Source organism: Acetomicrobium flavidum, assembly GCF_900129645.1.
Taxonomy (GTDB): domain Bacteria; phylum Synergistota; class Synergistia; order Synergistales; family Acetomicrobiaceae; genus Acetomicrobium; species Acetomicrobium flavidum.
The window spans coordinates 346030-403291 of record NZ_FSQZ01000001.1 but is presented as its reverse complement, the minus strand read 5'-3'; the positions used below and the strand labels follow the sequence as shown (position 1 = coordinate 403291).

The window sequence follows — 57262 nt, the reverse complement described above, 5'->3', positions numbered from 1 at the left end:
CGCTGACCTTTCGGAGATTCTTGTCGCCGGCATGACCGTTTCTGAGGCCAGAGAGATCGCCGGCAATGTAAAAAGCCTATGCATGCTTGCTTCAGACGATACCGATTTCCTGATAAAGCCCATTCCTAACATCCTATTTCAAAGGGATCCCTTTTCCTTCGTGAAAGACGGGGTAATCATAAGCGTGATGCGCTTCGACGCCCGCCGCAAGGAACCTCTATACGCGAAATATATATTCGACCATCACCCGTATTTTGCGGGACTCAAGATAATATATGGTGAAGAAATTACAAACGTGCATCCCTACTTCATAGAAGGCGGCGACATTTTAGTGCTGTCCGAAGATGTCGTGGCTATTGGCATAAGCCAGAGGACTACGGCCGGAGCTATACAGGTAGTAGGGCGGAAACTTGCCAGGGAGTTGGGCATAAAAAAGGTCCTGGCTGTGGATATTCCCAAGAAGCGCGTCTATATGCATCTCGATACTGTCTTTACCATGGTGGATAGAAGTTGTTTCGTTGTTTATCCCGGCATAAGAAAGAACGTTCGCATCTGGGAGATCGCTTACGATGAGGATGGAACGGTTGCAAGCATAGAGGAGTCGAATGACTTGGTTGAAACGATGAAGCGCAACTTAGAGCTTGACGACATAACCTTCGTCGAGACAGGCGGCGGAGATCCTGTCGCTGCTGCCAGGGAACAATGGAACGATGGAACGAATACTTTTGCCATAGCCCCCGGAGTGGTCGTAACCTATAGGAGAAATACAATCACGAACCAGGAGCTGAGGGCAAACGGCATAAAGGTATACGAGATCAAGGGAGCGGAGCTTGGACGTGGCAGGGGAGGCCCCAGATGCATGTCCATGCCGCTGCTTCGAGATTAAATGTGAGGGGAGTAGTGAAAGATGCCGGTTAATTTACGTGGACGCCATTTGTTATGGTTGAAGGATTACAAGCCCGAAGAGATAAGGTATCTCTTGAACTTGGCAGTTGCGTTGAAGGCAAAGAAGAGAGCCGGAATCAGGGGCAACTTGCTGGCCGGTAAAAACATTGCCTTGATATTTGAAAAGCCCTCGACGCGCACCAGATGTGCCTTTACGGTTGCCTGCCTAGATGAGGGTGGGCATGCCGAATACCTGGGCAAAAGCGACATTCAGCTCGGGCATAAGGAAGACGTCAAGGATACCGCTAGGGTATTGGGCAGGATGTTCGATGGCATACAGTTTAGGGGTTTCAAGCAGTCGGTAGTGGAAGAGCTTGCCATGTATGCCGGGGTACCCGTTTGGAATGGCCTTACCGATAGCTATCATCCCACCCAGGCACTGGCTGACGTTATGACAATGCAGGAATGTTTTGGAGACGTGAAAGGGCTTAAGCTTGTTTACGTAGGTGACGGAAGAAACAACGTGGCCAACTCCCTCATGGTCATATCATCCAAGCTGGGCATGCATTACGTCATAGCCGCACCGAAGGAGTTATATCCGAGCCAGGAATTGCTTGATGAGTGCAGAGCTGAGGGTGCAAGGCACGGAGCCATCATAGAGGTCATTGATGATCCCCATGAGGCGGTAAGGGGAGCACAAGCGGTCTACACCGATGTGTGGGCTTCCATGGGCGAAGAAGAGAAGCTCGCAGAGCGCATAAAACTGCTCAAACCCTATCAGGTAAACAGGACTTTAATGGATCTTGCTGACAAAGAGGCCATATTTTTACATTGCTTGCCGGCCGTCAAGGGTAACGAGGTCACTGAAGAGGTCTTTGAATCGGCCCAGTCCAAAGTCTTTGAGGAAGCCGAAAACAGACTGCACACGATCAAAGCTGTAATCGTAGCCACCATAGGCAACTTGTAATAAAACAGATCGACGGACAGGATAGCCTTGCATCCTGTCCGTCGATTGTAATTTATATGTTTACCATAGAAGTCCTTATTTCCTTTATGCCCTTTAAGGAGTTCAGATCGACCAGAAATTTTTTTATCATGTCTATTTCGCCCAACAGTATGATTGCCTCTAGGCAGTTCGAGTGGTCTATATGGACGTGCGTCGTGCAGACTATTATGTCGCCGTATTTGTGCTGTATGTTCGTAATCTCCGATACCGCATCGTGTCTGTGGTGGTCGTATATGATCGTGACGGTTCCACAAACCATCCCTTCCTGAAATTCCCACTTGGATTGGGCTATAAAGGATCTCATCACTTGTCTTAAGGCCTCGGAGCGATTTACCATTCCGTGACTGCGAAGCCATTTATCGAACTCGTCTAAAAGGGACTTCGGTATGGAAACGCTGAACCTCGCGATCTCTTCGGTTTCCATGTTAGCTATGCCTCCTTTGAAAGGGTGATGCGAGATGATGAGAAACGCTTTAAGTGTAGCATTAACAACGCTATCTGTCGAAGAGCTCTGTAAGATGGATGTTAGGGCGATAAATTTGCTCCTTCTGCCCCCTATGGGGAAAGATGTATTGCGTCCTCAGGTGCCTGATTTTGCCCTGCAAAACATATGTCATGTCGCCGGGGGTGTGATTGACGAAGACGAAACGGCGAAACTATTTCTATGCGACGATTCGGGAAATTTAAAAAAGGAGGGATTCGACTTTCATCTTTTTGACCTCTTGGGAAGGAGAATCCTTTTTGTATCAAAGAAAGCATTTTGCGATCCTTCGATCAGATATAAATTTTACAGTATGCATGCAGAGTTACTTCTGCTTTCATGTCTGCTTGATCGAGAGGACGAGGCCTTTAAGTTAAACTTAAGCCTAAGCAGCATATCGTCGGAATTGGGCATAAAGGCAGCCTGCGCTTACTCCTTTTTTGACGGCAAGTGTGGCATTTCAGCCTGGCGTGAAGGCCACAAGGAAACCTCATGCAAAGCGCCCTATTGGGAATGGGCTGTATGATCTATCGACAGGAAAGGCGCTAATTCATCGATGAGGCTTTCGTCATCGAGGGCTTCCTTTAATTCTCCTATCGAGAAATAAGGCCTCCCTTGCATTATTCGCATTGCCCTTGCTTTTCCTATGCCGGGTATGGCCATTAACGAACTTGCGGGGCAATTGTTTATATCCAAAGGAAAGGGTATCCCCGTGACGGATCGCCTGCCGTAATCGACGATAGAGATCGTTGTAATGTCCCCAAGCCTCAATGTTTCGTCGACGATCCCAACCAAAAGCGGATAGGTGGCCAATTGTCGTCCGAATGAAAGCTTGCCGGATTTTTCCTCCACTCGCACATTTTCTAATATACACCCCACTGGGGCAACGCGCTGCAGAAATGCCCGATCTATTTCGTCTCGCACCCATTCTTTCCACTTTTTGTAACGGCTTTCTTTCACCTTATTTGGATATGTGGGCAGTAAATCTTTTAATAAAGTTCCATCGAATACCATGGGCTTTCTTATATTTATTCTCCGAACGGCCAGGCCTTCGTCCAAGATCTGCCTCAAAAAGGCGGAATTCACTTCCAGTGCCTTGTCAGTGTCTCCGGCAAGGCCAACCAGAAAATTAAGGCCAGGCAAGACCTTCGGAAGACTTCTAGGGGTGGGCCTCCATCCGCCAACTTCGTTCACCAACCTTACGGCAAGGATGGCCTCGTCGAAGTCGACCTTCAAATTATTGATCTTCCTTACGAAGGGGTCCAAGTTTTCGATGCCGAACGAAAGGATGTCTCCTTCAGTGTCGTATTTGGATATGACGCCTATGGCCTCGACTGATTGATCTGGGAAGTCTGCTATTGTCTTTGGGTTTGCGTTATCGGTATGAAGCACGCTTAAGTTAGGACAAACCTGCCTTGAACCCTTGTAAAGCTCCTCAAGGGCAAGGGGGTTGGGTATTCTTCCCTTATGTGATGCTATGCCGTGATAAGTAAGTATGTTGGAGCATCTGCCAAACCTGAAGGCCCTTACTCCTGCCCTATATAGCGATTCCATTTCCTCTAAGACGCCTTCCGTCGACCTTTCCTCGAATATGCCAAATCTTCCCTCGGTACAAAAAGAGCAGCGCGTTCCTATGCGATCACAGCCTCTAGATAGCTCCATTTCCGCCATTATCCAAGGATACCAGGGGTGAAGCCTTACCACTGCGCTGCCAAGCTTGCTCCAAAGGTCTACGCCGTCGTAGCCGTGCCTTTTCAAATGGGGCACAATTTCTCCCTTGGAAAGGTAGCTAAATAAGACTTCCTCTATATCCCCTGTGACCAGGCAATCGATGTCCTCTAAATCCAGCTTTAATGCATTTCTTCCGCCCTGCAATGCATATCCGGCAACTATTGGGCCGCCCAAGAAAATTAACCCCTTCCTTTTTAAGGCCGCTATATTTTGAAGCTCGCTCAAAAGAAGGGGAGAACCGCCCCTGTAGCGACCAGGTACGGTAAGGCCTGCTATTATTGCGATTATATCTGCCTTTGCCAAATCGTCTTCTACTGCATTGCGATCCTCTCTCCACTGATCGCAGGTGTAGTAAGCGATATTGTAATTGAAGTACCTCAGAACGCCCGCGCAATATCGAACGTAAGGAGAAACGTATGGGGGCACTCCTAGACACGCAGGTTCATCGACGTATCCGTCGAAGATGACTCCAAAGGGCATGGAAAACTTCCTTTCTTTCTCGGCTCTCTTCGGGAGCCCATATAAAATTGCCGGTTATTCCAAAGGATTATGTTAAAATCTATATCAATATTAGGCTAATATCAAGTATGAACTTAACCGGGAGGTGCAAACTTGAACGGCATTTACAGGGACCCTGTTTACCTAAAAGAACGCATAGTCGCATGGATCAGGGATAGGGTGAAAGAGGCCGGCGCAAGGGGAGCGGTATTCGGGTTGAGCGGCGGTTTGGACTCCTCCGTTCTGGCCTTATTGGCCAAGGAGGCGTTGGGATATAATAACATATTAGGCGTGATAATGCCATGTGAAAGTCAGCCCGAAGATGCCGATTTAGCTCTTATGTTGGCCAAAAGTTGCTTTGTCCCGGTGCAGCAGGTAGACTTGACTCCTGCCTATCGAGCACTCTTGGACGCCATGCCCCTTGAAAGAGGTAGTATGAACGCTTTAGCGATGGCTAACATTAAACCAAGACTTAGAATGACGACGCTGTACTTCTTTGCGCAAAATTGCCACTTTTTGGTCTGTGGTGCCAGTAATAGGGATGAGCTAGAACTTGGGTATTTTACGAAACACGGAGACAGCGGTGTCGATCTGCTTCCCATGGGCGATCTTCTGAAGGGCGAAGTTAGGTTGCTTGCTGGCCATCTTGGCGTTCCAGCGCCTATAATAAGTCGGCCCCCCTCTGCAGGGTTGTGGCCCGGACAGACAGACGAAGGAGAGCTGGGTGCCACCTACGATGAGATCGATCGATATTTGGTCACGGGGGAAGGGGATGAAAGGGTAAGAGAGATCGTCGAAAGAGCCAGAAGGAAAAGCGAGCATAAGCGCAAGATGCCTCCCATTTGCAAAATTTAATGCGAAGTTTTCCGCTAAGGGGTGATAATTACATGTCAGGACATTCTAAATGGGCTAACATAAAGTACAGAAAGGCTGCACAGGATTCCAAACGAGGAAAGTTGTTTCAAAAGTTGGTGAAGGCCATCATCACGGCCGCAAGGGAAGGAGGGGGAGACCCCTCTGCCAACGTTGCTCTTAAAAACGCCATAGAAAAGGCCAAGGAGGCCAATGTGCCCATGGAGAACATCCAAAGGGCCATCAAGCGAGGAACGGGCGAGATAGAGGGCGCTTCCTACGAACAGGTTATATATGAAGGCTATGGTCCGGGCGGTGTTGCCATACTGGTCGAGGCCATGACGGATAATCGCAATCGCACAGCCTCGGACATGCGTTATATCTTCACAAGGCATGGCGGATCGTTGGGAGAGGCCGGCTGCGTTTCCTGGGTCTTCGAGAAGCGAGGGGCGATCTACATATCCTCCAATGTCGATGAAGATGAACTTCTTATGACGGCAGCTGAGGCGGGCGCCTCAGATGTGGTTAAGGAAGATTCTTCGTTTATAGTATATACCGATCCCACTGCCTTGAACGAGGTCAGCGAATTTTTATCTCAAAAGGGTTACCCGATCGATCGCTGCGAGATAACGATGATACCGAAGAACACAGTTTCGGTCACCGATATAAACGATGCCTCTAAGCTGTTAAAGCTTCTTGATGCCCTCGAGGATCACGATGATGTCCAAAACGTATACGCCAACTTCGATATACCCGATGAAATATTTGATCAGCTGGAGAGCGCTTAAAGCTTATGCTGTGCCTTGGCATTGATCCAGGCATCGGTCGGGTGGGCTTTGGCTTCGTCGAAGAAAGAGGGAGCACATTGTCAAGCGTAAACTACGGTTGTATCGACACGGACTCCCATTTAATGGTTCAAGATCGTTTGAGTCTCATCTACGAGGAGTTAAAAAATCGTGTGAAAACGATCAGGCCTGACGTCTTGGCCATGGAAAGGCTCTTTTTCGGGCAAAATTTGACTACCGCAGAAAACGTCTGGCAGGCGAGGGGTGTCATATTGCTCGTGGCAGCACAAGAAGGGCTACCGGTAGTCGAGCTTACCCCATCAGAGGTAAAGATGGCCGTATGCGGTTACGGTAAGGCGAGCAAGTCGCAGGTCCAGGAGATGGTGCGCTGCATACTGTCGTTGGAGTCCGTGCCTAAGCCAGATGATACGGCCGATGCCTTAGCCGTAGCGATAGCTGGGATCTCAATCTTCAAGGTTCAGCGCCTTGCCGAAGGCAAGTGTTAAGGCATGATCAGGTTCATCTCAGGGCTTATCGTAAACATCAGAGAAAATTTGGTAGTAATAGATGTTGCGGGTGTTGGACTGGAGGTCACCTGTTCTCGTGAAGCCCTCTCCTTATGTAGGGTGGGAGATAAGGTGACCCTGCCTGTCTACCTCCATATAAGCGAAAGCGGCCCTTTGCTCTTTGGCTTTGGCGATTATTCGGAAAGGGAATTTTTCTTGATGTTAAAGAACGTAAAGGGCATGGGAGCCAGGACGGCGATATCTATACTTCGATGGCTGTCGGCGCCTGAATTGGTAAAGATCATACAGGATCAAAATCCGGAGAGGCTGGAAAGGGTTCCCGGCATAGGTCACAAGACAGCAGAGAGAATCTGTTTTGAATTAAAGGATAAGGTTAAAAAGGTTTTTGCAGGCGAAACCGACCTGCCTGAGGCAAACGATAAACTTCAGGTAATCAGATTGGCCTTGAAGGAGCTTAATTTCAGCGACGGAGAAATAAACAAGGCTATAGGAATCTTGGAGAAAAGCCAAGACATCGCATGTCAGTCGGAGGAAAAATTGCTTCAGCAGGCCTTAAGGGCTTTGATAGGATAGCAGTTCGGAGTGATGTCATATGAAGAAAAGTTCGGCCAGGCTGGTGAGCGAGCAACCGCTGTCGATGGAGGAGGACGTCTTCATCAGACCCCAAAGGCTGAATGAGTTCGTCGGCCAGGCCAAGGTAGTCAATAAACTGAGCATATTCATAAAAGCGGCCAAGGCAAGGGATGAACCTTTGGATCATTCGCTCTTTTGCGGACCCCCGGGTTTGGGTAAGACCACCCTGGCGGGAGTGATTGCCCGCGAGATGGGGGGCGAGCTTAAGACCACGACAGGCCCCGCGATCTCCCGTACCGGAGATTTGGCAGCCATACTGTCATCCCTCAAGCTAAAGGACGTACTTTTCATAGACGAAATTCACAGGCTTTCTCCTCATGTGGAAGAGGTCCTTTATTCGGCCATGGAGGACTTCTCGTTGAATATAATAATTGGGAAGGGGCCTATGGCCAGGAGTATCAGGTTGACGTTGCCGAAATTTACCTTGATAGGAGCTACTACCAAGCCCACGTTGCTGTCAGCTCCATTGAGGGGGAGGTTTGGCATTGTAGAACAGTTAGATTACTACTCCGTGGATGAGCTTGCCAATATCGTGCTTAGAGGTGCATCCGTGTTGTCCGTGACCATCGATGAGGAAGCTGTCGTGGAGATAGCCAGAAGATCAAGGGGTACGCCTCGCGTGGCGCTGCGTTTGCTGAGAAGGGTTAGGGATGTGGCCGATGCCCGTAAGATGAAGGTGATAAACCTACAGATCGCTAAGTATGCCTTGGATTTACTTGGGATCGATGAGAATGGGATCGATGAGCAGGAAAGAAAGCTTTTGAGCGTACTAATTGAGCTTTTCGGCGGAGGACCTGTTGGACTTTCAACTTTGGCGGCAGCCATGAGCGAGGAGGAAAGGACCGTAGAGGAAATCTACGAACCTTTTCTGCTTAGAAACGGGCTGATCGAGCGGACCAAGGTCGGTAGGGTTGCCACAAAAAAGGCCTACGACCTCCTAGGAATTGAGCGTGTCAAGGCCTTTCCTGAAAAAGATGAAAACCTGACGCTTTTTTGAGAGATTATTGATAGATGGTGGTGTTCATCATGCAGGATATGGGAAAGATGCTGATCATTTTCGGATTTTTCATCTTGCTTATAGGGGTTGCCCTTTACTTTGCGGGTAAAGGCGGAATTTCCTTCGGACATCTGCCTGGAGATATAGTGATTCGCAAAAAGAATGTCGTAATAATATTTCCCATTGTCAGCATGTTGATTTTAAGCCTGGTGCTATCCATCGTGTTAAATTTATTGGGCCGATGGTTCAGGTGATGAAGTAAGCTATCGAAGGGAGTGGCGTTCATGAAGCGTTATCTAAAGATTGCCTTGGCTTTCCTTTTGCTTGGAGCATTTTTCGTTCCTATGGGTTTCGCAGGAGAGCCAAGCGTATCCGTTGGTCTGGCAAGCGGAGTCTCTAACTGTACTCTTAAGGCAAACAGCATCACTTTTTACGATGCTTCCGGCAAGCAGGCTAGTTTTCGGGGTACCGTCTCCGTCAGCGCTGGAGGGCGTAACAACATAGCGGTTGGCGGAAAAACACTAGCTCTTCCGGTGACCGTAAAGTCGAAGGGCTTGCTTTATCTAAATGGCAAGCCCTATAGGGGGATATTCAGGCTCGTGGCGAGCAGCAACTCCTTTACGGTTGTAAACGAACTGCCGATCGAAGATTACCTAAAGGGCGTTTTAAAGATAGAGGTAAATCCCAATTGGCCCATGGAAGCACTGAGGGCCCAGGCAATTACGGCAAGGACTTATGCATTGGCAGAAAGGGGAAGACATGGCAGCGCGGGTTTTGACCTGTGTGCTACTGATCACTGCCTTCCCTATAGGGGGGTAAGCGCTGAGGACTCAAGATTGACGCAAGCCATAGAAAGCACGAGGGGAATGGTGTTGTACTATGGAGGGAGGCCTGCAGCTACATTTTTTCATTCAGATAGCGGTGGCTGGACGAGCAACGTCCAGTCTGTTTGGGGACAGGACATCCCCTATCTAAGGTCGGTGCAGGAGCCCTTCGAATATCAGTCCCCCTATTCGTCTTGGTCGTTAAAGATAAGCGGCGACGAGATTGGCAGAAGGCTTTCAAGGGCTGGCATAGACGTGGGTTCTGTATTTGAGATAAGACCCGCAAAATTTGGCCCTGGTGGCAGGGTTGAGACGGTTGAGATCGTCGGAAGCAGGGGAAGAAAGACCATCAAATCCCATGATCTCAGGATGGCTTTGGGTGCCAAAGAACTTAAAAGTACCATGTTTACAGTCAGTGCCGACGGGCAGGCGCCAAGGGTTGTAAAGCCTGCTCCAAAACCTTCCGAGCCCGACGGCGCTCAGTCTCAAAGCTCCACATTGATAACGCTAACCAGGGAAGGTGCGTTCACATCTGAGGAGCTCTTGGATATGCTGCTTCATCCCGAAAAGAAGGAAGAGTATGTACAAAAAGCCTTAGCACGCAGGGGGGGCAAAGCCCTTGCGCCATCGACCCCCGAAAGTTCAAGCAAAAAAGATCCCAAGCTACTCTGGCCTCAGTGGGAAATGCCCGATGAATCGGCTGACAGGGACACAACGGGGGTAGCGCGAGGCACGACGTTCGTCTTTCAGGGGAAGGGCTGGGGTCACGGGGTTGGCATGTGTCAGTGGGGAGCTAAGGCGATGGCGGAAAACGGCTGGTCGGCCGAGAAGATCGTGAAGTACTATTATCCCGGCACACAGCTACAAAAGCTTTATTGAGGTGTTTTATGTTGCAAAGACATGGATGTACTACGGTAGATATCTATGACATTTCGGCGTATGATTATGAGCTTCCCGAGGAACTCATAGCCCAATATCCCGTTGAACCTAGAGATCGTTCAAGGTTGCTGGTAGTGGATAGAAAAACCGGCAATCTCGAACATAGGGTATTTTACGAGATACCGGATTACCTAAAAGCAGGTGACGTTTTGGTCTTGAACGATACGAAGGTAATACCGGCGCGTTTTTTGGGGCGCAAAAATCAAAACGGTGGCAAGGCCGAAGTGCTGTTGGTCAAGCCATTGGATGATGGTTTCAGCTGTTGGGAGGCATTGGTGCGCCCTGGGAAAAGGTTAAATGCTGGCGACAGCGTGATCATCGATTCTGAAACTTCCATCTTGATCCTTGACAGATTGGACCAGGGAATGAGAAAGGTCCAAATAATAGGCAATGACTCTCCCTACAACGTAATTACAAAGAAAGGCAAGGTGCCACTTCCGCCCTATGTAAGTGAGAACGATAAGGCCCTGAAGAGTTATCAGACAGTCTATGCTCGAGTCGATGGCTCCGTTGCCGCCCCGACGGCCGGATTTCATTTCACTGAATCCCTTCTTAAGAGATTGGCCTCAGCAGGGATCGAACTTGTATATATAACGCTTCACGTAGGCCCGGGCACCTTTAGGCCCGTTAAGGTAAAAAACATCAAGGAACACGCAATGCATCGCGAAGATTATCACATTTCATCTAGCGCTGCTGATTCGATAAACAGGGCTAAATACGAAGGTAGGCGCATCATAGCCGTCGGAACCACGGTAGTGAGGTGCCTGGAGTCGGCAGCCGTAGACAAAGGTATTATTTCACCAGGTAAGGGAAGCACGGAACTTTTTGTATTTCCGGGCTATGAGTTTAAGGTCATTGATGGGCTAATAACGAACTTTCATCTTCCAAAAAGCACCTTGTTGATGCTCGTGTCCGCCATGGCAGGTTACGATTTGACGATGAAGGCATACCGAGAGGCGGTAAAGGAAAGGTACAGGTTTTATTCCTTTGGGGATGCCATGCTCATAATTTGATGTTTGGAGGCGATCGAATTGTGGAGGTGGGCCATCTTTGTGCCGCATCCGCCCATCATAATACCCGAAGTCGGAAGAGGGGAGGAAGCGGCCGCTGTCAAGACGATAGAGGGCATGAAAGAAATTGCCAAAAGATTGAAGGACGAACTGCCCGATTCGCTAATAATATTGACGCCCCATCATGCCATGGGCAGGGGATTGCACGTGATCTGCGCAAACCAATTTAAGGGCGACATGGGGATGTTTCGTGCACGCAACTGTAGGCTTGAAGTCGACGGCGATCCGGAGCTAGCCTCAAGCTTAGCCGAATATATGGAGTCTAAAGGATTGCCTGTCAGTCGATCGAAGGGGCGGCTTGTCGAACTAGATCACGCTTCCTTCGTTCCGCTTTATTATTTAAATAGGACATGGGGGACGTTGTCCAAGGTAGTTATAGCGAATCCTTTGGGATTGGATTACGAGGAAAGTTACACCTTGGGCAAGTTTTTGAGGCGATTTGATGCAAACGACAAAAACCTCGGCATCATATTTAGCGGAGATCTGTCTCACAGGCTAATTCCTTCCGCTCCTGCCGGATATCATCCTAGGGCCAAGGATTTCGACGCTGCCGTCGTAAGGGCATTTGAAACTTCGAACGCCGAAGAGCTTCTGTCCCTGCCTGAAGATGAGATCGAACGAGCAGGGGAGTGCGGCCTGCGTTCGGCTCTGGCATTTCTTGGCATGGCAGAGGGTGAACCCATTTCCGTGTTGTCCTACGAAGGTCCCTTTGGGGTAGGTTACTGTACGGCCATATGGATGCCGACGAAAGCTGCAAAGGGCGGCTCAAGCGGCGTCGAGTCGCATCCCTACGTTAGGCTTGCAAGGCTCTCTGTGGAACATTATCTTAAGACGAAACAGGTGTTGGACCCCTCGCAGGCATTTTCGTTATCTCCTCAGGTGGATTTATGGAGCAAAAGGCGAGGATGCTTTGTCTCGATTAAAAGGTTGGACGGCTCTTTAAGGGGGTGTATAGGTACAATTAGCCCGGTCAGGGAAAATTTGGCCTCGGAGATCATATATAACGCACTGGCGGCGGCTTTTGAGGACCCTAGGTTCATGCCCTTAAGCGAAGAGGAACTGGCGGGAGTGAGATTTTCGGTGGACGTCTTGAGCGACCTGGAGCTTGTGGCTTCTGTCGATGAGCTTGACCCTAAAGTTTACGGCGTAGTGGTGGAGAAAGGCCTTAGGAAGGGCGTGCTTCTTCCCGATCTGGAAGGGGTTGACACCGTGGAATATCAGCTAGAGATTGCAGCCCAGAAGGCCGGAATAAGCTCTCTAAAAGGAGCTAAGATTTACAGATTTACAGTTGAGCGCTACGAGGAAGTGGAAAAAGATCTATGAGGGCCCTTTACTGGCATTGGGAGGACGAAAATGTCAGGTGCGATCTCTGTCCCCATGGTTGCCTGATACCTTCCGGCAAGAGGGGACTTTGTCGCGTTCGCGAACATGTGCCGAACGAAGGGTTGGAAGCTTTAACTTACGGCATGTTCTCCAGCGTTGCCATGGACCCCATGGAAAAAAAGCCCTTATATCATTTCTTGCCGGGCAAACCTGTCCTATCTTTGGGTTCCGTGGGGTGCAACATGAGTTGTCCCTTTTGTCAGAACTGGCATATCTCCACCTGGGTGAGTCAAATCGAGATGTCCTACATTGGGGTGGATGAGCTGATATCCCTTGCAAAAAAATACCGTTCCGGGGCGGTTGCTTTCACCTATAACGAACCGCTGATATGTTTTGAATATCTCTCGGATGCCATGCCCGCCTTAAAAAAAGAGGGAATAAGGACCGTCTTGGTGACAAATGGCCTTATAAATTCCTCCCCTTTGAAGGATCTGCTTCCTCATATTAATGCTGCAAACGTTGACCTCAAGGCCTTCGACGAGACAACTTACAGGAAACTTGGAGGCGACCTGAAGATCGTGCAGTCTACCTTGAAGTCTATGGTCAGCTGTGACGTACATGTCGAGATAACGCATCTCTTGGTAACGGGCATCAATGATGACCTGTCCAAGTTCGAGAAGATGTGCTCCTGGATTGCCGGTGAGCTTGGAAAAGGCGTTCCGCTTCATATTTCAAGGTATTTCCCGGCATATAAGTGGAATAAGCCGCCTACAGATATTTTGCTGCTGAAAAAGGCGAAGGAGATCGCCTTAAGATACTTAAACTTCGTGTACCTTGGCAATGTGCCTGATGACTGCGATACTCATTGCCCCGGATGCGGAAAGCTGGCCATAAAAAGGAGTGGCTATGACGTCAAGTTGCTTGCCGTAAATCCTGATGGCACCTGTCCCGGGTGCGGTAGTGATTTGGGGATTGTACTTTTTTGATTTTATGGCATACTTTAAATAACGAATTCCAATCTTTAGACTTTAGGGAGGAGCAGGCATGGAAACGATTCACCTCAACGGTCATTCTTTGACGTTGGAAGACGTCGTTAAGGTTGCCAGGGGCGGTTGCAGGGTGGACTTGGATCCGGCAGCAAAGGCCTTTGTGCAGCGAGGGGCTTCCATCGTGGAGAAGTGGGTCGAGGAAGGCAGGGTCGTATACGGGATTACGACCGGGTTTGGCGATCTCGCTTCCGTCACTATTCCCTCGGAACAGAGCGAGACCCTACAGGAGAACCTGCTTAAAAGTCATGCTTCCGGAGTGGGAGATCCCTTCGATGAAGCCGTTGTTCGAGCAATTATGTTGCTTCGCATAAATACCCTGATAAGGGGCTTTTCCGGGATAAGCCTGGAGACTTTGTCGCTCCTGGTCGATATGTTAAACTGCGGTATCCATCCGGTGATACCCTCTCAGGGTTCAGTAGGAGCCAGCGGAGATTTGTGTCCTCTGTCTCACCTGGCCATAGCCCTTTTGGGCCTTGGGGAGGTCTTTTACAAGGGCCAAAGGATGTCGGCTGCTCGTGCCCTGGAGCAAGCCGGCCTCAAGCCCATTAAGCTTAAACCCAAAGAGGGGCTTGCCTTAAACAATGGTACGGCCGCCACGACGGCGGTAGCCTCCTTAGCCCTATATGACGCGCTAAAATTGTCCAAGGTAGCCGACATAGCGGGGGCCATGTCGCTTGAAGCGCTCCATGGCGTTCCTTACGCATTCGATCCGCGGACACATGACTTGAGGCCACACTTTGGCCAAAGAGCAAGCGCATCGAACGTCAGGCGTCTCATCGAAGGAAGTGAGATTATAGAGGCCTTCAAGGCTGCGAGGGTTCAGGATGCTTACTCCCTCAGGTGCATTCCGCAGGTGCACGGTGCCAGCCGTGATGCCTTGGACTTCGTTCGCCAAAAGATAGACATCGAGATTAATTCCGTAACCGATAACCCGTTGATATTTCCCGCCGACGGCGAGGCCTTGAGCGGTGGCAACTTCCACGCTCAGCCGATAGCGTTGGCCATGGACTTTTTGGGCATCGCCGTGGCTGAGTTTGCTAACATCTCCGAAAGGCGTGTTGCAAGGCTTGTAGACCACAAGCTTTCAGGATTGCCCGCCTTCTTGATGGAAAACAGCGGCGTGAACAGCGGATTTATGATACCTCAATATGTATGTGCAGCCCTCGTCTCCGAAAACAAGGTACTGGCTCACCCATCCTCGGTGGATTCCATTCCCACCTCGGCCGGCCAGGAAGATCACGTATCCATGGGGGCTTACGCTGCAAGAAAGGCTCGCAACATCTTGTCCAACGCCCAAAAGGTCATAGCCATAGAGATGCTTGCCGCAGCTCAGGCCCTGGAGTTTAGCCTGCCCCTTAAACCAGGCAAGGGGGTTTACAGGGCTTATCAGCTCATCAGGGAAAAGGTGCCCTTCCTTGAGGAAGATGCCTTCATGGCCCCACTGGTGAGCGAGGTCGTAAAGCTCGTGGAGAGCGGTGAAATTATAAATGCAGTTGAAGGTGAGATAGGGGAGCTTGACTGAGCGTCGCACCAAAGGACGTTATGAATGCCCTTATTGGCATAATAATAGCTTAATTACTTAAACCAGGAGGTTTGTGATTCATGGTGAAGTTGATCGAATGCGTTCCAAATTTCAGCGAAGGCAGACGTGCGGATGTGATAGAGGCCATAGTTAAGCCCTTTAAGGAGACAAAGGGATGTTATTTGCTGGATTACAGGGCAGACCCCGATCACAATCGCCTTGTCGTGAGCTTGGTCGGGGAGCCGGAGGCCCTTGAGGAGTCGCTCATCAAATCGGCCAAGGTTGCCATAGAAAACATAGATTTAAACAAACATCAGGGTGCTCACCCTAGGATAGGCGCCGTAGATGTAATCCCCTTTGTTCCCTTGAGGAACACCACCATGGAGGAATGTGTAGAGTTTTCAAGGAAATTTGCCCAACTGTTTCACGATGAGACCAAGGTTCCCGTCTACTTCTATGAAGAGTCGGCCTTAAGACCTGAACGGCGCAACCTGGAAGTGATCAGAAAGGGGCAGTACGAGGTCTTAAAGGAAGAGATAATCAAGCCTGAGAGGCACCCCGATATAGGGGAACCTAAATTACATCCTACTGCCGGGGCTACGGTGATAGGAGCAAGGAAGTTTCTGGTAGCCTTTAACGTGAACTTGCACACTCAGGACGTGAATATAGCCAAGGCAATTGCCAAGGCAATTAGATCGTCAAGCGGCGGATTTTCTGCGGTCAAGGCCATCGGGCTTGAGCTCAAGGAGAGAGGCATGACGCAGGTCAGCATGAACATAGTCGATTACGAGAAGAATGCGCTGTATCGCGTGTTAGAGTTAATTAAGGCTGAAGCTAAACGCTGGGGTATTTCGATAGCCGAAACGGAAGTTTATGGTATGGTCCCTGCGGCAGCTCTACTTGAAAGCACATCTTATTACATGCAAATAGCAGATTTTGATCCCAATCAGGTCATAGAATTGAGGCTTTTGGATTTATTGGGAAGGGATTGATGATGACCTTAAAGCTTTTTAGAAATGCGCGCATATATACTCCCATAGATGACGGCAAGCCATTGGCTGGCAATGAAATGGGATATGTAGCCGTCACAGAAGAGGGGGCCTTGATAGTCGAAGAAGGCTATATCGCCAGCATTGGTCAAGAAAGGGAGATCTTGGAAAGCCTGCCTTCCGGTGAGGAAGTCGAGGAAATAGACCTCGAAGGCAGATGCATCATCCCGGGCTTCGTCGATCCTCATACGCACGCTTGTTTTATGGGGACGAGGGAAAGGGAATTCGTCATGCGCCTCCAAGGCGCTTCTTACCTCGATATCCTAAAGATGGGTGGCGGGATACTATCGACTGTCGATAAGGTGAGGTCGGCCAGCAAGGAGGAGCTTTACGAAAATACGAAAGAAGTCGTATCAAGGGCAGCAAAAAGCGGCATCACCACCATAGAAATAAAAAGCGGTTATGGCCTCTCCCTCGAGCATGAAATCAAGATGCTCGAGGTGATAGGCCAACTGAACGGCAATCCGCTTGACGTTGTGCCCACCTTCATGGGAGCTCACGCCATTCCGATGGAATACAAGGACAACCCCAAGGCTTATGTGGAGCTTGTGATTGACGAAATGATTCCCTACGTTGCGAAACGTAACCTTGCTAAGTACTGTGATGTCTTTTGCGAGGAAGGTGTATTTTCTGTAGAAGATGCAAGAAGGATCCTGCAGGCAGCAAGAGGATACGGCTTGGGCTTAAAGCTTCATGCAGATGAGGTTTATGATCTGGGAGGGGCGAAGCTTGCCGCAGAGCTCAAGGTCGACTCGGCAGAACATCTTCTTGCTGCAAGCGATGAAGGTCTAAGGGCTATGGCTCAAAATGGGATTTTGGCCGTCCTTTTGCCTGCCACGGCCTTTAGTCTGAGGAAGCCCTTTGCCCGCGCAAGGAGGATGATGGAATTGGGCGTTCCGGTGGCCCTGGCCACGGATTGCAATCCCGGTTCCTGTTATTGCGAGTCCATGGAGATGGTATATAGGCTTGCCGTATTGGGCATGGGTTTGTCGATGGAGGAAGCATTGACGGCATCTACCCTCAATGCCGCCTACGCCATAGGAATGGCCCGCCAGGTTGGAAGCCTTCAGAGAGGCAAGAAGGCGGACTTTGTAGTCTTGGAAGGCGAAACGCCCGGCGTTATGGCTTATCATCTTGGGGCCACGAACGTCAAAGAAGTGTATAAAATGGGAAAAAAGATTTGATCGAGGGGTGATGGCATGTCTATGATGAAGATGTCCATAGAGGAGTTTTTGAAGGAGCTGGCGTCAGACTCTCCTGCTCCCGGCGGCGGAAGCGTTGCCGCCCTTGGAGGAGCTCTGGGAGCAGCTTTGGTTGCCATGGTCGCAAGGCTTACCGTTGGAAAGGAAAAGTATAAGGATCAATGGACGTGCATGGAAGAGCTTGCAGGGAAGGCCGATGATTTGCGCGATAGATTTTTGGCCTTAATGGACGAAGATACCGCAGCCTTCAACGACTTCATGGATGCAATGCGGCTTCCTAAAAATAGCGATGAGGAAAAAGCCAGGCGGAGCGCCGCCATGCAGGAAGCCCTGAAAAAAGCTGCACTTGTTCCGATGAAGACATTGCAGTCTTGCTGTGAACTTGCGGAATATGCCAAACGGGCTGTGGAGGGTGGAAACGTGAACGCGATTACCGATGGCGGTACTGCCTTGCTGTTATCTTCTTCCTCTTCCAAAGCTGCTGCTTATAACGTGAGGATAAACCTGGCGGGGGTCAGGGATCAAGATTTTTGCGATAAGACCAGGAGGGAGTTGGAAAACCTCATAAAGGAGATCGACGCCGTTGTAGGCGAAGGACTCAAAAAGGTTGAGGAAAATTTATAATTTACAAAGCAATCTTTAAGGCGAAGCGGCAAGGCCAGGCCTGTTGACAATGATGAACGGGTTTGATAAAGTGTATTAGTCGAGCGACGGGGCATATTTGGGTGGTTAGTTCAGAGGGAGAACGCTTCCTTGACGCGGAAGAGGTCGCAGGTTCGAGTCCTGCACCACCCACCATGAGGGCATAAAAGGAGTCTGGTCTGAAAGCTAGACTCCTTTTTTTGTAGCCTCAGAAAGAGAGTTGATGGCATCGTGATAAAGGGAACTGGAGTGGACCTGTGCAGCATACCAAGGATGAAGCTTCACATTCGATCTGAGAAATTCTTGAAAAGGGTCTTTTCCGAAGAAGAGATTTCCTTTGCTCTTTCGAAGGCCTGTCCTGAACAGCACTTCGCTGGCTATTACGCTGCCAGGGAGGCCCTGGCCAAGGCCTTGACGTTGGGCTTGTGGGACATGGGATTGAAAAACGCCTGGGTAGTTCACGGCAAAATGGGCGAACCGCAGTTCAGTTTTAATGATATATTAATCAAAATACTGGCAGAAAGAGGCATAAGTAAAGCTTGGCTCTCAATCAGCCATGAACGGGATATGGCCATAGCTTTTGTCATGTTGGAGGCATGAACATGATTCCTCTTTGCAGTGCCGAAACGGCTAAATTGGTGGACAGGATGATCATGGAGGAACTTTCCCTCCCAGGTTCGGTCCTGATGGAAAACGCCGGCAGAGCAGTGGCGTCCTTTGTGTCGCAGTCTTTAAGAAGACGAGGCAAAGGCAAGGTTTTGATCTTTGCGGGCCCGGGGAATAACGGCGGAGATGGGTTCGTTGCAGCCAGGCATTTACTTAACGAGGGGTTTGATGTCAAGGCAATATCCTCTCTTCCCATGCTTGAATCTTACAAGGGTGATGCACTTATCAACGCAAACGCCTTCATGAAACTTGGAGGAGGCATATCCTTCTCGGAGGACTTATCGGATTCGCAGCTTGAAGGCGAAATAGATGGGGCAGATATATGCATAGATGCTCTCCTGGGAGTAGGCTTCAGGGGGGCCCCGGAAGGGGAAGTGGCCAGGTTGATAAGGGCGTTGCGTCGAGCCTCTTTCATCGTCTCAGTGGATGTGCCGAGCGGTGTGGATGCCTCATCGGGACGCATTCCCGGCTTGGCGGTCAAGGCTGACGTGACACTTACGATGCACGTTCACAAAACTGGCCTTTATGTGGCACCGGGCGCCTTTTGCTCCGGAAGGGTCATCCTCGTCGACATTGGCGTACCCACTATGCTTGGGGCTTTGACGTTTGAAAACAGGTGTTTTTTATGGGATGAAAATGCCTCTTGCAACGCCTTACCGGAAAGACCCTTAGGATTACATAAGGGCGATAGAGGTTGTGTGGCCGTTTTGGGCGGGTCCGACATTTACAGGGGTGCTCCTACTCTTTCCGCCCTTGGTGCATTAAGGGCGGGAGCCGGCATCGTCTATGTGATCCTTCCTGAGGAGGTATATCTGCAGTATGGCCAGTTTCTGCCTGAAGCCATATATCTTCCTGTCAGGTCGGATAAAAGGACCTTGTCTGTAAAGGCGCTTGAGACCTTGAATGCCCTGGAAAGCAACATAGATGTGCTTGTCGTAGGTCCCGGCATGGGCAGAGGAGAGGATACGATGGCATTGGTGTCCCTGTTATGGGAAAGATGGCATAAAAAAATGGTCTGCGATGCTGACGCGCTTTATGCACTTTCTGTATCATCCTCGACGTTAAAAAGAAAAGACGACGTAATTTTAACTCCCCATGAAGGAGAGGCAGCGAGGTTGCTGGCCTGCAAACCTTCATGGATTGGGGAAAATCGCTTGGAATCGGCAGAAAGGCTCTCTCAAAGGTTTGGCCCGTGCGTGTTAAAAGGTTATCACAGCGTAATTACCAATGGATTCGAGCATAGAGTGGTAGATTCGGGCAGTCCTGCACTTTCCACGCCGGGATCCGGCGATGTGCTAAGCGGCGTGATCGGTGCTTTTTGGGCGTCTAATTTGAAACTCATGGATGCAGCGAGCTTAGCCGTGTGGCTTCACGGAAGGGCAGGAGAGCTGTTGGAGTTAAAGAAGGGGCTCGATGGAAATCTTTCCAGGGAGATCGCCGACGAAATAAGGTCCCTAATGGGAGATATGAGATATGGCAAGAAGACGAATAGATTGGGAAGAGGAGCTGAAGAAGACCGAAAGGACAAGAATTCGCGGATTTAAAATTACCTTTCTGTCGTTTGCCCTTACGGCGCTTTTCTTCATGTGCTTTAGGTTCCAGGGCTCTCGTGCACGTATTCCTTTATATGTGCTGATAGTGCTCTTTGGCCTTTTGGGCGTGCTATTGTTATTTAGAAGGAAAACATGATTGGTGGTGAAGGCACATATGGATTTTCCTTACTCCTATTTTATATCGTCTCCCAAGATGATGATCAACTTCGGCAGGGCTATTGGTGCGGTCATATTTCCTGGTTTGGTCATTTACCTGGATGGTGAGTTAGGTACTGGAAAGACAATGCTGGTTCGAGGAATTGCCCTTGCTTTAGGTTGGCCTGATGTACGAAGCCCATCTTTTACCTTGATCAACGAATATCCCACCGATCCGCCTATTGCACATGTTGATCTTTACCGTCTCAAAGAATCAGAAATCGAGAGCATTGGCATCGAGGAATATGTCGATAACGGTTTCTTGGTAGCCATAGAGTGGGGGAAACCAGGGTATTTCCCTTTCGTAAACGAGTGGTGGCATGTCGTCATTTCCTATGAAGATGACATGGTCAAAAGAGAGTGTCGAAAGGTGTTAATTAGAGCTTCAGGGGAAACTGCTATCGAAGCGTTAAAACGTTTCAATAAGAGGGTATCGTCATGGGGTGTTTAGAATCTACGGATTGTCTTATATTGGGTATTGATTGTTCAACAAGGTATACGGCTGTTGGTTGTGCCAAGGGCGACCTTATGGTCGGGGAGATGTCCTTCGACATAGGGAGATATCAGTCTGCACTTCTTCCCAATCTGGTAGAAAATTTACTCAGTTTTGGAGGATTTACCCTGACGGATGTGGATGCCGTGGCTGTCACAATTGGGCCAGGTTATTTTACCGGCGTGCGAGTTGGATTGTCTTACGCCTTGGCCCTTGCCTTTGCACTGGAAGTGCCGATCGTTCCTATTATTTCACTGAATGCTTTGGCTTACGAGCTCGTTTACGCGAGAAATGCGGTCGTCATACCGGTGATTTGGGCCAGAGGGCACGAGTATTACGCGTCCATTTTAGAAAGCAATGGAGAAGGTTTTATCGAACTGAAAAGCCCAGGGGTTTACGACGAAAAGACCATTTTATCCTTCGCAAATAACTACGTTAAGGAGTCGCGTCAAGTATTTGTCGCGGGAGATGATATCAATAGATTTCAAATGAAACCCGAAGGGGTGCATTTGTTTTCAAGGGGTGTCCGGGGAGGTAATGTGGCCAAGCTTGGCTTCAGGCTTCGGAAAGAAGCTAAAAGCCCTTTGGAGATACGTGCGTTATACATAAGGGAACCATATAAATAGGTGCCGATGGCATATATCTGATAGATGGGCTCATGGCTTATATAATATGTCTGAATATTTGCAATAGCAAGATCATGTCTTTATTTGCATGATAATTCCATTATCGTCATAATTTACCATGGAATTGCTAAACGATAATCAGATTCCGTGGAGGGTGGTGTCTCCTTTGGCAAAGTTCACGGTTAGCATTAATGAGGCGTGGTGTAAGGGGTGCGGGCTTTGCATTGCCATATGTCCCAAAAAGGTTCTTGAATTTAACGAGAGGGTCAAATCGGAGCCCGTAAGGATGGACGATTGCATAGGATGTCATCAATGTGAAAATATCTGTCCCGATCTTGCTGTAACGGTTAAGGAGGCGAAGCTTGATGCCTAAAGTCCAATTTTGGCAAGGCAACACGGCAGTGGCAATGGGAGCGCTAGCCGCCGGATGCCGGTTTTTCGGCGGATACCCAATAACCCCGTCGTCTGAGATAGCCGAGACCATGGCGCTTGAGTTGCCGAAGGTCGGTGGAAGGTTCATCCAAATGGAGGATGAAATAGCCAGTATAGCGGCAGTGATTGGAGCTTCATTGGCTGGTTACAAGGCGATGACCGCGACATCCGGACCAGGATTTTCTTTGAAGCAGGAAAACCTGGGATTAGCTTATATGGCCGAGGTGCCTATTGTGGTCGTAAACGTGATGAGAGGGGGACCTTCCACAGGTTTACCCACAAAGGTATCGCAACAGGACGTGATGCAAGCCAGATGGGGGACTCATGGCGATCATGAGGCCATTACATTGGCCCCAGCATCCGTTCAGGAGTGCTATGAACTCGCGATAGAGGCCTTCAATTTGGCGGAAAGGTTCAGGCAACCGGTAATCTTCTTGGGCGATGAAGTTGTAGGCCATATGAGAGAGAAGATAATCGTTCCGGATGATGGTACTTTTACAGTCCTGAATCGTAAGAGGCCTAAGACGAGACCCGAGGAATACGTCCCCTACAAGCCCGATCCCGAAGATGATATTCCTCCTATGGCTGCCTTCGGCGATGGGTACAGGTGGCATGTTACGGGCCTGACTCACGACGAATGGGGCTTTCCCACGAATGATCCAGAGGTCATAGAAAGGAAGATCTTGAGGCTGGTTAGGAAAGTAAGGCGCTTTAGGGACGAAATAGTGAGATATGAAACATATGAGGTCAGCGATGCCGACATGATTGTGGTCGCCTATGGTTCAGTGTCACGTACTGCCCTTAGCGCAGTCCGAGAGGCAAGGAGCAAGGGCTTAAAGGTAGGGTTCTTTAGGCCTGTGACACTGTGGCCTTTCCCGGACAAGGAACTGCAAGCTTTAGTAAATAACGTAAAAGCTGTGTTGGTGCCGGAGCTCAACTGTGGCCAGATGGTATTAGAAGTCGAAAGAGTGGTAAGCGGAAGGGCAAAAGTTTTTGCGAAGGGCTTGGTCAACGGCGAGCTCTTCAGGCCATCGGAAATCTTTGAATTTATCAAGGAGGTTGCCTAAAATGCCTAGCCAAGAAGTATTAGATTGGTTGCGTGCTCGCTTTTTCCCACATATCTGGTGTCCCGGTTGTGGTCATGGCATTATAATGCACGCAATATTGAGGGCGCTCGTCGATCTGGGCAAGAAGAAAGAGGAGACGGTCATCGCATCGGGCATCGGTTGTTCAAGCAGAATGCCGGGGTATATAGATGCCTGCACGTTGCATACTACTCATGGAAGATCTTTGCCCTTCGCGACGGGCGTAAAATTGGCCAACCCCAAGCTGACGGTCATCGACGTGATGGGAGACGGCGACTGCACGGCCATAGGGGGCAATCACTTCATCCACGCCTGTAGGCGAAATATAGATATCACCGCAGTCGTAATGAACAACAATATATATGGGATGACCGGAGGGCAGGCCTCGCCGACCACACCGGTTGGCGCTTATGCCACGACGGCTCCTTACGGGGTTATTGACGTTCCCTTTGACATTTGTAAACTTGCTGCCGGAGCTGGTGCTTCTTATGTGGCCAGGGCGACTGTAGCTCATCCTTTGCTCATTGAAAAATACGTCAAGACTGCCATCTCGAAAAAGGGGTTTGCCGTAGTTGAGGTTGTGACCCATTGTCATACCCAGTTTGGCCGTAAGAACAAGAGGCCAAGGCCCATAGACAATATCAACTTTTTCAAAGAAAATAGCGTGATGTACAACAAGGCTACCACCATGTCAAAGGAAGAGCTCGAAGGCAAGATAGTGATCGGAGAGTTCGTAAACGCGGATCTGCCTGAGTACGTAGAACAATATATGAAATTGATCGAAAGCTTAGGGGGTAATCGTTGATGAACGATCAACGTTATGAAATTCGTATAGCAGGTTCGGGCGGTCAGGGAGTTATTCTGGCGGCCGTCATAGTTGGAGAAGCTTTAGCCCTTTATGAAGAGGGTTTAAATGTGGTGCAGACGCAGGCATATGGCCCCGAAGCAAGAGGTGGGGCTTCTAAGGCTGAAGTTGTGGTATCGCGCGGCAAGATTGACTATCCCAAAGTCACAAATCCAAACCTGCAGGTCATATTGACTCAGAAAGCCTGCGACGAATACGTCCATGATGCTTTGCCTAACAGCATAGTCATAGTGGACGATTTCTTCGTGACCGAACCACCTAAGATAAATGCCAACGTATATTCCCTTCCTATCGTCAGGACGGCCAGAGAGGAAATGGGAAGGGAAATTGTCACGAACATGGTCGCACTTGGGACCATAGCCAGAGTGCTGGAAAAGTGGCAGCTGGCCAAACCTGAGTCCGTTCGAAGGGCCATTTTGGATCGTGTGCCCAAGGGCACTGAAGAGCTTAATACTAAGGCCTTCGAGCTTGGATACGCCCTGATGAAGGAGAAGCTGTAATTCGTTCGAACATTATGAGCTCCTTCGATGACAAGGTCGCTTTAACCATAGAAGGGATGGACAGCAAGGCCCGGGGCATAGCGAGGATGGATGGCTATGTGGTCTTCGTCCCCGGGGCCCTCGTCGGCGAGACCGTCATGGCAAAGTTTGTGGAACGACGAAAGCATTATGGCATAGCTGTGATTGAATCCATCCTCAAGTCCAGTGATTATCGCGTACCTCCTAAATGCAAATATTATGAGGCGTGCGGCGGTTGCGACCTGCAGCACGCCTCATACGATCATCAACTTCATATTAAAAATGAGCTGGTTGTGGAGGCCATTGGCAGGATAGGCAAATGGCCTGATTTTGACGTCGAGCCTACCCTTCCTAGTCCACAGGTTTGGAGATACAGGAACAAGGCAATCTTTCAAGCCCGATATCAAGGTGGAAGGAAGAAGCTGGGTTATTTCGCCAAAGGTACGCACGAAGTCGTGGAGATAGATGATTGCCCCATTTTGGACCCACTGTTGAATGACATTTATCGCTTGGCGAAATGCGCCATTGAAGATAGCGACATTACGTTCTACGATGAACATCGCGGTAAAGGTCTTGTTCGCAATGTCGTCGTCAGGTCGTCACTCTCAAACCAAAAAGCTTTAATGGCTTTGGTCTTGAGCCGCAAGCCCTATCCCACGGAGTTAAACGGGCTGAAGCGCATCTCTGCTCAACTGGTTGACGATAAGCCGTTCAACTTGCAGGGCATCTTGCTGAACATAAATGCATCTGGGGGCAATTTCGTATGGGGACCCTCTACGCTCCTTTTGGCAGGAGACGATAGCCTGGAGGAACGTCTTGGTGCTTTTGAGTTATGCTACGGGATCACCGATTTCTTTCAGGTAAATGTTCCACAGGCCTGTAACATATGCAAAATTGTATCCGAACACGCTGCTGGCAGTGGTCGTATATTGGAGCTTTATTCCGGCGTGGGCACCATAACGTGCTTTTTGGCCTCAATGTGCCGGCATGTTGTAGCAGTTGAGGAATGGCGGCCAGCTTGCAAGTCGTTGTCGCACAATATGGCAAAAAACGGCCTGTCTAACGTGACCATCTTATGCGGCAAAGCCGAGGAGGTGGTTACACAAAAGGTTAAAGACGGCTTTGATACGGTAGTTTTGGACCCTCCCAGGACTGGTTGTCATGGGGACGTTTTGGATTTTATAGGTAAGATCGAGCCGAACAAGATAATATACGTGTCCTGCAATCCGGTTACTCTGGCAAGGGACGGCAAAATCCTCATCGAACTGGGGTACAAGCCGGTAGGTATATCGCCCCTGGATATGTTTCCTCAGACTAGCCACGTGGAGTGCGTGGCATTGATGGCGAGGGCTTAGCAGATAAAAGAGACATTGGTGCGCCTAAACTATAAGATAGAGATGTACGCAAAAGTTCTTATGACCTAAAAGTAGCTAATGAGGTCAAAATCACAAAATTGACATTGCTATGCAAGGGTGGAAGTGAACGAGTAAGGTGGTGTATTGCCAAAAGGAGCGTGATATCACAATGAATTCCTCGAGCTATTTTAGCTATAAGGATATTTATATAGAGGACGGAAGAAAAGTATTGGAAGTAAATATACTTCCGGAAAAATATTGCAATTTTGATTGTGTATTTTGTCCCATCGGGAGGTCCCAACACAAAACAGATGTCCAAAGATCATTTCCTGGGACGGATAATTCAATAGTTGAGCTGGAAAACAATATAAATGCTTTGAATCCAGATTTGATCTTCATTAACTCAAAGGGAGAAGCCCTATTAAACGATAGAATTGACGACATCATAGATCTCATCAAGGCTAATGGTAAGGCTGTAAGGCTGTTTACTAACGGCTATTTGCTTGGAAGAAGTGAATACATGAAAATTGCCAATCGTTGCGATGAGGTTGTAGGCGAGCTAAAGGTATTGTCGGAAGAGGACTTTCAACGTCTCCAACGACCTATAAAAGGGTATACTTTGGCTGAATATATCTCAAACATGGCCTCTTTTAGGAGGCAATATGCAGGGAGATTCATATTTGAAATCACCATCATCAAAGGTTGTAGCGATGGTCCGGGATCAATTGAGAAGTTGAAGGACATAATTCGGGAAATTTCTCCCGACAAGATTATCGTTGCAAAAATCAACGACAAAAGATTTGAGAAAAAATTTAGCATAACCGACGAGAGACTTGAGGAAATATCAAGGGCCTTGCTTGATATTTAGTGTTATGGCTTTAGATCGTGTGATTATATTAACAATCATCGGGTTAGTTACGTCGATCGTGAAGAAGTTATATCTCGATAGATGTCTTGATCCTTGCAAAAGGAGCACCTTCTCAATATAATTTATGTGCAGGCGGACATAGCTCAGCTGGTAGAGCATCGGCTTCCCAAGCCGAGGGTCGCGGGTTCGAATCCCGTTGTCCGCTCCAGGTTTGAGTTCCTGACTGGTCTTAATGCCAGTCAGGGATTTTTTATGTCTTTTTAGAGATTTAGGATTGAATTTGACTTATAAAAAGCGGGCATGGTAATATATGTCGCGCAGGCAAAGGGAATTTGGGAACCAAGAACTTGGAACCCAATCTTCCGGCCCTACCGTGAGATGAATGGAAATATGATATAATCTACACAAACGGTGAGCGTAGCTCAACTGGTAAGAGCACTGGACTGTGGATCCAGGGGTTGGGGGTTCAAGTCCCCTCGCTCACCCCATTTTTATGTTTCCGACTGGATTCTTGAGATGATTAAGCCCTCGAAAGTGCAGATCGAGAAAATAATCCGAACGAAAAGAAAGACGATAGCCTTGCAGGTGACGGACGATGCCAAATTGATCGTCAGGGCGCCACATAACCTTGACGACGAGACGATCGCTGAGATCGTCTCGAAACACAGGCGTTGGGTCGAAAAAAAGCAAAAAGAGGCCTCTATTAGAAACCAAAAACTTTTCCCAAAAGAATTCGTCAACGGGGAAGGGTTTCTGTATTTAGGCAGATACTACGAATTAAATATAGTAGAAGACCAAAGTGAACCGTTGAAATTAGAAGGAGCATTTCATCTTTCAAGACATGCGCTTCCACGCGCAAAAGAAACATTTATCCAGTGGTATAAAGACAAAGCCTTTGAAAAAATTTCCGAAAGAGTTCACCTCTATGCCGAAAAACGGGGATATACATACAATAAAATCGGCATAACCGATGCTCAAAAAAGATGGGGTTCGTGCTCTTTTAGGGGAAATTTGAACTTTTCCTGGCGGTTGATAATGGCTCCCCTGTCGGTCCTAGATTACGTTGTCATTCACGAGCTTGTTCATCTGGAAGAAAGAAATCATGCAAAATCCTTTTGGGATAAAGTAAGAATGCTGATGCCCGATTACGAAGGGCATATAGAGTGGCTTAAAAAGAATGGGTATCTATTGAATTTATAAATCAGATATCAGCTAACGTTTATGTCTTTATAATAACATATTGAAGATGGCCATACACGCTATGCCGGACAATATGGTCCAGAGTGTGTTTTTAGTAAGTATCGCTGTTAGAGTGGCTACAATGCCTGCCAACAGCCTGACGTTTCCTAGAGAAATAAAAACCTTTCCCGATTGCATGAATAATTCGGGAACAATAAGAGCCGACAGAATGGCTGGAGGCACATATTTTAAAAGCCTCTTTGCCCAGGAGGGAATGTCCCAGACCCCAAAAAGAAATATGAAAGATGCTCGCGTGAGATAAGTCAAAATTCCCCCAAGAAGCAGGACTAACCATATCTTCATGACCGGCTTCTCCTCAAGTCCAAGACGAAGCCGCCTGTCATGCCAACCAAAGCGGCAGCTATCAAGCCTAATTTATAGGGAAATCCGAAAAAAAGCATCGAACAGATCCCCGCCGTCAGTGCAGCTATAATGCTAGGGTAGTTATTCAAAGAAGGAACGAGTATAGCTATGAATGTCAACGGCAAAAAGAAATCGAGCGGCCAATCGGATGGAAGCATCTTCCCCAGAAAAATTCCCATTGCCGTGCTCATCTGCCAGGTTAACCACAGGATAAGACCTGCGCCCAAAAAATACATGTGATCGTAGCGCTCTTCTCGTTCCTTTTGATAATAACTTATGACGACAGCGTAAGCTTCATCGGTTAAGAGATACGAAAGCAGTGCCTTCCACCCGAAAGGAAGCTCTTTCAAATAGGGAGCGACCGAAGCGCTGTAAAGCATATGGCGCAGATTGACCATGACCACGGTTAGTGTTATTACGGACCAGGGAATTGATTCGGCAAATAGCTTGCTTGCCACGAACTGCGAAGAGCCACCAAAGATGATGTAGGACATCGACTGAGCCTGAAACTTGGTCAAGCCTGCCTCCAAAGCGGTTACACCATATATTACGCCAAAGGGCATCACTGCAATCAGCAAAGGCAACTCGTCGCGAGCCCCTCTAAGAAAGGTCCGTAACCTCACCGGTCGATCACTCCTCGTTATTAACGTCTTTGGGCTTTGACCATAAATTGTAATTAGCGTAACCTGGATTAGCAACATCTTATTCTTGTCGATCAAAGCCGGCGTTTCATGGAAATTTTAGCAAACCCTGTTGACTATTCTTCGAAGCTGTGATAACTTTCCTATTGCCGCTTAGTGATAAAGGCAGTGAGCGCCCGTAGCTCAGTGGACAGAGCGGCGGACTTCGGATCCGTTGGTCGCGGGTTCAAATCCTGCCGGGCGCGCCATCAAGGGTTGTTACGTTTGTGGGCCGTTAGCTCAATTGGCAGAGCACGGGACTCTTAATCCTGGGGTTACAGGTTCAACTCCTGTACGGCCCACCATTTTTAAGGATACAGTAAATATTACATAAATAAACTCCCTTGTTACCTTGATCGATGACAAGGGAGTTTTGCTGTTGTTTCGTGGCCTTAGTCGCAATGCCAGCCTTTGAGGCATTTCAAGCTAGTTGGCATTGACTTTCAAATTGAGAGCATGATAATATACGCTAGCAACATGAAACATCGACTACGTTGCATGCGACGAGGGTCGCGCGAAGTGATGTCGCAGGGAACTTTTAAGTCGTGGTAGGGTTATCGAGCCTGATGCAGCGATAACGAAAAGCCCTGCCGTTAGTGTTGACTTGAAGGGCGAGAGTGGTGGAATGGTAGACACGCGGGACTTAGGATCCCGTGGCCTCGGCCGTGTGGGTTCAAATCCCACCTCTCGCACCATTGGAACATAAGTGCGACCTCGGTGTTAAAATATACACCGAGGCTTTTTCATGTTGAAGAAAGGAGTTTGGGTGGCCATGAAGACTGAGCTAGTGTCCCAAGAAAAGAACGTCGTAAAGATAAAGGCTGAAGTTGAAGCAGAAAGATTCGAAAATGCCGTTAAAGATGTAGTCAAGGAGATCAGCCAAAAGGCCAACATCAAGGGCTTCAGAAAAGGGAAGGTGCCCCGAAACGTCATCGAACTCTATTTTGGCAAAGAGAGCCTGTATCGGGAGGCCTTAGAAAACTTAATCCCCGAAGTCGTAGAGGAGATTAAGGAGGAATATGAATTAGAGCTGGTGGCCGAACCAAAGGTCAAGGTTCAAGGCGAACCCAAAGAGGGATCGCCCGTCGTTCTTGAGATAGAATACGAGGTCATGCCCGAGGTGGATTTGCCCGACCTGGAACAGATAGAAGTCCCAATGCTTAAGCCCGTTGTGACCGATGAGATGGTGGAAAAGGTCATAAATGACCTGCGAGAGAGAAATGCAGAATATGCAGACCTCGAAGAGGACAGGCCTATCAAAGAAGACGACATCGTCTTAGTGAAGGCTGTTGCGCAAGTCCAACGCGATGAGGGCGACGACAGCGAAAGGTTCGAGTTTGAAGGGAAAGAGATGGAGGACACCATAGACCTGTCGGCTAATTATTTGGACGAGAACATAAAGAAGGATTTGATCGGCCAAACCGTGGGCAGGACCGTAACGTCTACAGTGACTCACCCCGATGACGGCAGCGAGTTGGCCGGTAAGCAGATCACCTATACCATGGAGATAAGGGGCTTAAAGAAAAAGGTCCTTCCCGAGCTTGACGAGGAATTTTTGAAGAAAGTTGGCGCTGAAGGAAAGACCTTGGAGGAGTTCAAGGCCCAAATAAGGGAGCAGCTTCAAAGAAACCTTGAGGCCAGGGCGAAAAGCGATGCGATCAATTTGGCTTTACAGCAAATTGCAAGCATGGCCAAGGTGGAAGTGCCTGACCGAATGGTCGAAAGGGAGCTTCACAGCTTGCTGCATGAAGAGGAAGCAAGGGTGAAGCAAGCTTACAATTTGACGCTGGAAGAATACGCAAGACAATCCGGGATTGACTTTGAGGAGTACAAGAATAGTTTGAGGAAACAGGCATATAGGAGGGTGTTAAACTCCTTGGTCCTGGAGGAGCTCACGAAGCGCTTCGAGATAAAGGTGAACCCTGATGACATTAAATCTTACGTTGCCCGCATGGCAAACTCCTATAACATCAGCCCAGAGAAGTTGTCAGCATTCATTGCGTCTGACCAAGAAAGGCTGTACAAGGTAAGTTATGATATCATGACGGAAAAGACCTTGGACAAAATACTTGAACACATAAAGGTCAAAGAGTTAGAAAAAGAGGAATACGAGCGCGCCGTGAAAGAACTGTTGGAAAAGCTAAAGGCGACATCAGCAGAGGAAGTGCCGCAAGTTTTAAGCAACGAAGCAAGAGGAGGTAATGACGATGCTAGTTCCGATAGTGATAGAACAGACGGGTAGAGGCGAACGTGCTTACGACATATACAGCAGGCTGCTAAAGGATCGAATTATATTCTTGGGCGATGTCATCGAAGATCACATTGCGAATTTGGTTGTAGCTCAAATGTTGTTCCTCGAAAGCGAGGACCCAGATAAGGACATAAACCTATACATAAACAGCCCCGGAGGCTCTGTAACTGCCGGCTTGGGCATCTACGACACGATGCAATACATCAAATGTCCCATCTCGACCATATGCGTTGGTCAGGCTGCCAGCATGGCTGCAGTGCTTTTGGCAGCTGGCACAAAGGGCAAGAGGATTGCGCTGCCAAACTCCAGGATTATGCTTCATCAACCCCTTGGGGGAGTACAGGGGCAGGCGACCGATATCGAGATACATGCCAAAGAAATCAAAAAGATACGAGATAGGCTTAACGAGATCATAGCAAAGCACACCAATCAAGACATAGAAAAGGTAGCTCGCGATACCGATCGAGATTTCTTCATGTCGGCTGAAGAGGCTCTATCCTATGGGATAGTTGACAAAGTGATAGAAAAACGATAGTTTGTCTTTTGCAAACTCCTTTTCTAAACAAACGAGGGGGCTTAGAGGATGCTCTCTCGTTTGTTTATAAACGGCATTTGGGCTAAACTATCTGTATGAGCGACCGACAGTTTTACGCAATTTCAAGCAAGGAGGAAATATGAGGAAATGCCAAAAAGCAACGACAAGGACATTAAAAAGAAGGGGCTTCGATGTTCCTTCTGCGGGAAGGACCAGGACGAGGTAAAAAAGATAATCACGGGGCCCGGCGTTTGCATATGCAATGAGTGTATTCACCTATGCAATATAATATTGAACGAAGAAAGAGGAATTCTGCATAGCATAGATTGCCACGGGAAGGACTTATCGGATTCCTTCGTGTTGCCAAAGCCAAGCGAGATAAAAGCCTACCTGGATCAATATGTCGTCGGCCAGGAATACGCCAAGAAGGTCCTATCTGTTGCGGTACATAACCATTACAAGCGCATTTTTAAGCTGAAGAAGAATGAGAGTGAAGTGGAAGTCCAGAAAAGCAACATTCTGCTTTTGGGACCAACGGGATGCGGTAAAACTCTGTTAGCCCAAACTTTGGCTCAAATGCTCAACGTGCCCTTTGCCATTGCCGACGCTACAACCCTGACTGAAGCTGGTTACGTAGGAGAAGACGTTGAAAATATCTTGGTAAGATTGCTGCAGAACTGTGATTACGACGTCTCCTTGGCGGAGAGGGGAATAGTTTACATCGACGAAATTGACAAGATAGCCCGCAAGAGCTATTCTCCATCGATCACGCGTGACGTGTCCGGCGAAGGAGTCCAACAGGGTCTTTTGCGTTTGCTCGAAGGCACTGTATCCAACGTTCCTCCTAAGGGAGGAAGGAAACACCCATATCAGGATTTCATCCAAGTCGATACTACCAATATACTTTTCATCTGCGGCGGAGCCTTTGGCGGCATAGAGGACATCATAGCAAGGCGTATTCACAAGAGGACCATCGGCTTTGGCGGAGACATCGTTGGATCAAAGCAAAAGGCATCCTGGGATATCTTAAAGGAGATACAACCCGATGACCTCATGAAATATGGGTTTATTCCGGAATTTATAGGCAGGTTGCCGGTAATTGTTCCGCTGGAAGGTCTGGACAAAAACGCTCTTGTACATATCCTGCAAGAACCCAAGAACTCTTTGGTAAGGCAATACAAGGAGTTGTTCAGCTATGAAGACGTTGATCTGGAGTTCACCGACGAGGCCTTGCTGGCAATAGCCCGCGTGGCACAGGAAAGAAACACTGGGGCAAGGGGTCTTAGGTCAATAATGGAGAAGCTAATGCTCGACATCATGTACGATCTGCCCAATATCGCAAGCGAGATCGCCAAGGTGAGGATCACCGAGGAGTGCGTCTTAAAGGGAGCATCTCCAATATATATTTCCAGGGACGAAGAAGTAGCCTAGCGTTATTTGATATAAAAACTTAAGTTATAAGGGGAGACCGTTATAAAATGCGCGCTGACGACATGCCTCTTTCAAAGGAATATGAACCTGATGAATTGGAACAAAGGTGGTATGAGTGGTGGCTAAAGCGTGGGTTATTTCATGCTGAAGTGGACGAGGAAAAGGAACCTTTCAGCATGGTCATTCCGCCTCCAAACGTCACTGGATCGCTTCATATGGGCCATGCTCTGAACAACACATTACAGGATATAGTTTGTCGTTATAAGCGCATGAGAGGGTTTAACGTCCTGTGGATCCCGGGGACCGATCATGCAGGCATAGCCACGCAGAATGTAGTTGAACGGGAGTTGGCCAAAAGCGGGATTCAAAGGAAGGACATGACCAGAGAGGCTTTCCTTGAAAAGGTATGGGAGTGGAAAAGCGAATACGGCGGCAGGATCATCTCGCAGCTTAAAAGGCTTGGTGCATCCTGTGATTGGTCAAGAGAACGCTTTACCATGGATGAGGGGCTATCAAGGGCAGTCAGGTGCGTGTTTGTTCGCCTCTACGAAGAGGGCCTCATATATAAGGGCAAATACATAATCAATTGGTGTCCTCGTTGCCATACGGCGCTATCCGACTTAGAAGTTGAACATGCTCTGGAAAAGGGAAAACTTTACTACGTAGCCTACCCAATAGAAGGAGAGACCGGATTTGTCGTCGTGGCCACAACGCGGCCTGAGACTATATTGGGAGATGTCGCCATCGCGGTGCACCCAGACGACCCCAATAACTCAAAATTTGTGGGCAAAAGGGTTAAGGTCCCAATGGTCGACAGAATCATCCCCGTCATCGAGGATGAGATGGTCGATCCGTCTTTTGGTACGGGAATGGTCAAGATAACCCCGGCTCACGATCCTAATGACTTTTTGGTGGGACAGCGGCACGGCCTGGAGCCCATTCAAGTGATAGATGCAGACGGTTTCATGAACGAAAATGCCGGCCGCTACAGGGGAATGAGCAGGTTCCAGGCAAGAGAAGCGATCGTCAAGGATATCGAGGCAGCGGGCTTGCTTGTCAAAATCGAAGAGCATGAACATGCCGTAGGACATTGCTACAGATGCAACACAGTCCTGGAGCCCTTCCTGTCGGAACAGTGGTTCGTGCGCACCGAGCCCTTGGCGAAAAAGGCCATTGAGGTGGTAAGAGAGGGAAAAATCCGTTGGATTCCTGAACGCTGGGTAAACACCTATTACCAATGGATGGAAAACATCAGGGACTGGTGTATTTCAAGACAACTTTGGTGGGGACACAGAATTCCCGCTTGGACGTGTAAGGATTGTGGCCACATAACCGTATCGGAGGAAGATCCGACGAAGTGCGGGAAGTGCGGTTCCGGTAATATCGTCCAAGATGAAGATGTGCTTGATACCTGGTTTTCAAGTGCCCTTTGGCCCTTTTCCACTATGGGGTGGCCCGAAGATACGCCCGAACTGAGATATTTTTATCCCACGTCGCTTTTGGTGACCGGCTTTGACATCATCTTTTTCTGGGTAGCCAGAATGATAATGATGGGACTCAAGTTCATGGGAGACGTACCCTTTAAGGATGTCTACATCCATGCCCTAGTTCGCGATGAAAAGGGCCAAAAGATGAGCAAATCTAAGGGCAACGTAATAGATCCCCTTGATGTCATAGCTAAATATGGAGCCGACTCACTGAGGTTTACGCTGTCGTCTTTGACCGTACAGGGGCGCGATATTTACCTGAGCACGCAGAAGATCGAATCCTACAGGCACTTCATGAACAAGATCTGGAATGCCGGGCGCTTTGCGTTAATGAACCTGGGAGGTTTTAACCTAGATAAAAGCCATTCTGTAAAGTCGGAAGATAATTTGAGGTTGCACGACAAGTGGATTCTTTTACGCATAAACCAGGTCGTTAAAGAAACGACAGAGCTTCTTGAAGGTTATTTCTTTGGCGAGGCAAGCAGATTGCTTTATGACTTTGTATGGGGTGAACTGTGCGACTGGTACATCGAGATGGCAAAGCCTGCATTAAAGGGAGACGAAGGAGATCGCAGAAAAACTGCTTCGCAGCAAGTGCTTGGCTACGTCTTTAGGAAGACGCTTTTGCTCCTTCATCCTTTCATTCCCTTCATAACGGAGGAGCTATGGCATGCCTTTGGTTTTAGCGTCGATTCGATAGAAGAAGAGCCATGGCCGTCTGCAGAAGATCTGTTCGATGAGACGACGAAGGCATCTATAGAAAATGAGATGTACATACTACAAGAGACAATTAGATCGATAAGAAACTTGCGAGCGGAAGCCAATCTGGCTCCCCAAATGGTCGTACCGCATGTGGTGTTTAGTCCCACCAGCGCGGAGGCTGAAGATATAATCGCCCGAAATGAGGACATGATAAAATTCATGACCAAGGTGGGTCATATAAACGTGAACAGGACGAGACCGGGACATTCTTTGGTATCAGTCCTTCCGTGGGGTAATATATACCTTGTTGTGGGTGAAATCATTGACATACCGTCAGAGATAGAAAGATTAAAGAAGGAAAGAGAGAGCTTGTTGGCAGAGGAACAAAAGAGCTTATCCAAGTTGTCCAACGAGTCCTTCCTCCAAAGAGCTCCTAAAGAGGTCGTGGAAAAAGAACAGGAGCGCTTGAAAAAGGCACGAGAAAGAATAAAGAGGATAAACGAAAATATAGCCTCACTTGAGGAAAATTAGAGGAGAACAAAGGAACTCAAATGATCGACAAAGATTATGCGAGTTACGACCTGATGGAGCAGGATATATCTGTAGTAGCGAGCCCGGGCATACGCCCGGGCTTATCACGGATGGCTAAATGTTTAAAATTGCTTGGCAATCCGCAGGATAAATTTAAGGCCGTCCACGTGTTAGGTACCAATGGTAAGGGTTCAACGGCCTCGAGCCTTGCGAGCATTCTGACGGCTTCCGGCTTAAAGACGGCTTTATACACTAGCCCTCATCTGATACACATGGGCGAACGATTGCGCATAGACGGTTTCCTGGTGGAGCAAAACAAATGGCAGGAAGCGTGGGAAGAGGTTAAATCGATAATTAAAGATAACTTCGCGGCCGAAGATCGGCCCACGGCCTTTGAACTCATCACTGCCGTATGTTTTTTGATAATGGCTCGTGAAAATGTCGATGTGGCGGTTGTAGAGGCAGGCATGGGCGGAAGGCTTGATGCAACAAACTTGCTTGGGAATGTGGCATTATCCCTTTTTACTACTATTTCCCTGGATCATACCAGCTACCTGGGCACCACTCCCTCTCAAATAGCTCATGAAAAGTTTGCCGTGATAAGGCCTGGGGCAAAGGCCCTTTACATGGGAGGCCCCGATGATGTAGAAGATGTGTTCATTGCCAGATGCATGAAAATGGTAGCGGAAGGCCATATCTTTTCGCGGGAATGTGTTGTAAGGCCTCGGCATCTGTCCTTGGACGGCGTAGTGTATGATCTGTGGACCTCTCGCGGCAACTGCTTTTGCGCGCTGGAGACCAGGTTGGCTGGAGCGTATCAAACGCAAAATACTGCCTTGGCTGCCTTTGGTGCCGTGCTTTTATCCGAAAATGTCTTTCCTTCAATAAACAGAAAATCTATAAGAGATGGACTGCTTTCGGCGCGTTGGCCCGGTCGGTTTGAGGTGATCAGGCTTAACGGAAAGACCGTCATACTTGACGGTGCGCATAATCCGGATGGCATGAAGGCCTTGGCCGTCTCGCTAAAATCTGCGTTGCCGGCCAAAGAAGACGTCGTTATCCTTATGGCTATGATGAAGGACAAGGACATAGAAGGTGCTTTGGAGAAATTGGAAGGTTTGTCGATAAGGAAGATAATCTGTACTCAGGTGCCGGGATTGCAGAGGAGTAAACAGGCGCAGGAGCTGGCGATTATCGTCCAAGAGGTATTTCCAAGGTCGATTGTTGCGATCGAACCGGAATTGCAAAGGGCCCTGGATGAAGCCACGAAAGACAATGGCTTCATCGTGATTTGCGGTAGTCTATACCTGATTGGCGCCATAAAGAAGATCATGGGCTCATAAAATATTACGCTGGTAAGGCCAAAAAAATGAAAGTGTAAGTGATAATAATTAATGGGAGCTTATACGCGGATCTGACGACAAGAGGTGAATGAAGGCATGAATCCATTGCGTGTGGGCGTTGTTGGAGTAGGTCATCTGGGATATCATCACGCGAGGATATACACTGAGCTTCTGGAGACAAAATTGGTAGGCATCATGGATACGGATGAGGAAAGGGCTGCCTCCGTAGGAGAGACCTTGCAGGTTCCGTATTATACAGACTTAGAGGAGTTTCTGAAAAAAGCCCATCCGGATGCCTTAAGTATCGTGGTGCCCACGGTAGCGCATTACGAAGTTGCAAAGAGCGTTATGGAGAAAAACATACACGTGCTCATCGAGAAACCGGTGACGAAGACCGTCGATGAGGCAGAAGAGTTGCTAAAGATAGCTGCCAAGAGAAACTTAGTGCTTCAAGTCGGCCATATAGAGCGCTTCAACAGTGCAGTACAATATGTTAGAGGCATCTGCAATCCGCCCCTTTACATTCAAACTAGAAGGCTGGGGCCCTTTTCTCCAAGAATCGCTGACGTAGGCGTTGTCCTGGACCTAATGATACACGACATCGACATAATTTTATCGTTAGTTGGCTCTGAGATTAGGGAGATCTCCGCATATGGACGTTCCGTATACACGGAGCATGAAGACATCGCATCGGCACATTTGACCTTTGCTAACGGCACTATCTCGCATATATTGGTGAGCAGGGTCTCGGAAAAAAGGCTGAGAACCCTTGAGATAATGGAGAAGGAGCGCTACATAACGCTAAATTACGAAACTCAAGATGTGTCGATCCACAGATGCATCAGGGATAACGGCATGGGCTTAATGGAAGTGATAGAACACCCAGTGTTTCCCAAACACGAACCTCTCAAGATGGAGTTGCAGCATTTCATATCGTGCGTAAGAGAGGGCAGGCAGCCAATGGTTGGGATAGCCGACGGCAAAAGAGCTCTCGAGGTGGCCGTAGAGGTGTTAAGACAGATTCATAAAAATAAGCTGGCAGATTTTCAGGGAAACATCGAAACGTTGCTCTAAAATTAATTGACCTTCACGTCTTTATCAATTGATGATGCTGCATTTAATGTTGACGCTTAGTATTGTAGAATAGAGGGAGAAAAAGCTCCCTCTATTTTTTTATGAGGTGATGCGACCTTGGCGAAGGACATAAGAAAACACAGAGACAACTTAGCCAATCAAATCATTCTTTTGCTCATAGTCATAATAGCTACCCTATCGCTGGTTATTATTGCATGCACTTATCACAGGCCTGATAGGATTTTCATGGATAATGTAATATTGAAATTGATATATGAAAGACATTCCGGCGCAGCACATTGAGTTTGGGGTGCAGGATATGTCTTTGTTGCATTCGATACCTGACGTCAACGTTCAAGCTTTAGTGGCAATCGCACTGTTTGCCATTGCCCTACTTGTTGCAAGGATCATCAATAACATCAACTCGAAGAAATGGCCGGGAGGGGTGCTTTGGGTCTTATACCTTCGAGTTTTGTTGGGTTTTTTGCTTGCCGCTTCCGTGGTCTTGGGATTTTATGCCTTCGCAGGAATTAGTATATTGAGGTAAGATCGGGTTCGCGATTGTTATTCAACGCCATGTATGGGGTGATATGATGCAAAAGATCGCAATCCTTGCGGTTTTGTTCTTTGTTTTGGCATCGTCGGTGCATGCAGAAACTGGCACACTATATACCTTGCCACAGGCAAACAAAATAGAGGCCGAGCGGCATATGATGGTAGCTCGGCGACATTTTTTAAGTCGGGATTACTTTGGGTGTCTCGAGGAACTGGAATTAGCTCAGAAAGATGACATATATCTAGTGAGCACTTATCTGTTAAGGGCTTTATGTCAGAGGCGTTTGGGCATGTGGGGCGATGCTTTGACGTCCATACATTATTATTTGGAAGTTGCCAGTGCTGACGTACGTGCTAAATTAATTGAAGGTCAGATAGTAAAGGAAAGGGATCTTTTAAAGGAAATCCTGTCCGGCAGGATTGAGGTAGCATCAACTCAGGCCTACAAACAACCTCTTTCGTTGTTTTTTAACCTTCCCTTGGGCGCAAAGCCCCGAGCGAAAGCCATAGGAAAGGCAAGTTGTCTTGAGGGAAGGTCTTGGATTTCTGACACAGAAGGCAACAGGATCTTTTTGATAAAAAAGGACGAAAAGCCCTATGTCTTCGACATCGAAAAGCCGGTGGCTGCTGTGCCTTTAAGTTCAAACGAACTCATCGTAGCGACCAGGAACGGACAAATATACAGGGCGACTTTGACCGAAAAGGATAAGAGGACTAAGGATTTGAGCTTAGAAAAGTTGACCGAAATTCCTTCGATCCTATCTGATGCTGTTATTATCGGAAGAAAAATTTTACTTGTGAGCGATGCGGCGGACGGCAAGCTAGTTTATCTTGACACGGATACAGGAAAGGTCCTTGGCGATTGGAGACCGAATGACAAATCCCGCTTTGAGCCTTTGGCATTATCTTACGGTGGTTATTTGGTAGCTATTGTGGACAGGGGATCTAATTCTCTAATCGTCATGGACCCGTGGTCAAAAAAGGTCGTCTTTCAGGGTCAGGCAGATATGTTAAGGGACGTGGAATGGGTTTCGCCGGCGAAATGTTTTGCGTTAGGAGAGGATGGATCGTTATACGAAGCAAATGTTAAGGGCGGCTCTTTCAATAAGATCATCGATGGGAAGCTGACGAATTGCTGGTGCCTGACTCGAAACGACAATGAAATAATGGCCTTCGATGCGGCTTTGGACAACGTTTTCTGGATAAAGCAGACGTTTAAACAGGAAGATCTGACAGCCTTCGCCAATCTTCATATGATGCAAAAGGACTTAAATAACGGTACTTTAAGCCTAAAGTCAAACCTATACGTTCCTGTTGTGGCCGATCTAAATTTCGAGGTACCGTCGATCAAGGCAGGTTTTGGTAAAATCCTTCTGGCAAGCAGATGGGAAGAGGATGCATATGTCAACCGAGGTTTGCTCTATGAGGTCTCGTCGATGAAAAGCTACGATGTTTTTTTAAGGGACATGTACAACGCCGGAGAGAAGTGGCCTTCGAGGATTGTCTTAGAGCAGAACCCTTCGCTTTCTGGAATAAGTGATGATTTTGTGCTAATGTTGGCAGGGTTATGCCTTAGAGAGGGAATAGCTGTCGATCTATATCTAAAGGATGGGCCCTTACCCCTTAGCCTGACGATGCTTTCGCACATGTCGGGAGGGAAGATCATGTTCTCTCCGCCATTGCAAAGTGAGGTCCCAGGCTTGGCTGGGCTTGCAGGGAAAATATCGGTTGAACTGCCGGAGAGAAAGGTTTTGTTTAAGGAAATCGCATTTGAGCCTCTGTTGGCCATTTTTGGAAACGTTGACGGCATACCCTTTAGGGATTGGGTCCCCATAGATTTTTTGCCGGATATCGATCAACATAAGTGATTGGAGGATTGTCAATGGATTTTCTGGTGCAGAAGGCATTGGATGGAGATCATCGGTCTATAGCAAGGTTAATTTCTTTAGTCGAGAATGAGTCTCCCTTCGCAAGCCAGATAATGGCGCATTTGTATGCATATACGGGAAAGGCTCATATAATAGGCGTTACGGGAAGTCCAGGTGCCGGCAAAAGCACCCTTCTTGATAAGCTTATAAGTAGTTTCAAGGGCATGGGCAAAAAAATAGGCGTAATAGCTGTAGATCCGACAAGCCCCTTTAGCGGGGGTGCTATATTGGGTGATAGGCTTAGGATGCAGGACCACGCCTTGGACACTGACGTCTTTATAAGGAGCATGGGCACGAGAGGATCGCTTGGCGGACTTAGCAGGGCAGCATATGAAGCCGCCATGATACTCGATGCCTGCGGTAAAGACGTCATATTTATCGAGACCGTTGGTGTGGGGCAATCAGAGGTGGACATAGTCAAGATAGCCGATACCGTATGCCTGCTTTTGGTCCCCGGCATGGGTGACGACGTTCAGGTTATGAAAGCAGGTATAATGGAGATAGCGGATATATTTGTGATAAACAAGGCTGATCGGGATGGCGCAGACAGGCTGGCAGCTGAGGTGAACATAATGCTTGATCTTTACGGAAAAAAGGCATGGAGACCGCCTGTCATCAAGACAATTGCGGAGACCGGGGAGGGCATAGACGAGCTTTCGAAGGCCTTGCTTGACCATAGACAATACCTTTCCAAGAGCGACGAAGGCAAAAAGAGGTTTTATTCGAGGATAAAGATGGAAGTCGAAGAAATCCTAAAGCGCGAAATTGCTAAGGTAGTTGAGGAAAGATGGAAGGAATGTTGCAATGATGAACTGATTAGCGCCCTTTGCGCCAAACAGATCGATCCATACACAGTGGCAGGCAGAATTCTAGGCGATATATTTTCAAGGGGGTAATAATGTGAAAATAGTCCTCGGAGCTGATCATGCCGGCTGTATCTTAAAAAATGCAGCCAAGGAATATCTCGTCCAAAAGGGGATAGAGGTGCTTGACCTCGGGACCGATTCCCAAAACGATCCTGTAGATTATCCGGACATCGGGTTAAAGGCGGCCGAAATGGTGGCATGTGGTCAATGTGATCGGGGCATCCTGTCTTGCGGAACCGGTATAGGCATGTCGATTGCGGCCAACAAGGTCAAGGGAGCATACGCAGCTCTTTGTACAGACACATTCATGGCAAAGATGAGTCGCCTGCACAACAATTCCAACATCCTAGTCCTGGGCGGCAGAACCACTGGCCCAAAAGAAGCCTTGGAGATAATAGAAACTTGGTTGAATACCCCATTTGAAGGCGGCAGGCATGCAAGAAGAATAGAGAAGATAAGGGCGTACGAAGAAAGGGCCTTTTCAAATGACAGGAACATCTCTGGTGGGCGGGTGGTCATCATGGATCACCCGCTGATACAGCATAAACTTGGGATTGTTAGGAATGCCCAAACAAGCGTAAAAGAGTTTAGAGAGCTTGTAGAAGAGATAGCGGGCCTTATGGTATACGAGATAACAAGGTGCTTGCCGGTAGAGGAGATCGAGGTTGAGACGCCGCTTGCAAAAACGCATGCAAAGACGATTGCCGGTAAAAAAATGGCCGTGGTCCCTGTGCTGCGCGCAGGCCTTGGGATGATTCAAGGGATACTAAAGCTCATTCCCAACGCAAAAGTTGGACACATCGGGGTTTACAGGGATCCCAATACGCTTCAGCCGGTCGAGTATTATTGTAAACTTCCAGGCGATATTGAGGAAAGGGACGTATTTATAGTTGACCCGATGCTAGCAACTGGAGGTTCCTCGGCATTGGCCATAGACCTCGTTAAAAGGCGTGGTGGGAAAAAAGTGACCCTGGTATGCCTTATAGCTGCTCCGGAGGGCTTGAGCAAGGTGCGGGAAGCCCACCCCGATGTGGATATCTATATGGCGGCGCTTGACGAGCGCTTGGACGAACATGGCTACATAGTGCCAGGATTAGGTGACGCCGGCGACAGATTGTTCGGAACAAAATGATGCATCATGACCATGAGTGGGATGATAATATTCGGGCTTTTCGCATTTATATGGGGATGGGCGGTAACTAAGATCTCCATCCCCCTTTCTTTCAGGTATCAAATTCTCGACGTTCCCGAAAAAAGAAAGCTCCATAGGGAGATTACCCCCCGAGGGGGAGGTATCGTGCTATGGAGCGGGGTACTTTTATTCGTGCTCTTTTATAGGGATTATATGGATATGAATTTAACGCTTTTTGCTTGGTGTGCGAGCGCTATATTCATGGTCGGATACCTGGATGACATGAAAAGCCTGGCGCCTACCGTGAGGCTGATCCTACATTTGATCGCTTCGACAGTGGCCTTGCTCCCGCTGTATAGAAGCGGCAGCCTGCCGGTGTGGGGGTGGCTTGTCGCATCTCTATGGACAGCTTCGATGATCAGTGCCTATAACATGATTGACGGCATGAATGGTTTAGTGCTTAGCATATTTGCCGTAAGTTCCTGTATATTTCTTTTCGCCTTCAAAAATGTCTTTTGGGCCTTTGGCATTGGAATAACGCTTGGAATTTTGCCCTGGAACTACCCGAGAGCGAGGACATTTTTAGGAGACGGGGGAAGCACGCTGCTTGGGTTTACGCACGCTTGCCTGCTTTTATATTGTCTTTTTTGGTCAGACGTGTTGGATAAATCATTTGTTCCTTTCTGCGTCTTCCTGGCCCTGGCCGGCGGGATTCCTTTCTTGGATATGTCTTTGGCGATAATAAGAAGAACTGCCAAGGGAGTCTCTCCTTTTTACCCTGATAAGGAGCACATTCACCATCGCCTGATACGAAGAGGGCTGCCAACTTTATTCGTATTGGGGATAATGTCTTCTTTGCATGCTATCCTCGTTTTGCTGGGTTTAAAAATCTTTTAGACCTTATCCGGTTACAGCTATCACGACAGCAGTTGGAGGTTATGGCAATGTCAACGATTTGTTGTATTATAGGCACTCGTCCTGAGGCCATCAAGATGGCTCCCGTGATATTGAAGTTGAAAGAGCGCGGACTAAGTTGCTTTGTGCTGGCAACAGGGCAACATACCGACCTTTTAACTCAAGCCTTAAGGACGTTTAATATTATGCCCGATAGAGACTTATCCATAATGCGCGAGAGACAAAGTCTAGATTACATAACTTCGGCGGTACTGACAAAGGCGGGTGAGGCATTAGATGATGTGAAGCCCAAAGTAGTATTGGTCCATGGCGATACGACGACGACGTTTGCCTCCGCGTTGGCCTCCTTTTACAGAAAGATCCCTGTCGGACACGTAGAAGCTGGCCTAAGGAGCGGGAACCTATACCTTCCCTTTCCGGAGGAGGCTAATCGGATCATGGTAGATAAATTGGCCACCTTTTGGTTTGCGCCAACGGAGATAGCGAAAAACAATCTTCTAAAGGAGGGTTGCGATCCATCCAGAATCTGGGTGACCGGCAACACCGTCGTGGATGCCTTGATGATGGTCAAGGGGCTAAAGGGAGAGCCCGAATTTTTGAAAGAAAAATTGCCTCCCCATGTGCCGCTTTTGTTGGTTACGGTTCACAGAAGGGAATCTTGGGGCAAGCCCCTTGAGTCAGTCTGTGAGGCTTTGATCGAAATACTGAAGTCATTCCCAAGGCTTTGGATTATAATACCCATGCATAAAAACCCGCTAGTTAGAGAAACATGGCAGAGATATTTAAGTGACATCCCAAACGTCATCCTTTGCGATGCATTGGAATATGATGATTTCGTTTGGATCATGAACAGAAGTACCTTGATATTGACCGACAGCGGTGGCATCCAGGAGGAGGCTGCAACTTTAAAAAAGCCGGTTTTGATACTTAGAGATGTCACGGAAAGGCCTGAAGCTTTAAGTGAAGGCACGGCTCTGCTTGCAGGAAGAGAGCCTTCGAAGATAGTAGAACTTGCCCTTAAGGTCTTGCTAGACGACGATTTTAGGGAAAGACTTCTATCAAAATCAAGCTCTCCCTTCGGCGAGGGAAGGGCTGCTGAAACTATAGTCGATATATTGATGCAATACTTGAACGCAAACGAACATTGCCTCGGGGAGTGAAAGAAGATGAAGGGAAATTCAGAATCAAATTTTATAAGGATAAAGGGAGGCACTTTACTAAAAGGCGAGGTAAAGGCCCAAGGATCGAAAAACGCGGCTCTGCCTATAATGGCTGCTGCATTGTTGTTGCGCGATGGCAAGGTTCATCTCCGCAACGTACCGAAGCTGCTGGATATACACACCATGAGCGAACTTCTCATCGGCTTGGGCGCTAAAGTTTACCGTGACGATCACAACATGACCATAGAAGTTTCTGGCGAGCTTGCCTGGGAGACGCCCGCATCGCTTGTAAGGAAGATGAGGGCCTCTTCGCTTGTCTTAGGTCCGCTTCTTGCTCGTTGCGGCAAGGTGGTGTTGCCCCTTCCTGGCGGGTGTGCCATCGGCAGCAGGCCGATGGACCTTCATTTTAAGGGACTATCCAAGATGGGTGCACAAATAGAGTTGGATAAGGGTGCCGTAACGGCGCGCGCCGATAGGCTTGTGGGCACCAGAATATACCTCGATTTTCCGTCGGTGGGTGCCACCGAAAATCTGCTCATGGCGGCCGTGCTGGCCGAAGGCGAGACGCTGATAGAAAATGCCGCCAGGGAGCCCGAAATTGACAACCTGGTTTGTGCCTTAAAGGTTATGGGTGCCTCCATAGAGGGTGAGGGCACAGGAATCCTTCGGATAAAGGGCAAGGGAGAACTAAGACCTGCATCGGTAGACATAATACCCGATCGCATCGAAGCTGCCACGTATCTTTTGGCGGGCGTAATAACGCAGGGAGATATAACGGTTAAAGGAGTAATTCCAGAGCATTTAAATGCATTGCTCGCCAAACTAGACGAGGCCGGAATTGAAGTTATAAACAGCGGGAACGCCCTTCGCGTTGCCAATCCTAGACGTCCCAAGGGCATAACGCTTAAAACCATGCCCTACCCCGGTTTTTCTACGGACCTACAGCCGCAAATGATGTCAGTCCTTTCTCTTGCTGAAGGGACGAGCATAATACATGAGACCATATTTGAATCGCGGTTCCTCCATGCAAGCGAGCTTCAAAAGATGGGTGCTCAAATCGAGCTTCAGGGCAATACTGCAATAGTTCATGGCCAAAAGAACTTAATTGGTGCAGAGGTCTACGCTACGGACTTGCGTGGAGGTGCAGCCTTAGTGCTGGCTGGTTTGGCTGCGGAAGGAGAAACGGTAATTTACGATACCCATCACCTTAAGAGGGGTTATGAAGATATGGTAGAAAAATTGATACCCCTTGGAGCGCAGATACGCGAAGAGGTTGGAGAACCCCAAGGCAAATAATGATTAACGATGGGAGATGCGATCATGTGGTTAGAAAATTTTATACGTAAATCAATAATGGATGTAGAGCCATATAAGCCCGGGAAATCTATTGGAGAGCTCAAAAGGGAGTTGGGGCTTAGCCATGTCGTGCGACTTTGCTCTAATGAAAACCCTTGGCCGCTTCCCGAAAGCGTCGTAAAGGCCATACAGGATGCCTCGCGCGAAGTTAACCGCTATCCCGACGCAGAGGCCTATTCCCTTAGAAAGGCCATAGCAAAAAAGTTGGGAGTTTCCGTTCAAGAGGTCATCGTCGGAGCGGGCACAGAAGGGGTTACTTTTGCCCTTTTTCAGGCGCTGCTGGAGGAAGACGACGAGGTTGTAATCCTGAAGCCCACATACCCGCTTTATAAACTTGCCACGCTGGCCTGTGGGAGCAAATGCATAGAGGTTCCGGTAGACCACGATTTCAGGGTAAGCGTGACAAGCTTGATGGACGCCTGTACGGACAATACCAAATTGTTGGTCTTGTGCGATCCAAACAATCCGACGGGATTATTTTTGCCGCGTCACGACTTATTGACGCTTTCTGCCTTTTTGAACAGACGAAACATACTGCTGGTCGTCGATGAGGCATACGCCGAATTCGTGACGGATCCGGAATATCTATCCGGAATAGAGCTGTTCCATCAGATTGGCAACGTCGTCATCTTGAGGACCTTTTCTAAGATATACGGTCTTGCCGGATTGAGGGTTGGATATGGTATCGTCCCTAAGCCTATCACAAAGGCATACGAAAAGGTGAGGCGCGTCTTCGATGTCAACTCCATAGCGCAGGCAGCTGCCATCGCTGCTTTAAAAGAAGATGACTACATTCAGGACATCAGAGAGAAGACGTTGCTGGAGAAGGAAAAGGTTACTAGGGCACTTATAAACATGGGGATGGAAGTAAGGGATACGTTTACGAACTTCATTTTAGTGAAGGTGGATGACGAACAGGGGATGTACGATGGACTGCTTAAAGAGGGAATAATCGTGCGCCCTGCAAGCGACTTGGGCTTAAATGGTTTCCTGCGGGTTTCGATCGGATTGCCCGAGGAGAACGAGCAACTTATAAGCACTTTAAGAAAGCTGATGAGACGACTTGGCAGGCGAATTTAAGGTACTGGCCTTCGTCGGGCCGGCGGGCACCGGCAAAAGCCAGAGGACTCATTTTATAGCGCGGCAGTTTGGCGCAAACTACATAATCGATGATGGTCTTCTTATTAAAGACGGAAAGATCGTATGCGGGAAGAGCGCAAAGACCGAGCAGAACCAGGTCAGGGCCATAAGAAGGGCCTTGTTTGAGTTTCCCGATCATAGAGATCAGGTCAAAAGGGTCCTTGAAAAAGCTGCACCTTGCACCATTCTCATAGTTGCTACCTCCCCCGGAATGGCTGTTAAAATATGTAGACAACTGTCACTTCCCGAGCCGGAACGCTACATTTACATTGAAGAAGTAGCAACCAGAGAGGAAATCGAGCAGGCGCTGAGGGAGCGTCACACTAAAAAACAGCATGTGATCCCCGTTGCTTACGTGCAGGTAAGGCGGAACTTTGCAGGCAAGGTCGTCGGACGCCTTAAGACTTTTTGGTCGGCACGCGTGCGCAGCGGTTTGGACGATGCCGAAAAGACTATTGTAAGGCCGCCTTTTAGCTATTACGGCCAGGTAGAAATAGGCCCTTATGCGATAGAGCAGATAGTTAGACACGTGGCCTCGTTAGTGACTCAGGTTGACGAGGTGAAAGATGTCAAGGTAAAGACGGAAGAAGAAGGGGTCGTTTCCGTTAACGTCTCGATAGTAGTTACTGCCGGCAAATATACCTTCATGGAGGTAGGAAACAAGGTCCAACGAAGGATATTTGCCGTTTTGCCCTTTTTGACAGGTTTGGACCTGAATGAAATCAACGTATTGATCGGAGGATGGAAGAGGAACAATGACTGAGATTCTTTATTCTCTGACCGAAGAAGAAATCAAGCGCGAGATTGACAAAACGTGGACGGCGATAGAAGAAAAGGTAAGGAAATGCCAGAAGTGTCCTCTATGTGAAAGCAGAACCCAAAGCGTCTTTGGCGAAGGAGCCAAAAACACAGAGCTGATGTTCGTGGGCGAAGGCCCTGGTGCAGAGGAAGATGCTCAGGGGCTGCCCTTTGTGGGTCGCGCCGGACAGCTGCTAAACCAGATCTTTACGGCTGCCGGGATCAAAAGAGAAGAGGTATATATAACCAACGTCGTCAAGTGTCGTCCACCTCAAAATAGGGTGCCAACGATAGAGGAATGTGCAGCCTGCAACGATTACCTCTTTGCCCAAATCTCACTAGTTCAGCCTAAGATCCTGGTGACCCTGGGGAATACACCGACTAAATGGCTGCTTAAGACCACCCATGAGGGCATCACTCAGCTTAGGGGCAAGTGGTTCGATTGGTACGGCATTAAACTCATGCCCATGTTTCATCCCAGTTACTTACTAAGAAATCAGTCGCGCAAGGTGGGAAGCCCAAGGCATCTGACATGGCAGGATATACAGGAGGTAAAGGCCCAGTGGGACAAGGTAAGGCAAACGAGGTAGAAAATGAGGTAGAAATAATACCTGCTCACGTTGCCATCATAATGGATGGCAACGGAAGATGGGCGAGACAAAGGCATTTACCAAGGATAATGGGGCATTACGCCGGAGTCAAGGCTGTTGAAAGGACCGTCATTGCGGCGACAAATATAGGAATACGATATCTTTCTCTATTTGCCTTTTCCACAGAAAACTGGAAACGCCCTAAAGGCGAAGTGTTGGGCTTGTTTGGCTTGTTCAGATATTACATAAAATGTAAAGTCAAGAAGCTAAAAGAGGAAAATATACGCCTGCGTTTCTCGGGTCGCACAAATTTACTGCCCGAAGATTTGCAGGACTTGATCCTCTGGGCGCAGGACGAGACCGAAAAGGGAAATAGAATGGATTTAGTCGTATGTCTTAACTACGGAGGCAGGCAGGAAATAATAGATGCAGTTAACAGGATTTTGGATACAGACCCTGAAACCAGACCAAAGCAGATCGATGAAGAAAGCTTTAGGTCTTACCTTTACCTCCCCGACCTTCCGGATCCTGACCTTATTATAAGGACCAGTGGAGAAAAGAGGATCAGCAATTTTTGGCTGTGGCAATCTTCGTACAGTGAACTTTACTTCACTGACGTCCTTTGGCCCGATTTCGATGAAGTCAGGCTAAGGGAGGCCGTGGAGGAATATCAAAGAAGAGAGAGACGATACGGAGGGATTTAAAACCCCAATGAGCGAACTTCGGACTCGCGCTATAAGTGGTGCTGTCATAGTAATTTGCATACTTACGGGGATTTATATAGGAGGCTACCTTTGGCTTGTTTTGTCTTCAGTCATTGCCTTGGCATCGCTATGGGAATACTATGATCTATTTTCACGCTTCGGTCACATATCGAAGGGCATAGGATTGATAGCTGGAGCATTGATGTTGTATATGTCCTCCAAGGGGGCGTCTTTTTCTGCCGTCATCGCATTATTGATCCTACAATCCTACGTTGTCTTATCGATAGAAACATTAAGAAAGGTTGCCCATAATAAAAGCTCGGGCCTACTGAACATGAGCGGCTTATTGAGTGGCCTGGTTTTCGTGGTGCTTCCATGGGTATTTTTAGTGGTGCTCAGACAAAGGCCCTTCGGGGAAAAACTGCTATTCTCGTTATTTCTCTGTACGTGGAGCTGTGATGTCTTTGCCTATTTAATAGGAAGGAGTTTCGGCAAAATGCCATTTGCCCGAAACATCAGCCCTAAAAAGACGTTGGAAGGATTCATAGGCGGCTTCATGGGAAGCGTGCTTTGTGCAGGGATCCTTTCCCTTTGCTTTAAAATACCACCCCTACCGTGGATATTGCTTGGAGCATTGATCGGTGTAGCGGGCCAAATAGGGGATTTGTACGAATCCCTCTTTAAAAGGGAAGCGGAGGTCAAAGATAGCGGTAATTTAATACCTGGCCATGGAGGTTTTTTGGACAGGTTTGACAGCATTCTAATTAACTCCACGCTGATATTCCTGGTCTTTGAGGTGATATTAAGTTGAATAAAAAGAGATTGGCGGTCGTTGGAGCTACCGGCTCCATCGGAAGGTCGGCTTTGGATATATGCAGGAGGTTTCCCGAAGCTTTTGAGGTCAGGGCTTTAGCTGTCAGATCAAACCTCAAGGGATTGAAAGCCTTAGAAGGGGAGTTCAAGCCAAAATTTGTGGTAATTTACGAAGAAGCGGCAGCGCGAGATTACGTGCCTCTCTTTGACAGTACAAGGGTTTTAAAAGGAAAAGAGGGGCTAAAATTGCTTGTTCAGGAAGATCTGGATCATATCGTGTTTGCCTCGTCTGGGACAGATGCAATACCTGCCCTCATGATGGCCCTCGCGAGAAAAATGGAAGTATCGCTGGCAAATAAGGAAAGCTTGGTTGTGGGCGGCCCCTGGGTGATGGAGACGGTAGACTCATTTGATCAGTTGCGGCCAATAGACAGCGAGCACAGCGCGATATGGCAATGCCTTTTAGGAGAAAGAAGAGAGGATATCGAGGAGATCGCCTTGACGGCATCGGGTGGTCCTTTTTTACATGCAACTTACGAGGAGATGAAAAACGCAACCCCCGAAATTGCCTTGAAGCATCCAACCTGGAGAATGGGCGCAAAGATCACCATCGATAGTGCGACTTTATTCAATAAAGGACTTGAAATAATAGAGGCATGTTACCTTTTTTCCATGCCCCTTGATAGGGTCAAGGCCGTGGTTCAGCCCGATTCCTTAATTCACGGTTGCGTGCGCTTTTGCGATGGAAGCTCCAAATTGCTCTTAAGCAAACCGGACATGAGAATCCCAATTTCCTTTGCATTGTCATACCCTAGGCGATTGAGGCTAGACGAGGCGTTTCATCGTCCGCAGATTACCGAATGGAAAGTTAATTTTTTGAAAATAGACGAAGAGAAATTTCCCTGCTATGGCCTAGCCAGGCGGGCATTGCAGATGGGCAATGCCTACCCTCCAATATTGGTTGGCGCCGACGAAGCTGCGGTTGAAGCTTTCTTGGGGGGCGTCATCTCCATGGTCGACATCTTCCCCCTGTTGGAAAGGACACTTTTATCCTATAATGGACCGTCAAACCTAAATAGCTTAGAAGAGGCCATTGCACTTGTCGATTTCGGTCGTCGCGAAGCAGGAAGGTTGAGTCGCCTTTTTAGCGAAAGGAGATAAAGAATTTAATGTTTGCTCTAGTTTCTTTCATAATAGTAATCGGAGTCTGTGTAATTTCCCATGAATTTGGCCATTTCTTGTCTGCAAAGTTGCTTGGCGTGCAGGTGCATGAGTTTGCCTTTGGCATGGGACCAGCCATATTCAAACGGAGAAAAAACGAGACCCTTTGGTCGATCAGGATACTCCCCATAGGTGGTTTTGTAAGGCTGGCCGGCATGGGCGAAGCCATCGAGGGGGAGGTTGAGGATCCTCAAAGGAGCTTCAATGCAAAGAGCGCATGGCGCAGATGGTTGATATTGGCTGCCGGTTCTATAGTAAATATACTCCTTGCCGTCATAATAGCGACATTTTTCCTATGGGGGCATGGGGTGCTGGACATGGAACATGCAAGGATCGGCGAGCTCATGCCAGGATATCCCGCACAAGCTATAGGATTGCGCCCCGGGGATACCGTCCTAGCCATAAACGATAAGAAGGTAACCACTTGGCCTGATATGGCATCCACAATCAAGAGCTATGCCGATAAACCTATCACTATCGTCGTAGAGCGTCCTGGGGTAGGGGAGATAACCTTCAAGGATGTATTCCTCAAGCCAGATCCGTCAACGGGTGCATATATTCTAGGTGTCAAGCCTGCTCTGGTAAAGTATGAAGGCATTGCGGCTCTTAATTACTCATTGCGCTACCTTTGGGAGATGACCAAAAACATTTTTAGCTCCATCATTAACTGGCTGTTCGCCGGACAAAAGATCGATGTAACGGGTCCTGTTGGGATAGCCGAGATGGCAGGTGAAGCCGCAAAGAACGGGCTTTGGACGTTTCTGTTCTTCCTGGGGATAATAAATTTAAACCTTGGTTTGTTCAATCTCATACCCTTTCCCGCTTTGGACGGAGGAAGGTTGCTTTTCGTTACTGTGGAGATGATATTTCGTAAGAAAGTGCCTGAATACATCGAGCAGAAAGTGCATTTCATAGGAATGGTCGTATTGCTAGTGTTAATAGCTTTGATCACATGGCAAGACATAACGAGGATATTCAACAGGTGATGGAGATGCAATCTCAAAAAAAGTCGGTGAACATAGGCGGGTTGGAGATAGGAAAAGGTTCACCCATAAGGATAGAAAGCATGCTAAAGACCCCTGTAACGGATATCGATGGGTGTCGGCAAGAGCTGAAGACCCTTAAACTTGAAGGTTGCGAACTGGTTCGGGTGGCCTTCCCGGAAATGAGTTGTCTTCAGTCGCTAAAAGCACTCCTAGAAATTTCGGAAATACCGATTATGGCCGACATTCACTTTGACGCCAAGCTGGCTAAAGCGGCTCTTGAAGCGGGTTGTATGGCCATTAGGATCAACCCTGGCAATATGCCGAAAGGTGGACTTGCAGACGTCGTAAGATTGGCAAAGGAGAAAAAAGCCGTCATAAGGATAGGATCCAACAGCGGTTCGTTGAACAATGTCCAACTGGAACAGGCCATGGGCAATAAAGCTAAAGCCCTATTTATTGCAGTACAAGAACAGGTGAAAATCCTGGAGGATATGGGCTTTGACGACATCATCCTCTCGAGCAAATCTACTTCCATTGCCGAGACGATCAATGCTAACTTGTTAGTCTCAAGGCACTTTCCGCAGTATCCCGTTCACATCGGGATGACGGAGGCTGGGGCAATCCCGGAGGGCCTAATAAAATCGGCAGCAGGGATTTCCTTGCTCTTGATGCAGGGAATAGGCGATACTCTCAGGATAAGCTTATCGGCGCCAGCTAGCGAAGAGGTAAGAGCGGGATATGCCCTGCTTAGGTCTTTGGGCTTAAGAAAAAGGGGTGTCGAGGTGATCTCTTGTCCTGCCTGTGGGAGACGACGTTTGGATGTGTCAAAGCTTGTGGAAGAGATAAGACCTGCATTGAAGGACTTACCCGACGGCACTGTCGTGGCCATTATGGGATGCGAAGTGAACGGCCCGAGGGAGGCCATGGATGCCGACATAGGCGTAGCGGGCACTCCCAATGGAGTTGTGATATTTAAAAAGGGTGAGGTGGTAGGTCATTTGGGAGAAGAGGAGATGGAGAAAATAGGGTCGCTTTTCAAGGATATGCTGTAACGATATATATTGAATTGCTGATATGATAATAAATTATTTAGGGAGGAAGTTATATGGCTCAAATAGTTGATACGAATAGCTTCAGACAGGGAATGATGATAAAATGGGAAGATAGCATATGGGAGATTCTCGATTGCCAGCATCATAAGATGGGGCGTGGCGGGGCAATCGTAAGGACCAAGCTTCGAAACATCTACTCGGGTTCAATCATCGAGACGTCCTTCAGGGCGGGTGAGAGGTTTGAGCGTGTTGTGTTCGACGAGCGAAAGGCCCAGTTCATTTATAAGGAAGGCGACAACTATGTCTTCATGGATATGGAAAGTTATGATCAAATATACGTGCCCAAGTCCGTGCTAGGCGACAAGGCGCTCTATTTGAGCGACAATCTCGAAGTGAGCCTGGAGCTTTACGAAGGAAATATCGTGGGAATAGAACTTCCCAACACCGTTTCCCTGAAGGTAGTTGACACCCCTCCCGGATATAAAGGAGACACGGTATCGGGTGGGGGTAAACCTGCTACGCTAGAGACCGGATTGACGATAACCGTACCTATGTTCGTTGAGGTGGGGGATATCGTTTTGGTGGATACCCGTACCGGGGAATATTTAGAGAGGGATAAGTCCAAGGGGGCGTAGCTCTTGAGCTTGGATGACAGCATTCAAAAACTTAGGGAAGCGTTATCGGATGCCCATTTGCCCGAGTCGAGCATGGTTGCGCAAAAAGCTTTGGTTGACCTCTTTGAAGGCATGCTCCAGGAGATCAGAGCATTGCGTGATAAAATAGAAGCACAAAATAAAAAGTTAGAGGAATTGGCCTCATTCTGTGCCAGGATGGACTCTGAACTGGATGAGCTGGAAGAGGCGGTAGAGGATCTATATGAATATTATGAAGGCGAAGAAGACGAGCAAGACTTCTATGAGTCGGCAATTTGCCCAGAGTGCGACTATACCTTCATGTTCAATCCAAGCCTTTTTGAAGAAGGCGAGATCTTGATATGCCCCAATTGCGGTCGCTTCATCGACCAAGGAAAGTTGAATAAATAGGGAGGGATAGCAAATGATGGAGGAAGAAAAGGAAATGCACATGACCAACCAGGACTATTATCAGAGTTCCGAAACACAGCAGAGCCAAGAACCTGGCATAGAGGAAGCTCAGCCAAAGGGAGAGGTTAAGATATCTGAGGAGGTCATATCTCAGATGGCCATTGAGGCGCTCAAAAGCGTGCCTGGCGTTTTGCCTGCAAGCTCCGGGTTAGTGGCAAACCTGCGTTTGGGGCGGAGGACGTCGAGTGGTGTAAAGATCACTATCGAAGAAGGGGCCCCGAATGAAGTGATCGTCGATACATACATATCCGTGAAATATGGCTTAAGAATCCCTGACATTGCCTGGGACGTTCAAGAGGCCATAAAAAACCAGATTGAAAACTACACAGGCTATACGGTTAAAGCTGTCAACGTGCACGTTCAAGGCATTCACTTCACCGAGAACAAATCTCAAAGTCAAGATCTGATAAATCCATAAATTTGGTATGCCTGCGGGAGTGCTTGCGGCACCTCCCGAGCTTGTGGTAAGAAGGAGTTATATAGGTCATGGAGTTTCATTGGCACAGAAGCAATCAGGGTGATCTATGGCTTTCCAAGGACGCAGTGATAGCTTTAGCGAATACGAGCATGCCGAGCGGATATCGAGCTATCGATGCTTCGCTTTTGGGTGGGGAGGACATCGTCAATGTGGTCATCTCCACACCCTTCAGTATGGGCGAAGAGGACGTAAAGATTGAAAGCGAATTAAAGACAAAGCTGGCTCGTTTATTTGCCCCTTTAGGATTGAAAGTTCAATTGTCATGGGCGTTCAAGGAAGAAGAGAATGTTGATTTTTTAGGTCTGATGAATAAGCTTAAGAAGCGTCCTATATTTTGGGCGTTTTTAGTGGCATTGGTCGCTGGTATATCGCAACTTGGCATAAAAGGCCTAAGCTTGTGCGTACTTTTTGGGATCATTGGATGGGCAGTTGCCAAGGCGGTTATAAGCGGCAAGTTAAACGATCTAATATCGCGCTTATTGAACAAAGGACGTTAGACAGGAGGCAGGCAAACTTGTCTTTGCTACAACAGCAGCGACGAAGGGCTAGAGAAATAGCCTTACAGTTGTTATATGCCTTAGATATGAGAGACGATCAAACCCCTGATGAGGCCATCTCTCTTTTTCCCTCTGAGGGGGAATCCGAGGAAGTCTTGAGATACGCTACTTGGCTGGTAAGGGGTATATGGGAGAAGAGAATAGAGATTGACAACCTCATAAGAATGCATATAACGGGCTGGCGTCCTGAGCGGATGGTCACTGTAGACCTGGAGGCTATAAGGTTAGCTCTTTTTGAGGGCCTATACAGCAAGATTGTGCCCATACCCGTAGCGATTTCTGAAGCAATAGAGCTGGCCAAGCGTTTCGGCACGGAAAATTCAGGGAAGTTCGTAAACGGCGTATTGGGAAAGATCGTGAGATCCCTTGCCGAAGGAGAGGGTAAGGATGTCGAGGGAAGCGCCCCTGCTTAACGATTTCGCCAAAAGGATCGAGATATTCTCTGTCGACGAATTGACCCTTTACATTAAAGATTTGTTGGAAAATGATCTTTTACTCAAAAGCATCGCGGTAAGGGGAGAAATCATAGAGATCAAACACCACAGCAGTGGTCACGTCTACTTTTCCCTGGGCAGTAAACAATCCCGCTTGTCTTGCGTGATGTTTAGAAGCAGCGCCAACTACGTGCCGCTTTGGCCACAGGCCGGGGATGAAGTGGTGGTAGAAGGAAGCATTGGAGTTTACCCACCTCAGGGTACATATCAGTTGTACGCTCGAAATATACTGCCCTTAGGCAAGGGAGCTCAAATGAGGGCGAAGGAAGAGCTCAAAAAGAGGCTTGAAAAGGAAGGTCTGTTCGATCCTAGAATAAAAAGAAAGCTCCCCACCTTCCCTGAGAGGGTAGGGGTGGTGACGTCCAAGACGGGAGCCGCTGTTAAGGACGTAATAAAGGTGGCTAAAAAACGCTTTCCCCAATGCGAGATATACATATTTCCCACGTTAGTGCAGGGAATCGAAGCGCCTCAAGATATAGCAAGGGCCATGAGATTGGCTGCAACCAAGGAGCTTGACGTGGTGCTACTGGTGAGAGGCGGCGGGAGTCGAGACGATTTGACCCCCTTTGACGATGAAAGGGTCGTGAGGTGCATTAGGGCCTGTCCATTTCCCGTCGTAACCGGAATAGGTCACGAGATAGACAGAACCTTATCCGATTATGCGGCCGACGCTTATGCGCCCACTCCATCTGCCGCTGCAGAAAAGGTCTTTCCCGATCGCAGAGAGATCTATAAACAGATACTGCACATAAAGGCAAGGCTAATCTCGCTAACAGCTCATAGATACCAAGACGCCTTCAACCTATGCGAGAGACAACTTGCCAGGCTGCAGAACACGGTAAAGAACTTATATCTGCATCCTTCGGACCTTAAATTAACTCAAAAATCACAGGCTCTTCGACAGGGTATAGATAGGATCATTGCCGAAGCAAAAGAGAGGCTAGCCCATGCTGCTGCTTCTTTAGATGCCCTGTCTCCTCTGAAGTCCATATCAAGGGGATGGATTACCTGCCTGTCGGAAGAGGAAGAGATAGTGACTTCGCTATCTCAAATTGACATAGGAGACAAGGTATTCCTATGCATGGTAGACGGAAGGGCCCAAGCCGA

The 57262-nt window shown here is 48.2% G+C and carries 60 protein-coding genes and 6 tRNA genes (2 of these 66 running past the window's edge); 62 read left to right on the top strand and 4 right to left on the bottom strand.

Annotation, left to right across the window (positions count from 1 at the left end; genetic code table 11):
• Together BUQ78_RS02035 and argF are read left to right on the top strand one after the other, a co-directional pair.
• Positions 1-886, top strand: partial view of an arginine deiminase gene (locus BUQ78_RS02035; protein ID WP_014806579.1) — the 3' portion only. The gene continues 347 nt to the left of window position 1, outside the view; the window shows 886 of its 1233 coding nt (coding positions 348-1233); its start codon lies off the left edge, out of view; its stop codon occupies positions 884-886.
• Positions 887-907: 21 nt separating this feature from the next.
• Complete coding sequence (gene argF / locus BUQ78_RS02030; RefSeq protein ID WP_074199118.1) at positions 908-1852, top strand: ornithine carbamoyltransferase; 945 nt, start codon at positions 908-910, stop codon at positions 1850-1852.
• Positions 1853-1904: 52 nt separating this feature from the next.
• Here argF and nikR read toward each other — a convergent pair whose 3' ends face one another.
• A complete protein-coding gene (nikR, locus tag BUQ78_RS02025) occupies positions 1905-2315 on the bottom strand; it encodes a nickel-responsive transcriptional regulator NikR (RefSeq protein WP_014806581.1) in 411 nt (136 codons plus the stop codon).
• Between the two features lie 34 nt (positions 2316-2349).
• Between nikR and BUQ78_RS02020 the strand changes: the two genes are divergently transcribed.
• On the top strand, positions 2350-2898 hold the full coding sequence (locus BUQ78_RS02020) for a hypothetical protein (RefSeq protein ID WP_159432088.1): 549 nt from the start codon (positions 2350-2352) through the stop codon (positions 2896-2898).
• Here BUQ78_RS02020 and BUQ78_RS02015 read toward each other — a convergent pair.
• On the bottom strand, positions 2877-4583 hold the full coding sequence (locus BUQ78_RS02015; protein ID WP_074199116.1) for a radical SAM protein: 1707 nt from the start codon (positions 4581-4583) through the stop codon (positions 2877-2879). The genes BUQ78_RS02020 and BUQ78_RS02015 overlap by 22 nt on opposite strands.
• A 132-nt stretch (positions 4584-4715) precedes the next feature.
• Here BUQ78_RS02015 and nadE point away from each other — a divergent pair, with 132 nt between their 5' ends.
• The 29 genes from nadE to BUQ78_RS01875 all read left to right on the top strand — a co-directional run bounded on the left by nadE (position 4716) and on the right by BUQ78_RS01875 (position 27871).
• Positions 4716-5456 carry an NAD(+) synthase gene (gene nadE, locus BUQ78_RS02010; RefSeq protein ID WP_074199115.1) on the top strand — a complete coding sequence of 247 codons (741 nt, stop codon included), beginning with the start codon at positions 4716-4718 and terminating at the stop codon, positions 5454-5456.
• Positions 5457-5488: 32 nt separating this feature from the next.
• The gene (locus BUQ78_RS02005; protein ID WP_014806585.1) at positions 5489-6241 is read left to right on the top strand and encodes a YebC/PmpR family DNA-binding transcriptional regulator; all 753 of its coding nucleotides are present in this window, start codon (positions 5489-5491) and stop codon (positions 6239-6241) included.
• Positions 6242-6246: 5 nt separating this feature from the next.
• The gene (gene ruvC / locus BUQ78_RS02000; protein WP_074199114.1) at positions 6247-6744 is read left to right on the top strand and encodes a crossover junction endodeoxyribonuclease RuvC; all 498 of its coding nucleotides are present in this window, start codon (positions 6247-6249) and stop codon (positions 6742-6744) included.
• 3 nt (positions 6745-6747) lie between these two features.
• The gene (ruvA, locus tag BUQ78_RS01995) at positions 6748-7338 is read left to right on the top strand and encodes a Holliday junction branch migration protein RuvA (protein WP_014806587.1); all 591 of its coding nucleotides are present in this window, start codon (positions 6748-6750) and stop codon (positions 7336-7338) included.
• Between the two features lie 19 nt (positions 7339-7357).
• A complete protein-coding gene (gene ruvB / locus BUQ78_RS01990) occupies positions 7358-8395 on the top strand; it encodes a Holliday junction branch migration DNA helicase RuvB (RefSeq protein ID WP_014806588.1) in 1038 nt (345 codons plus the stop codon).
• A 29-nt stretch (positions 8396-8424) separates the two neighbouring features.
• A complete protein-coding gene (locus BUQ78_RS01985; protein WP_014806589.1) occupies positions 8425-8649 on the top strand; it encodes a DUF2905 domain-containing protein in 225 nt (74 codons plus the stop codon).
• Positions 8650-8679: 30 nt separating this feature from the next.
• Complete coding sequence (locus tag BUQ78_RS01980) at positions 8680-10098, top strand: SpoIID/LytB domain-containing protein (RefSeq protein ID WP_074199113.1); 1419 nt, start codon at positions 8680-8682, stop codon at positions 10096-10098.
• 8 nt (positions 10099-10106) lie between these two features.
• Positions 10107-11171 (top strand): tRNA preQ1(34) S-adenosylmethionine ribosyltransferase-isomerase QueA, encoded by a 1065-nt coding sequence (gene queA / locus BUQ78_RS01975; protein WP_074199112.1) that lies wholly within the window; start codon positions 10107-10109, stop codon positions 11169-11171.
• Between the two features lie 18 nt (positions 11172-11189).
• Positions 11190-12551, top strand: a complete 1362-nt coding sequence (gene amrA, locus BUQ78_RS01970) for an AmmeMemoRadiSam system protein A (RefSeq protein ID WP_074199111.1) — start codon at positions 11190-11192, stop codon at positions 12549-12551.
• Positions 12548-13537: an AmmeMemoRadiSam system radical SAM enzyme gene (gene amrS, locus BUQ78_RS01965; protein ID WP_074199110.1), complete on the top strand. Its 990-nt coding sequence runs from the start codon at positions 12548-12550 to the stop codon at positions 13535-13537. The genes amrA and amrS overlap by 4 nt, the downstream gene beginning before the upstream one ends.
• 58 nt (positions 13538-13595) lie before the next feature.
• The gene (gene hutH / locus BUQ78_RS01960) at positions 13596-15122 is read left to right on the top strand and encodes a histidine ammonia-lyase (RefSeq protein WP_074199109.1); all 1527 of its coding nucleotides are present in this window, start codon (positions 13596-13598) and stop codon (positions 15120-15122) included.
• Positions 15123-15202: 80 nt separating this feature from the next.
• A complete protein-coding gene (gene ftcD, locus BUQ78_RS01955; RefSeq protein ID WP_014806595.1) occupies positions 15203-16114 on the top strand; it encodes a glutamate formimidoyltransferase in 912 nt (303 codons plus the stop codon).
• A gap of 2 nt (positions 16115-16116) precedes the next feature.
• Positions 16117-17355 carry an imidazolonepropionase gene (hutI, locus tag BUQ78_RS01950; RefSeq protein ID WP_074199108.1) on the top strand — a complete coding sequence of 413 codons (1239 nt, stop codon included), beginning with the start codon at positions 16117-16119 and terminating at the stop codon, positions 17353-17355.
• A 15-nt stretch (positions 17356-17370) separates the two neighbouring features.
• Positions 17371-17997 carry a cyclodeaminase/cyclohydrolase family protein gene (locus tag BUQ78_RS01945; RefSeq protein ID WP_074199107.1) on the top strand — a complete coding sequence of 209 codons (627 nt, stop codon included), beginning with the start codon at positions 17371-17373 and terminating at the stop codon, positions 17995-17997.
• Positions 17998-18096: 99 nt separating this feature from the next.
• Positions 18097-18171 (top strand) — tRNA-Val (locus BUQ78_RS01940).
• A 75-nt stretch (positions 18172-18246) separates the two neighbouring features.
• Positions 18247-18615 carry a holo-ACP synthase gene (locus BUQ78_RS01935; protein ID WP_074199106.1) on the top strand — a complete coding sequence of 123 codons (369 nt, stop codon included), beginning with the start codon at positions 18247-18249 and terminating at the stop codon, positions 18613-18615.
• Positions 18616-18617: 2 nt separating this feature from the next.
• Positions 18618-20225 (top strand): bifunctional ADP-dependent NAD(P)H-hydrate dehydratase/NAD(P)H-hydrate epimerase, encoded by a 1608-nt coding sequence (locus BUQ78_RS01930; protein WP_074199105.1) that lies wholly within the window; start codon positions 18618-18620, stop codon positions 20223-20225.
• Positions 20155-20370: a hypothetical protein gene (locus BUQ78_RS09980; protein WP_143228303.1), complete on the top strand. Its 216-nt coding sequence runs from the start codon at positions 20155-20157 to the stop codon at positions 20368-20370. The genes BUQ78_RS01930 and BUQ78_RS09980 overlap by 71 nt, the downstream gene beginning before the upstream one ends.
• Before the next feature lie 3 nt (positions 20371-20373).
• The gene (tsaE, locus tag BUQ78_RS01925) at positions 20374-20880 is read left to right on the top strand and encodes a tRNA (adenosine(37)-N6)-threonylcarbamoyltransferase complex ATPase subunit type 1 TsaE (protein ID WP_245529593.1); all 507 of its coding nucleotides are present in this window, start codon (positions 20374-20376) and stop codon (positions 20878-20880) included.
• Positions 20868-21548 (top strand): tRNA (adenosine(37)-N6)-threonylcarbamoyltransferase complex dimerization subunit type 1 TsaB, encoded by a 681-nt coding sequence (tsaB, locus tag BUQ78_RS01920; protein ID WP_014806601.1) that lies wholly within the window; start codon positions 20868-20870, stop codon positions 21546-21548. Before tsaE ends, tsaB begins: the two co-directional genes overlap by 13 nt.
• Before the next feature lie 166 nt (positions 21549-21714).
• Positions 21715-21921 carry a 4Fe-4S dicluster domain-containing protein gene (locus BUQ78_RS01915; RefSeq protein WP_014806602.1) on the top strand — a complete coding sequence of 69 codons (207 nt, stop codon included), beginning with the start codon at positions 21715-21717 and terminating at the stop codon, positions 21919-21921.
• Complete coding sequence (locus tag BUQ78_RS01910; RefSeq protein WP_014806603.1) at positions 21914-23047, top strand: 2-oxoacid:acceptor oxidoreductase subunit alpha; 1134 nt, start codon at positions 21914-21916, stop codon at positions 23045-23047. Before BUQ78_RS01915 ends, BUQ78_RS01910 begins: the two co-directional genes overlap by 8 nt.
• Before the next feature lies 1 nt (position 23048).
• The gene (locus tag BUQ78_RS01905; protein WP_074199104.1) at positions 23049-23870 is read left to right on the top strand and encodes a 2-oxoacid:ferredoxin oxidoreductase subunit beta; all 822 of its coding nucleotides are present in this window, start codon (positions 23049-23051) and stop codon (positions 23868-23870) included.
• A complete protein-coding gene (locus BUQ78_RS01900; protein ID WP_014806605.1) occupies positions 23870-24430 on the top strand; it encodes a 2-oxoacid:acceptor oxidoreductase family protein in 561 nt (186 codons plus the stop codon). The genes BUQ78_RS01905 and BUQ78_RS01900 overlap by 1 nt, the downstream gene beginning before the upstream one ends.
• Positions 24431-24444: 14 nt before the next feature.
• On the top strand, positions 24445-25803 hold the full coding sequence (gene rlmD, locus BUQ78_RS01895; RefSeq protein WP_074199103.1) for a 23S rRNA (uracil(1939)-C(5))-methyltransferase RlmD: 1359 nt from the start codon (positions 24445-24447) through the stop codon (positions 25801-25803).
• A gap of 229 nt (positions 25804-26032) precedes the next feature.
• Positions 26033-26671 carry a radical SAM protein gene (locus tag BUQ78_RS01890; RefSeq protein ID WP_318259453.1) on the top strand — a complete coding sequence of 213 codons (639 nt, stop codon included), beginning with the start codon at positions 26033-26035 and terminating at the stop codon, positions 26669-26671.
• A 132-nt stretch (positions 26672-26803) separates the two neighbouring features.
• Positions 26804-26879: transfer RNA gene (locus tag BUQ78_RS01885), tRNA-Gly, on the top strand.
• Between the two features lie 203 nt (positions 26880-27082).
• Positions 27083-27159, top strand: a tRNA-His gene (locus tag BUQ78_RS01880).
• 28 nt (positions 27160-27187) lie between these two features.
• Positions 27188-27871, top strand: a complete 684-nt coding sequence (locus BUQ78_RS01875) for a M48 family metallopeptidase (protein WP_074199101.1) — start codon at positions 27188-27190, stop codon at positions 27869-27871.
• Positions 27872-27898: 27 nt separating this feature from the next.
• Here the strand turns inward: BUQ78_RS01875 and BUQ78_RS01870 are convergent, their stop codons facing one another.
• Both BUQ78_RS01870 and BUQ78_RS01865 read right to left on the bottom strand, forming a co-directional pair.
• On the bottom strand, positions 27899-28213 hold the full coding sequence (locus BUQ78_RS01870) for an AzlD domain-containing protein (RefSeq protein WP_014806615.1): 315 nt from the start codon (positions 28211-28213) through the stop codon (positions 27899-27901).
• Positions 28210-28896: an AzlC family ABC transporter permease gene (locus BUQ78_RS01865; RefSeq protein ID WP_014806616.1), complete on the bottom strand. Its 687-nt coding sequence runs from the start codon at positions 28894-28896 to the stop codon at positions 28210-28212. The genes BUQ78_RS01870 and BUQ78_RS01865 overlap by 4 nt, the downstream gene beginning before the upstream one ends.
• A gap of 190 nt (positions 28897-29086) precedes the next feature.
• Here BUQ78_RS01865 and BUQ78_RS01860 point away from each other — a divergent pair.
• From BUQ78_RS01860 to xseA, 30 genes are all read left to right on the top strand, one after another.
• Positions 29087-29162 (top strand) — tRNA-Arg (locus BUQ78_RS01860).
• Between the two features lie 20 nt (positions 29163-29182).
• A tRNA-Lys gene (locus BUQ78_RS01855) sits at positions 29183-29258 on the top strand.
• A gap of 306 nt (positions 29259-29564) precedes the next feature.
• Positions 29565-29648 (top strand) — tRNA-Leu (locus BUQ78_RS01850).
• Between the two features lie 77 nt (positions 29649-29725).
• The gene (gene tig, locus BUQ78_RS01845; protein WP_159432087.1) at positions 29726-31195 is read left to right on the top strand and encodes a trigger factor; all 1470 of its coding nucleotides are present in this window, start codon (positions 29726-29728) and stop codon (positions 31193-31195) included.
• Positions 31161-31739: an ATP-dependent Clp endopeptidase proteolytic subunit ClpP gene (gene clpP / locus BUQ78_RS01840; RefSeq protein ID WP_318259452.1), complete on the top strand. Its 579-nt coding sequence runs from the start codon at positions 31161-31163 to the stop codon at positions 31737-31739. Before tig ends, clpP begins: the two co-directional genes overlap by 35 nt.
• 147 nt (positions 31740-31886) lie before the next feature.
• Complete coding sequence (gene clpX, locus BUQ78_RS01835) at positions 31887-33170, top strand: ATP-dependent Clp protease ATP-binding subunit ClpX (RefSeq protein WP_014806626.1); 1284 nt, start codon at positions 31887-31889, stop codon at positions 33168-33170.
• 47 nt (positions 33171-33217) lie between these two features.
• Entirely contained in the window at positions 33218-35890 is a 2673-nt protein-coding gene (locus tag BUQ78_RS01830) for a valine--tRNA ligase (RefSeq protein WP_074199099.1), read from the top strand.
• A 20-nt stretch (positions 35891-35910) separates the two neighbouring features.
• Complete coding sequence (locus BUQ78_RS01825) at positions 35911-37233, top strand: bifunctional folylpolyglutamate synthase/dihydrofolate synthase (protein WP_074199098.1); 1323 nt, start codon at positions 35911-35913, stop codon at positions 37231-37233.
• Between the two features lie 96 nt (positions 37234-37329).
• Complete coding sequence (locus BUQ78_RS01820) at positions 37330-38307, top strand: Gfo/Idh/MocA family protein (RefSeq protein ID WP_014806629.1); 978 nt, start codon at positions 37330-37332, stop codon at positions 38305-38307.
• 319 nt (positions 38308-38626) lie between these two features.
• A complete protein-coding gene (locus BUQ78_RS01810) occupies positions 38627-38854 on the top strand; it encodes a flagellar biosynthesis protein FliR (protein ID WP_074199096.1) in 228 nt (75 codons plus the stop codon).
• 46 nt (positions 38855-38900) lie between these two features.
• On the top strand, positions 38901-40730 hold the full coding sequence (locus BUQ78_RS01805; RefSeq protein WP_318259450.1) for a YncE family protein: 1830 nt from the start codon (positions 38901-38903) through the stop codon (positions 40728-40730).
• Between the two features lie 14 nt (positions 40731-40744).
• Complete coding sequence (gene meaB / locus BUQ78_RS01800) at positions 40745-41686, top strand: methylmalonyl Co-A mutase-associated GTPase MeaB (protein ID WP_074199095.1); 942 nt, start codon at positions 40745-40747, stop codon at positions 41684-41686.
• 4 nt (positions 41687-41690) lie between these two features.
• Positions 41691-42788 carry a uracil phosphoribosyltransferase gene (gene upp / locus BUQ78_RS01795; RefSeq protein WP_074199094.1) on the top strand — a complete coding sequence of 366 codons (1098 nt, stop codon included), beginning with the start codon at positions 41691-41693 and terminating at the stop codon, positions 42786-42788.
• 165 nt (positions 42789-42953) lie between these two features.
• Complete coding sequence (locus tag BUQ78_RS01790) at positions 42954-43685, top strand: glycosyltransferase family 4 protein (protein ID WP_318259449.1); 732 nt, start codon at positions 42954-42956, stop codon at positions 43683-43685.
• 47 nt (positions 43686-43732) lie between these two features.
• The gene (gene wecB / locus BUQ78_RS01785; protein WP_084532157.1) at positions 43733-44863 is read left to right on the top strand and encodes a non-hydrolyzing UDP-N-acetylglucosamine 2-epimerase; all 1131 of its coding nucleotides are present in this window, start codon (positions 43733-43735) and stop codon (positions 44861-44863) included.
• 6 nt (positions 44864-44869) lie between these two features.
• The gene (murA, locus tag BUQ78_RS01780; RefSeq protein WP_074199091.1) at positions 44870-46159 is read left to right on the top strand and encodes a UDP-N-acetylglucosamine 1-carboxyvinyltransferase; all 1290 of its coding nucleotides are present in this window, start codon (positions 44870-44872) and stop codon (positions 46157-46159) included.
• A 24-nt stretch (positions 46160-46183) separates the two neighbouring features.
• Complete coding sequence (gene hisC, locus BUQ78_RS01775; protein ID WP_014806638.1) at positions 46184-47299, top strand: histidinol-phosphate transaminase; 1116 nt, start codon at positions 46184-46186, stop codon at positions 47297-47299.
• A complete protein-coding gene (locus BUQ78_RS01770; RefSeq protein WP_074199090.1) occupies positions 47283-48122 on the top strand; it encodes an Asp23/Gls24 family envelope stress response protein in 840 nt (279 codons plus the stop codon). The genes hisC and BUQ78_RS01770 overlap by 17 nt, the downstream gene beginning before the upstream one ends.
• On the top strand, positions 48115-48747 hold the full coding sequence (locus BUQ78_RS01765; protein ID WP_014806640.1) for a uracil-DNA glycosylase: 633 nt from the start codon (positions 48115-48117) through the stop codon (positions 48745-48747). The genes BUQ78_RS01770 and BUQ78_RS01765 overlap by 8 nt, the downstream gene beginning before the upstream one ends.
• Positions 48720-49451, top strand: a complete 732-nt coding sequence (locus BUQ78_RS01760; RefSeq protein WP_014806641.1) for an isoprenyl transferase — start codon at positions 48720-48722, stop codon at positions 49449-49451. The genes BUQ78_RS01765 and BUQ78_RS01760 overlap by 28 nt, the downstream gene beginning before the upstream one ends.
• A 7-nt stretch (positions 49452-49458) precedes the next feature.
• Positions 49459-50262 (top strand): phosphatidate cytidylyltransferase, encoded by an 804-nt coding sequence (locus tag BUQ78_RS01755; protein ID WP_074199089.1) that lies wholly within the window; start codon positions 49459-49461, stop codon positions 50260-50262.
• A complete protein-coding gene (dxr, locus tag BUQ78_RS01750; protein ID WP_074199088.1) occupies positions 50259-51425 on the top strand; it encodes a 1-deoxy-D-xylulose-5-phosphate reductoisomerase in 1167 nt (388 codons plus the stop codon). Before BUQ78_RS01755 ends, dxr begins: the two co-directional genes overlap by 4 nt.
• Before the next feature lie 8 nt (positions 51426-51433).
• Positions 51434-52471, top strand: coding sequence for a M50 family metallopeptidase (locus BUQ78_RS01745; RefSeq protein WP_014806644.1), 1038 nt, complete (start codon positions 51434-51436; stop codon positions 52469-52471).
• Positions 52471-53523 carry a (E)-4-hydroxy-3-methylbut-2-enyl-diphosphate synthase gene (gene ispG, locus BUQ78_RS01740; RefSeq protein WP_074199087.1) on the top strand — a complete coding sequence of 351 codons (1053 nt, stop codon included), beginning with the start codon at positions 52471-52473 and terminating at the stop codon, positions 53521-53523. Before BUQ78_RS01745 ends, ispG begins: the two co-directional genes overlap by 1 nt.
• Before the next feature lie 53 nt (positions 53524-53576).
• Positions 53577-54158 (top strand): elongation factor P, encoded by a 582-nt coding sequence (gene efp, locus BUQ78_RS01735; RefSeq protein WP_014806646.1) that lies wholly within the window; start codon positions 53577-53579, stop codon positions 54156-54158.
• A 3-nt stretch (positions 54159-54161) separates the two neighbouring features.
• Positions 54162-54566 carry a hypothetical protein gene (locus tag BUQ78_RS01730; RefSeq protein ID WP_074199086.1) on the top strand — a complete coding sequence of 135 codons (405 nt, stop codon included), beginning with the start codon at positions 54162-54164 and terminating at the stop codon, positions 54564-54566.
• A 13-nt stretch (positions 54567-54579) separates the two neighbouring features.
• Complete coding sequence (locus tag BUQ78_RS01725; RefSeq protein WP_084532155.1) at positions 54580-55044, top strand: Asp23/Gls24 family envelope stress response protein; 465 nt, start codon at positions 54580-54582, stop codon at positions 55042-55044.
• Positions 55045-55112: 68 nt separating this feature from the next.
• A complete protein-coding gene (locus BUQ78_RS01720) occupies positions 55113-55601 on the top strand; it encodes a hypothetical protein (protein WP_014806649.1) in 489 nt (162 codons plus the stop codon).
• Between the two features lie 17 nt (positions 55602-55618).
• On the top strand, positions 55619-56074 hold the full coding sequence (nusB, locus tag BUQ78_RS01715) for a transcription antitermination factor NusB (RefSeq protein WP_074199085.1): 456 nt from the start codon (positions 55619-55621) through the stop codon (positions 56072-56074).
• On the top strand, positions 56049-57262 hold the 5' portion of the coding sequence (gene xseA / locus BUQ78_RS01710) for an exodeoxyribonuclease VII large subunit (protein WP_074199084.1). Its footprint extends 31 nt past the window's final position; only the first 1214 of its 1245 coding nucleotides appear in the window; it begins with the start codon at positions 56049-56051; its stop codon lies off the right edge, out of view. The genes nusB and xseA overlap by 26 nt, the downstream gene beginning before the upstream one ends.

Excerpts from the sequence above, each read along its gene's own strand:
- argF (WP_074199118.1), top strand. The coding sequence starts at position 908 with ATGCCGGTTAATTTACGTGGACGCCATTTGTTATGGTTGAAGGATTAC.
- nikR (WP_014806581.1), bottom strand. The coding sequence starts at position 2,315 with ATGGAAACCGAAGAGATCGCGAGGTTCAGCGTTTCCATACCGAAGTCC.
- BUQ78_RS02020 (WP_159432088.1), top strand. The coding sequence starts at position 2,350 with ATGATGAGAAACGCTTTAAGTGTAGCATTAACAACGCTATCTGTCGAA.
- BUQ78_RS02015 (WP_074199116.1), bottom strand. The coding sequence starts at position 4,583 with ATGCCCTTTGGAGTCATCTTCGACGGATACGTCGATGAACCTGCGTGT.
- BUQ78_RS02005 (WP_014806585.1), top strand. The coding sequence starts at position 5,489 with ATGTCAGGACATTCTAAATGGGCTAACATAAAGTACAGAAAGGCTGCA.
- ruvC (WP_074199114.1), top strand. The coding sequence starts at position 6,247 with ATGCTGTGCCTTGGCATTGATCCAGGCATCGGTCGGGTGGGCTTTGGC.
- ruvA (WP_014806587.1), top strand. The coding sequence starts at position 6,748 with ATGATCAGGTTCATCTCAGGGCTTATCGTAAACATCAGAGAAAATTTG.
- ruvB (WP_014806588.1), top strand. The coding sequence starts at position 7,358 with ATGAAGAAAAGTTCGGCCAGGCTGGTGAGCGAGCAACCGCTGTCGATG.
- BUQ78_RS01985 (WP_014806589.1), top strand. The coding sequence starts at position 8,425 with ATGCAGGATATGGGAAAGATGCTGATCATTTTCGGATTTTTCATCTTG.
- BUQ78_RS01980 (WP_074199113.1), top strand. The coding sequence starts at position 8,680 with ATGAAGCGTTATCTAAAGATTGCCTTGGCTTTCCTTTTGCTTGGAGCA.
- queA (WP_074199112.1), top strand. The coding sequence starts at position 10,107 with ATGTTGCAAAGACATGGATGTACTACGGTAGATATCTATGACATTTCG.
- amrS (WP_074199110.1), top strand. The coding sequence starts at position 12,548 with ATGAGGGCCCTTTACTGGCATTGGGAGGACGAAAATGTCAGGTGCGAT.
- hutH (WP_074199109.1), top strand. The coding sequence starts at position 13,596 with ATGGAAACGATTCACCTCAACGGTCATTCTTTGACGTTGGAAGACGTC.
- ftcD (WP_014806595.1), top strand. The coding sequence starts at position 15,203 with ATGGTGAAGTTGATCGAATGCGTTCCAAATTTCAGCGAAGGCAGACGT.
- hutI (WP_074199108.1), top strand. The coding sequence starts at position 16,117 with ATGACCTTAAAGCTTTTTAGAAATGCGCGCATATATACTCCCATAGAT.
- BUQ78_RS01945 (WP_074199107.1), top strand. The coding sequence starts at position 17,371 with ATGTCTATGATGAAGATGTCCATAGAGGAGTTTTTGAAGGAGCTGGCG.
- BUQ78_RS01930 (WP_074199105.1), top strand. The coding sequence starts at position 18,618 with ATGATTCCTCTTTGCAGTGCCGAAACGGCTAAATTGGTGGACAGGATG.
- BUQ78_RS09980 (WP_143228303.1), top strand. The coding sequence starts at position 20,155 with ATGGCAAGAAGACGAATAGATTGGGAAGAGGAGCTGAAGAAGACCGAA.
- tsaB (WP_014806601.1), top strand. The coding sequence starts at position 20,868 with ATGGGGTGTTTAGAATCTACGGATTGTCTTATATTGGGTATTGATTGT.
- BUQ78_RS01910 (WP_014806603.1), top strand. The coding sequence starts at position 21,914 with ATGCCTAAAGTCCAATTTTGGCAAGGCAACACGGCAGTGGCAATGGGA.
- BUQ78_RS01905 (WP_074199104.1), top strand. The coding sequence starts at position 23,049 with ATGCCTAGCCAAGAAGTATTAGATTGGTTGCGTGCTCGCTTTTTCCCA.
- BUQ78_RS01900 (WP_014806605.1), top strand. The coding sequence starts at position 23,870 with ATGAACGATCAACGTTATGAAATTCGTATAGCAGGTTCGGGCGGTCAG.
- rlmD (WP_074199103.1), top strand. The coding sequence starts at position 24,445 with ATGAGCTCCTTCGATGACAAGGTCGCTTTAACCATAGAAGGGATGGAC.
- BUQ78_RS01875 (WP_074199101.1), top strand. The coding sequence starts at position 27,188 with ATGATTAAGCCCTCGAAAGTGCAGATCGAGAAAATAATCCGAACGAAA.
- BUQ78_RS01870 (WP_014806615.1), bottom strand. The coding sequence starts at position 28,213 with ATGAAGATATGGTTAGTCCTGCTTCTTGGGGGAATTTTGACTTATCTC.
- tig (WP_159432087.1), top strand. The coding sequence starts at position 29,726 with ATGAAGACTGAGCTAGTGTCCCAAGAAAAGAACGTCGTAAAGATAAAG.
- clpP (WP_318259452.1), top strand. The coding sequence starts at position 31,161 with ATGCTAGTTCCGATAGTGATAGAACAGACGGGTAGAGGCGAACGTGCT.
- clpX (WP_014806626.1), top strand. The coding sequence starts at position 31,887 with ATGCCAAAAAGCAACGACAAGGACATTAAAAAGAAGGGGCTTCGATGT.
- BUQ78_RS01830 (WP_074199099.1), top strand. The coding sequence starts at position 33,218 with ATGCGCGCTGACGACATGCCTCTTTCAAAGGAATATGAACCTGATGAA.
- BUQ78_RS01825 (WP_074199098.1), top strand. The coding sequence starts at position 35,911 with ATGATCGACAAAGATTATGCGAGTTACGACCTGATGGAGCAGGATATA.
- BUQ78_RS01820 (WP_014806629.1), top strand. The coding sequence starts at position 37,330 with ATGAATCCATTGCGTGTGGGCGTTGTTGGAGTAGGTCATCTGGGATAT.
- BUQ78_RS01810 (WP_074199096.1), top strand. The coding sequence starts at position 38,627 with ATGTCTTTGTTGCATTCGATACCTGACGTCAACGTTCAAGCTTTAGTG.
- BUQ78_RS01805 (WP_318259450.1), top strand. The coding sequence starts at position 38,901 with ATGCAAAAGATCGCAATCCTTGCGGTTTTGTTCTTTGTTTTGGCATCG.
- meaB (WP_074199095.1), top strand. The coding sequence starts at position 40,745 with ATGGATTTTCTGGTGCAGAAGGCATTGGATGGAGATCATCGGTCTATA.
- wecB (WP_084532157.1), top strand. The coding sequence starts at position 43,733 with ATGTCAACGATTTGTTGTATTATAGGCACTCGTCCTGAGGCCATCAAG.
- murA (WP_074199091.1), top strand. The coding sequence starts at position 44,870 with ATGAAGGGAAATTCAGAATCAAATTTTATAAGGATAAAGGGAGGCACT.
- hisC (WP_014806638.1), top strand. The coding sequence starts at position 46,184 with ATGTGGTTAGAAAATTTTATACGTAAATCAATAATGGATGTAGAGCCA.
- BUQ78_RS01765 (WP_014806640.1), top strand. The coding sequence starts at position 48,115 with ATGACTGAGATTCTTTATTCTCTGACCGAAGAAGAAATCAAGCGCGAG.
- BUQ78_RS01755 (WP_074199089.1), top strand. The coding sequence starts at position 49,459 with ATGAGCGAACTTCGGACTCGCGCTATAAGTGGTGCTGTCATAGTAATT.
- BUQ78_RS01745 (WP_014806644.1), top strand. The coding sequence starts at position 51,434 with ATGTTTGCTCTAGTTTCTTTCATAATAGTAATCGGAGTCTGTGTAATT.
- ispG (WP_074199087.1), top strand. The coding sequence starts at position 52,471 with ATGGAGATGCAATCTCAAAAAAAGTCGGTGAACATAGGCGGGTTGGAG.
- efp (WP_014806646.1), top strand. The coding sequence starts at position 53,577 with ATGGCTCAAATAGTTGATACGAATAGCTTCAGACAGGGAATGATGATA.
- BUQ78_RS01725 (WP_084532155.1), top strand. The coding sequence starts at position 54,580 with ATGATGGAGGAAGAAAAGGAAATGCACATGACCAACCAGGACTATTAT.
- BUQ78_RS01720 (WP_014806649.1), top strand. The coding sequence starts at position 55,113 with ATGGAGTTTCATTGGCACAGAAGCAATCAGGGTGATCTATGGCTTTCC.